Genomic DNA, 57,151 nt, shown 5'->3' with positions numbered 1-57,151 from the left:
GATCTCGCGGGCGGTGATCTCCGCCTGGAGGTCGGCCTGACCGACGAGGTTGGCGCGCAGGACGAGGAGGACGGCCGTGCCGGCGGCCAGCAGCGCCAGGGCGACCACTGCCGTGGCCCCGGCCGCCGCGCGGGCCCGGACCGAGTCGAGGAGCCTACGCACCGCGCACCAGCCGGTAGCCGGCCCCGCGCACGGTCGCGATGACGTCGGCGCCGAGCTTGCGGCGCAGGGCGCTGACGTAGACCTCGACGATGTTGGGGTCGCCCTCGTAGGCGAAGTCCCAGACGTGTTCCAGGATCTCCGCCTTGGACACCACGTCACCGGCCCGCCGCGCGAGCTGTTCCAGGACCGCGAACTCCTTGGCCGTCAGCGCCACCTCGGCCCCGTCCCGGCTCACCCGGCGCGCCCCCTGGTCGATGGTGAGCGGGCCCAGCCGCAGCACCGGCAGGGCGGTGCGCCCGCGGCGCCGCAGCAGGGCCTTGATCCGGGCGACGAGGACGACGTACGAGAAGGGCTTGGTCAGGTAGTCGTCGGCGCCGGTGTCCAGGCCCTCGGCCTCGTCGTACTCGCCGTCCTTGGCGGTGAGCATCAGGATCGGCACGTCGTCGCCGTCGGCGCGCAGGGCGGCGCAGAGGCGGTAGCCGTTCAGGCCGGGCAGCATGATGTCGAGGATCAGCAGGTCGTAGGCGCCCTCACGGGCGAGGTGCAGGCCCTCCCGGCCGTCGTGCGCCACGTCGACCGCGTACCCCTCGGCCGTCAGGCCCTTGGCCAGCGACAGGGCCAGCCGCTTCTCGTCCTCCACGATCAACAGGCGCATGGCTCCAGCCTCCCACCCGGCACCTGAAGGGTTCTTCAGGTGGCTTCAGGTCCGCTTCAGGATCACCGCGCCATGGTGGGGACCGACAGAGCAGGACGGGGGACGACCAGGAATGGGGAGTGGATCTCTATGCGGCGCAACATCGTCATCGCCACCGTGGCCGGGGCCGCGCTGATCGCCGGGGGCACCGCCACCGCCTTCGCGCTGAGCGGCGACGGGGAGGGCCGGTCCGAGGCGGCGGCCGGTACGCGGTTTGCGCAGGAGGACGACGGGGACGGGGACCGGCCTGCGGGCGGGACACCCCGGGTGCTCGCGCCGGAGGCCGCGAGCGCGGCGCTGAAGGCCGCGCCGGGCACCGTCACCGGTATCGACCTGGACGATGACGACCGGTCCGGCCCGGTGTGGGAGGTGGACGTCCTCGGGAAGGACGGGAAGTGGCACGACGTGACGGTGGACGCCGGCAGCGGGAAGGTGCTGGGGCAGCACGTCGATCACGAGGACGACGGCGAGCACGGCCAGGACCGCGTGCGGGCGGAGCTGCGCGGTGCCACGGTGAACGCCGCCGAGGCCGCGCGCAAGGTGGCGGGCTCCTACGGGACGGTCGTTTCGGTGGACCTGGAGGACGAGCACCGTTCGGCGGCCGTGTGGGAGGTCGAGACGGTGTCCTCCAAGGACGCCAAGGAGCACCGGGTGTACGTCGCGCCCAAGGACGGCGCGGTCACCGCGGCCCCGGCCGACGACCACGATGACGACGATCACGGGGACGACGACTGAGCGGGGCGCCCCCAGGCCGTCCCGAGTGCCCCGCGTCCGGTCCCAGGGATGGACGCGGGACCGTGGTGTCAGACCTTGCCGCGCTGGCCGCGCAGGTGCTCGGCGACCGGCGTGAGGAACTGGTGCAACTTCGCCAGGTCCTCGGGCGTGAAGAGGTCGATGAAGTGCTTGCGCACGGACGAGACGTGGTGCGGGGCGACCCGGCGCATGGTCTCCCAGCCCTCGTCCGTGAGCACCGCGAACAGCCCGCGGCGGTCGGACTCGCAGCTCTCGCGGCGTACCAGTCCGGCGTTCTCCATACGGGTGATCTGGTGCGACAGGCGGCTCTTGGACTGGAGGGTGGCGGCGGCCAGATCGCTCATCCGCATCCGCCGTCCCTCGGCTTCGGAGAGGTTGACCAGGATCTCGTAGTCGTTGTTGGTGAGGCCGAACGGCTGCAGGTCGCGCTCCATCTGGTGCTGCAGCAGCCTGATGACGTCCAGATGGGTGCGCCAGGCACGCTGCTCCTGGTCGGTCAGCCAGGGGGTGTCGCTGTCGGTCGTCATGGAAGAAGTCTACCCGTGAAAGTTGAAAGGTGAATTAATCGCCGGTGTGACGTGGCGAATACGGACGCGGGTCGGACGCTGAACGTCAGTGGTCAGGCGTTCGATGTCACCGTCCGCAGGGTACCGCTCACAGTCCGAATCGGCGCTGGAGCCCCCCGAGCTGTCCGGGGAGCTGAGGCAGTTGTGAGCCACTTTGCTGCGGCACCCCACCGCCGGGAACACCCGCTTCGTGCGGTACCTCCCCCGTGGCCCCCACCGGCATGAGCTGCTCCGTCGACTGGAGGAGCACCGTCCCCGCCCCCACGAACTCGAACTGGTGCTCCTCGCCCGAGACCCCGCCGATCCCCGTGTGGGCGCGCACCCCGCCGAGGAATCCGCGCAGGTACTGGTGGTCGTAGTGGTGGCACGGCGAGGGGCAGTCGGCCCAGCCCACCAGCGCCTGCGGGTCCACGCGCAGCGGCGGCTCCATGAAGACCACCGGCCCGTTGGAGGCCGCGACGAACTTGCCCGTCCCGATGAGCGTCAGGAACCCCGGGACGATCGACTGCTTCAGCGAGAGAGTTGGCTGAAAGGCGAGCAAGTTGCCGGCGCGAATGGTGAGATTGCCGTCCTCAAGGTCGTAGGAGTTCACATCGAACGCCCGGTCCGCGAGGATCATCGACCCCTTGCCCTGCGCCACCACCCATTCCCCGGCGTGCAGGGGCGAATGGAAACTGTGGGCGATCAGGCGGTCCAGCGGCCCGTGCCCGATGCCGTGGAAGTCGATCCGCCCGTAGTAGGCGATCATCTTCCCCTTCTGCAGGAACCACTGGCCGTCGAGCCGCACGCTGAACGCGTACGCGTTGACGTTGTCGTCGACCGGCAGCGAGTGCGGGTCGTGGACGACGGGACCGGTCACAGCTTCTCCTCCGACGCCTGGACGTAGACGGTGCCCTGCCCGGACAGCTCCAGCTGGAACGCCTCGCCGGAGCCGCGTCCCACCATGTCGCGCCAGCCGAGCGCGGTGGACAGCTTGTTGCGGACCTCGCCGCGGTGGGCGACGTACGCCTGTGGATCGACGTGGACGGGCCCCTGGGGGGTGATCGGCAGCTCCATGACGCCGCCGTGCGCCATCACGGCCACCGAGCCGTGCCCCTTGAGCGTGGTGGTGAACAGGCCCTGGCCGGTCACCTGGCCGCGCACCATGCCCATCACGCCGCCCTGCGCGCCCATGAACATCGTCCCCTGCTGGAGCGTCCCGTCGAAGGCGAGCAGCCGGTCCGCCTCGACGTAGAGCGTCTCGCCGGTCAGCTCGACGACGTGGACGTGGTGGCCGCCGTGCCCGAAGAAGACCGTGCCGCTGCCCTCGACCGTCATCAGGGGCGTCGCCTCGTTCGCGATCCGCCGGCCGATCATCGAGCCGAGGCCGCCCTGCCCGCCCTGGATGTTGGGCGTGAAGCTGACGTGCCCCTGGTAGGCGAGCATCGCCCCGCGCTGGCTGAACATCCGCTGCCCGGGGACGACCTGCGCCCGCACCATCCGGGAATTCAGCAGTGTGAACGGCATCAGATCTCACCCCCCACGGTGTTGCGCTCGCTGGGCTGGACGTAGACCAGGCCCTCGCCCTCGAAACGGATCTGGAACGCCTCGCCGGAGCCCTCGCCTATGAACGTGCGGAAGTTCACACCGGACTGGAAGTGCTGGTTGAGGTTCCCGGTGTGCGCCAGGTAGGCGCCGGGGTCCACTTGCAGTGGGTAGTCCCGGGTGACGCGCAGGACCACCGCCGTCCCGTGGGAGGTGAGGGCGGCCTGGCCGGTGCCCTCGACGGTCGTGGTGAACAGGCCGTTGCCCTGGGAGGCGCCGCGCAGGCCGGTGAAGGAGGTGCCGGTGCGCAGCGTCGCCTCCGTGCACAGCAGGTTGCTGGCCTCCACGTACAGCTTCTCGCCGTGCAGCCGGACGAGGTTGATCTCGCTGGCGCGATCGGCGAAGTAGCAGGTCCCGTGCCCCTTCACCTCCATGACGGCCATCTGCTCGCCGGTGAGGCGCCGGCTGACCATGCCGCGCAGCCCCTCGCCGCCACCGGTCAGCTTCTTGAATGACATCCGGCCGTCGTAGGCGACCATCGCGCCGTTCTTGGCCTTGACCGCGTCACCGGTCATCTCGACGGCAAGTACCTTGCTCCCCTGGAGCCGAAACTGAGCCACGCCTTGACGGTAACGGCCCGGGCGACCCCTGAACAGTGATCTTTTGGGCGCCTGTAACAATGGGAGACGCCCTTGTGAACGCATGCACAAGCCACCCCCGGCTGCGCGGCTTCCCCGTCCTCCCCTGTTCCCCCCTTTCGCTCCTTCCCTTCCACCCGAACGAGGTTCCCGTGGACATCAAGACCGCCTCTTCCCTGCGCCGCCTGCGCCTGGTCTCCGCCCCGGAGGCCGTCTCCTTCATCCTGCTGCTGATCTGCTCGGTCCTGAAGCGGACCACCGACTTCGACGCGGTGCGGCCGATGGGCTACGTGCACGGCATGCTGTTCGTGCTCTACGTGATCTTCTGGCTGGACGCCTGGAACCGCACGAAGTGGTCCAGGGGCACCGGCATCCTCTACTTCGTCCTCTCGGTGCTGCCCACCGGCGGGTTCTTCGCCGAGCGCAAGCTCAAGCGGGAGGCCGAGGCCGCGGTGATCGCCGCCCGCGCCCGCAAGGAAGGAATCGTGAACGCATGATCGTCGCCTTTTCCGTCAGCCCGCTGGGTGTGGGCGAGGACGTCGGGGAGTACGTCGCCGACGCCGTCCGCGTGGTGCGCGAGTCCGGGCTGCCCAACCGTACGGACGCGATGTTCACCTCCGTCGAAGGCGAGTGGGACGAGGTCATGGACGTCGTCAAGCGCGCGGTGGCGGCGGTGGAGGCGCGGGCCGGCCGGGTCTCGCTCGTCCTGAAGGCCGACATCCGGCCCGGCGTCACGGACGGGCTGACCTCGAAGGTCGAGACGGTGGAGCGCTACCTGGCGCGGTGAGCCGGGAGAAGCGGGGCCGCCGGGTGGGGAGGACCGGCGGGCCCCGGAACGGGCGCCCAGCACGCGAGACGAGGCTGACCACGATATGGCCGCCCGGTAGGGTCGAAGGCGTGCCGAAGTCGCTCAGTCTCCCCTTCGATCCCATCGCGCGCGCCGACGAGCTGTGGCAGCGGCGGTGGGGCGCCGTGCCGTCCATGGCCGCGATCACCTCGATCATGCGGGCCCATCAGATCCTGCTCTCCGAGGTGGACGCGGTCGTCAAGCCGTACGGGCTGACGTTCGCGCGGTACGAGGCACTGGTGCTGCTCACGTTCTCCAAGGCCGGCGAACTGCCGATGTCCAAGATCGGCGAGCGGCTCATGGTGCACCCGACCTCGGTGACCAACACGGTCGACCGCCTGGTGAAGTCCGGCCTGGTCGCCAAGCGGCCCAACCCGAACGACGGCCGCGGCACGCTCGCGACCATCACCGACAAGGGGCGCGAGGTGTGCGAGGCGGCCACCCGCGACCTGATGGCGATGGACTTCGGCCTCGGCGCGTACGACGCCGAGGAGTGCGGGGAGATCTTCGCGATGCTGCGGCCGTTGCGGGTCGCTGCGGGGGATTTCGCCGATTCGTAGGCCGGGGCGGCCGGTGGGGCCGGTCGGTCTGCGGGGCCGGTGGGCGGGTGTCCGTGCGGGCGGCCGGTAGGGCGTGTGGGTGGTCCTGACGGTGGTTGCCCGTGGGGGCTTCCCGCGGGCTTCCGGTGGGCGGGACACGAGGGGTGGGGGCGCCGAAGATCGCCCCGGAACGGGCGTTACGCTCGATGTCATGAAGAAGAGCGTGCTGACCCGATACCGGGTGATGGCTTACGTCACCGCTGTGATGCTGCTGGTGCTGTGCGTCTGCATGGTGTTCAAGTACGCCTTCGATATGGGCAAGGACCTCACCTTCGCGGTCTCCCAGATCCACGGCGTGCTCTTCATCATCTACCTGGTCTTCGCCTTCGACCTCGGCACCAAGGCCAAGTGGAACTTCGGCAAGCTGCTGTGGGTGCTGATCGCCGGAACGATCCCCACGGCGGCGTTCTTCGTCGAGCGCAAGGTCGTGCGGGAGATCGGGCCCCAGGTCACGGACGGGGCGGCGCAGCTCAGCAAGGCGTGAGGCCGCGGGGCCGGCAAGCCGCTGACGCGCGGCGTTCGTCACGCGTTGTGGAGGCGCCTTCGGGGACGGAGGCGCCTCCGTCGCTGTGCGGCCTCGGCGAACCCCGGCGTCGGCGAAGGCCGACCCCGGGGGTCCGTCCGGGGCAACCCGAAGGAATCGTTCCGGGTCGTCCCGGAGCCCGGACCAGGGAAAACCCTAGAAGAACCCTGACGTGACCGGTCTGCCATCGACAATTACTAGGACGCCCTAGTAAATTCGAAGGTATGGACGCTGACGCGATCGAAGAGGGCCGTCTCCGCTGGCAGGCCCGCTACGACTCCGCCCGCAAGCGCGACGCGGACTTCACCACCCTCTCCGGCGATCCCGTGGAGCCGGTGTACGGACCGCGTCCCGGCGACTCGGTCGAGGGATTCGAACGGATCGGGTGGCCGGGGGAGTACCCCTTCACGCGTGGCCTGTACCCCACCGGCTACCGCGGCCGGACGTGGACCATCCGCCAGTTCGCCGGTTTCGGCAACGCGGAGCAGACCAACGAGCGCTACAAGATGATCCTCGCGGCCGGTGGCGGCGGTCTCTCCGTGGCGTTCGACATGCCCACCCTCATGGGCCGGGACTCCGACGACCCGCGCTCGCTCGGTGAGGTCGGCCACTGCGGCGTGGCCATAGACTCCGCCGCCGACATGGAGATCCTGTTCAAGGACATCCCGCTCGGCGACGTCACGACCTCCATGACGATCTCCGGGCCCGCCGTGCCCGCCTTCTGCATGTACCTCGTCGCCGCCGAGCGCCAGGGCGTCGACCCGTCCGTCCTCAACGGCACCCTCCAGACGGACATCTTCAAGGAGTACATCGCGCAGAAGGAGTGGCTCTTCCCGCCCGAGCCGCACCTGCGCCTGATCGGCGACCTGATGGAGTACTGCGCGAACGGCATCCCCGCCTACAAGCCGCTGTCGGTCTCCGGCTACCACATCCGCGAGGCGGGCGCGACGGCCGCGCAGGAGCTGGCCTACACGCTGGCCGACGGGTTCGGCTACGTCGAACTCGGCCTCTCCCGCGGCCTGGACGTGAACACCTTCGCCCCCGGCCTGTCGTTCTTCTTCGACGCGCACGTGGACTTCTTCGAGGAGATCGCCAAGTTCCGGGCCGCGCGCCGCATCTGGGCCCGCTGGATGCGGGACGTCTACGGCGCCACGTCCGAGAAGGCCCAGTGGCTGCGGTTCCACACCCAGACGGCGGGCGTCTCGCTGACCGCCCAGCAGCCGTACAACAACGTCGTCCGGACGGCCGTCGAGGCGCTGGCCGCCGTCCTCGGTGGCACCAACTCCCTGCACACCAATGCCCTGGACGAGACGCTGGCGCTGCCCAGCGAGCAGGCCGCCGAGATCGCGCTGCGCACGCAACAGGTGCTGATGGAGGAGACCGGCGTCGCCAACGTGGCCGACCCGCTGGGCGGCTCCTGGTTCGTGGAGGCGCTCACCGACCGGATAGAGGCCGACGCCGAGAAGATCTTCGAGCAGATAAAGGAGCGCGGCACGCGGGCGGTGCCCGACGGTCAGCACCCGATCGGCCCGATCACCTCCGGCATCCTGCGCGGCATCGAGGACGGCTGGTTCACGGGCGAGATCGCCGAGTCCGCCTTCCGCTACCAGCAGGCGCTGGAGAAGAACGAGAAGAAGGTCGTCGGCGTCAACGTCCACCACGGCTCGGTCACCGGTGACCTGGAGATACTCCGCGTCAGCCACGAGGTCGAGCGCGAGCAGGTCCGCACGCTGGCCGCTCGCAAGGCGGCACGCGACGACGCCAAGGTCCGCACCTCGCTGGAGGCGATGCTGGCCGCCGCCCGGGACGGCCGGAACATGATCGAACCTATGCTCGACGCCGTACGGGCCGAGGCCACCCTCGGCGAGATCTGCAACGCCCTGCGGGACGAGTGGGGCATCTACACCGAACCGGCCGGGTTCTGAGGACGGCCGCGGCGGCCATGCCCGCGCGGCCGGGGCCCGGCCGCGCGGGGGAGGAACACCCGGCATGAACAGACGGCGACGCAAGAAGCTGGCCCGGCGGCTCGTCGCGGCGGGGTTCCACGGCGAGGCCGAGGTCCGCGCGCTGCTGCGGGCCGGGGCCGACCCGAACGCGGCCGACACGGACGGCACCACGCCGCTGTACGCGGCGGCGGTCCACGGCGCCGCCGGCAGCGTGCGCCTGCTGCTGGAGGCGGGCGCCGCGCCGAACGTCGAGAGCGGCCACGGCAGCGAGGGCACGCCCCTGTGCGGCGCGGCCTGCTGGGGCCACACCGAGACCGTCCGCGCCCTCCTCGCCCATGGCGCCGACCCGCGTATCCGTGAGGACCACGGCACGGGTCGCACTCCCCTGGAGTGGGCGCGTGACGGTCGCCATCCGGAGACGGTGGCGGTGCTGGAGGCGGCGTTGGCCGGGGACGCGGGGGAGCGCGGGTAGGGGGAGTTCCGGGCGTCCGCTACGGGGAGTGCCGGGCGTCCGCGACCGGCGCGTCGACCGGAGAGCGGGGCCGGGGCGCGGCCCCGCGCGCCGCGATCCGCGCGCTGCGATCCGCGCGGCGCGACCCGTCGTCCGCCGGGCGGGCCGGTGTCGTCCGTCCGGCCCGTCACCGGCTCCGTCATCCGGCTTCGTGGGCTGCTTCTGCCGGCCGCCCGTCATCCGGTCCCGTCGTCCGGCTCCAGCAGTCCCCGGACGGGGACGCCCGTGCCTCACTTGCGGCGCAGGCCCTCCTTGACCACGGAAGCCGCCTTGGCGATCAGGGCGTCGTCGCGTTCGGCGTCCTTCATATCGCGGCTGGACATGACCGCGATGAGGAGGGGGTTGCCGCCGTCCTCGGGCCACACCACGGCGAGGTCGTTGCGGCCCCCGTACCCGGCGCTGCCGCTCTTGTCGGCGACGGTCCAGTCTTTCGGGAGACCGGCGCTGACGAGCGTCTCGCCGGTGGTGTTCGTCGACATCCACTGGCGCAGCAATTCGCGTTCGCGCCGCTTCAAGGCGTCGCCGAGCAGGAACGCCCGCAGGCTCCCGGCCATCGCGCGGGGCGTGCTGGTGTCGCGGAGGTCGCCTGGTATGGCCTCGTTCAGCTCTGGCTCGTACCGGTCCATCTCGGTCACGTCGTCGCCGAACTCCTCCAGTACGGCTTCCAGCGCGTTCGGCCCGCCGAGTTCTTTCAGCAGCAGGTTGGCCGCGGTGTTGTCGCTGTACCAGAGGGCGGCGGCGCACAGTTCGCGCAGGCTCATCCCGGAGTCGGTGAAGTTCTCGGTGATCGGGGAGTTGGGCACCAAATCGTCGCGTGAGTAGCTGACGACCTTGGCGATCCCGTCCAGGCCGTTCTTCCGCAACACGGCGCCCGCCAGCAGCGACTTGAACGTCGAGGCGTACGCGAACCGCTGGTCGGCCTGGTAGCCGATCTGCCGGCCCGTGCCGGTGTCGAGGGCGTAGACCCCCAGCCGTGCGTCGAACTCGCGCTCCAGCGCGCGGAACGCGTGGTCGGTGGACGGCGCGGACGACGCGGCGGGCGCGGACTTCCTGGCGGCCACGGCGGGTTCGGCGGCGGCGCTCTGGCTGGCGGCCGGGAGTGCGACGAGGGCGAGCACACCGGCCATCCAGCCGGCGCCGCGGCGCATACGGAGCAGGTACGTCATGGTGAACCTCCAGGTCTCGGAAGAACGTCGCGGTTCGGTGGCCTTGAAGAGAGCCCAGGTCGGGCGCCCCATCCGGCCCACTGGTATCTACCGCCCCAGGCGTGGACGTACGCTCCTTTGTTGATTCGGCACGGCGGGCGTCGTGGATCTTGTTGCCGCCTGCCGCCTGCCGCCTGCCGCCGGTTCACGCGGTCCGCTGCCGGGCTAAGGCGCGTGCTCGGCTTCGGCCCGGCGCCGCTGGTCCTGGTCGCACGGGCGCGGGCGGCCCGGCTCGGAGGCCCCGCCATTCGCTTTCGCACCCGCTCCCGCCGCGCGCTCGTCCAGCGCGTTCAGGCCCCCCAGCAGCAGGGACGTCAGCTGCTCGGCCCAGCGCGCGTCCACCGGTTCCGCGCTGACCAGGGACCGGTGCACCACCGCGCCCGCGATGACGTCGAAGATCAGGCCCACCGCGCGGGCCGCCGCCGCGGCGCCCTCCTCGCCGTCGGCGTCCGGAGGCAGCTCGCCGCGGCGCTGGGCGCGGCGGCGGCCCAGAATGACCAGGCGCTTCTGCCGGTCCACGATCGCCTCGCGGATGCGGGCCCGCAGCGCCGGGTCCGTGGTGGACTCGGCGACCACCGCCATCAGCGCCGTCTTCGTCTCCGGCCGGGCCAGCAGCGCCGCGAACTGGAGCACCACGTCCTCGATGTCGGCCTGGAGGCAGCCGTGGTCGGGGAGTGCGAGTTCGTCGAAGAGGACCGCCACCGCGTCCACGACCAGCTCGTTCTTGCCCGTCCAGCGGCGGTAGAGGGTGGTCTTGGCGACTCCGGCGCGCGCGGCCACGTCGCTCATCGTCAGCTTCCCCCACCCCAGTTCGACCAGCGCGGCCCGGGTGGCGTCGAGGATCGCCCGGTCGGCGGCGGCGCTGCGCGGCCGACCCCGGCGCGCGGCGGGGGCCGGGGACGGAGTCAGGGATGGGGACGGGGATGGGGACGGGGCCGTCGATGGTGGGGGCGCCGATTGCCCGCCGTCCGGCGATACCGACTTCGATACCGACTCCGACTCCGACTCCGATTCCGATGCGGGCGGCGGCTGGGGCGGCGACGGCACCTCAACGGGCGGTGAGGGTTGTGGCGCGTGGGCGGCCTGTGAAGCACGCGAGGGGTCCGGCGCCTGTGGGGGCTGTGGCGGCTGGGACGGACTCGTGCGGCACCTCCGGCACACGGTGTCGGTGGGAGAGCAGCGGCACATGCGGGCGACCATACCGGCGGGTACGCCGCCGCGAGGAGAGTCGTGCGCGCCGTGAGTGGCGCGGGCGCGGCGGCCGAGGAGTGAGGGAGATCACGGAAGGAGCGTTCCGGGGACGCTTGCCGGGACGGGGAGCGGGAGAGTTACGCTACGAGCCGTAGCGTAAGACCGTGTACGCGCAGCACCGTGCACGAGCGACAACCACTGGCCGCGGGTGGGGACCCGGGGCTGCTACGCGACAGGCCCTTCACGGGTCACCGGCCCTGTTGGGGCCGAGCGGGTTCCGTACCCGGACGCCCGTCGGCAAGCCGGCGGACGGACGACCGGGCGCGGACTCGGGAGTGATGCCGGTACCGTCCGGGCCATCGGGCCCGGCTGCCCTCGGCGGGTGATCATGCCCCGCCGACGAACCAAGGCAATCCAGGACGAACCGGGGCCGGACCAGAACGAACCAGGGCCGGACGGACGCTCGCAGCCACCGGAATCCGATGAACCGCTGGAACACGAGCAACCACCGAAGCACGAGCAACACCAAAGCACGAGGAAATCGCCGTCAGGCCGCAGCAACGGCCCTGGCCAAGGCGGGGAACACGGCCAACGCGAGGGGGACGGCCAAGGTGACCCCGTCTCCCGCCGCACGGTTCCGGACGGACCTTGAACGGTCTCGCGGCCCTCGTCGGCACGATCGTCACAGCAACCACACCCGTAACGACCAACGCGGCAGTATGACCCCCGCCGGTCAGCGGCCCGCCCGGTCCGGAACCGTCCGCACCACCCGGCCGTCGCCCCCCGCGACCGGCCCACGGCGATTTTCGGCACCGCTTTTCTGAACGGGCCGCCGAAGGGGGAGGATGGACCCATGCAGCCACGCAACATGTCCATGAGTGGAGTCGTCGACCTCGCCGCGGTGAAGGCGGCCGGGGAAGCCAAGCAGAAGGCGGAGCAGGCCCGCGCCGAGGCGGCCCGCACGGGCGCGCGTCCCGGCGGCCGACTGGACTTCGATGTCGACGAGGCAGGGTTCCAGCAGGACGTACTCCAGCGTTCCACCGAGGTCCCGGTGGTCATCCAGTTCTGGGCCGAGTGGTGCCAGCCGTGCAAGCAGCTGCGCCCGCGGCTGGAGAAGCTGGCGGCCGAGTACGCCGGCAAGTTCGTTCTGGCCAAGATCGACGTTGATGCCAACCAGATGCTGGCCCAGCAGTTCGGGGTGCAGGGCGTGCCCGCGGTGTTCGCGGTCGTCGCCGGGCAGCCGATCCCGCTGTTCCAGGGCGCGGTGCCGGACGCCCAGATCCGTCAGGTGCTGGACCAGCTCATCCAGGCCGCCGAGCAGCAGTTCGGCATCGTCGGCGCGCCGGTCGACCCGGACGCGGCCGACCAGGAGGAGGCCCCGATGGCGCCGGTGGGCCCGTACGACGGGCTGCTGGAGGCCGCCAGCCAGGCGCTGGACGCCGGTGACCTGGGCGGCGCCATCCAGGCGTACAAGAACGTCCTCGCCGACGACCCCGCCCACCCGGAGGCCAAGCTCGGCCTGGCGCAGGCCGAACTCCTCCAGCGGGTGCAGGGCATGGACCCTCAGCAGGTGCGCAAGGCCGCGGCGGACGACCCGTCCGACGTGGCGGCGCAGATCCGCGCGGCGGACCTGGACCTGGTCGGCGGGCACGTCGAGGACGCGTTCGGCCGCCTGGTGGACACGGTGAAGCGGACCGCCGGCGAGCAGCGCGAGCAGGCACGGCTCCGGCTGCTGGAGCTGTTCGAGGTCATCGGCCAGGACGACCCGCGGGTCACGGCGGCGCGGACGGCCCTGGCGCGCGTTCTGTTCTGAGCCGTTCGGCGTTCGGCTCCGCGCCGACGCGGTTCGCGGCCGGTCCCGCCCGGCCCGTTCCTCGTTCGGCGCCGACGACTCCCCTGGGGAGCGCTCCCGGCTCGTCCGGCGGGAGCGCTCCCCGGTTCCGTTCCGCCGAGGAGATTTCCCGGCGCCCGTCCGCGCGGCCTGACGCTCCGGCCGCCGCCGGACCCCTACAGGCTTCCCGGGCATCTGCGACGCCTGCGGACAGGACACTGGCGGGTTCCCTCGGACCCCTACGGGCTTCCCCGGACATCTGCGACGCCTGCGGACAGGACACCGGCGGGCTCCCGCGAACCCCGCGGACCCGCCCCCTGCCCTCCGCCCCCGAGCCTGTCTCGAAACGGATCACCACCCGGTTCGAGACAGGCTCGTCCCATTACGCGATCGCTTCAAGCGTCCCTCTCCGCCCCATTTCTCCCACGCCTTCGCGTCCACAGGGTCCCCTGTGACGCACGGGAAACGACGGCGACGCTTTACCAAAACGTGATGGGACCCCGCCGCTGTTACTCGGAGTAAGAGGTCCACGAGTCCTTGTGGCACTTCCTCCCCGTATTTCCCCTCCGGCCCCATTGGACGCGGCGACCCAGGGTGCGCGTGGGATATCAGCCGGTCGTTGATCGGTCACCCGTCCATTACCCGCAAGTAATGACCCCTTGTGCGTTGGCCGTCGATGGACCACGATCGGCCAAGCTCGGTCCATTCCCGCAGCCCGGCAGCCGGCCGGTGCCGCGGGACACATGGGTCCCCACCGAGTGGCCGGCGCGCCTTGGCCGGTCCGGACAGGGGGGTCTCCGTCCACCGGCGGAGCCTGTCCGCAGAGGTTGCGCGAGAAGCGTGGCCAGTGGTTGTCGCTCGGGGGTGATCGCCGATGGTCCGGATGGTTCGGAACGCCGCGGGCAGTCCGCGGCGCGCCTCCGGATCGGGCGCTCTCCTTCCCGAGGACGTGGCACTTCTCCCATCCCGTACGACCGTGCTCGTACGTGAGCGGGTCGTACCGGAGATGTACGTCCGAGAAGGAGGAAAGTCATGGAGTCCCATGCTCGTGGCGGGACGAGATGGAAGCGGTTCGCCGTCGTCATGGTGCCGAGCATCGCGGCCACGGCGGCCATCGGGGTGGCCCTCGCGCAGGGGGCGCTGGCGGCCTCGTTCAGCGTGTCCGGGCAGCAGTTCAAGGTCACCGCGGACGAACTGAGCGGCAGCGGCTTCGTCCAGTACGGGGCCATCGACACCGGCGCGTCGGGTGCGGACCACCCGGTCGCCGTCGTCGGCCTGAACACCGCGGAGATCACCAACCTGTGCCAGTCCGTCGTCGTCCCCGTCCCGATCGTCGGCGACGTGACGATGCGGCTGCACGCGGGCGGCCCCGGCAGCGAGAAGGTCAAGGCGAAGACGCTCTACATCGACGCCGACGACCTCCAGACCGACGCGACGTTCAACAACATCGACATCGGCGTCGCGCTCGGCAAGAACACGCAGGGACCCGGCCCGGCCAAGCCCGGTGCCGCGGGGCAGGGCCGGTACCTGCCCGGCTCGTTCAGCCAGCAGGCGGAGTCCGTGCTGTTCAAGAACGTCAAGCAGCGCGCGTGGGCCACCACGGCCGGCACGTTCACGCTCAGCGGCCTCAACATGAAGGTCAGCAAGGGCAAGAACGAGTGCTACTGACGCACCGAAGAGGTGCCGATGACGCACGCCGCGTGTGCCGCCGACCCGCGACGCACGCGCTGCCGGTGTACGCGCCGCCGATGCGCGGAGAACGACGCACGACGACGTACCGATGCACGACGACGCACCGTTGCACGACATATGTGCTGACGAGGCGCGATACGCCGGGGTGCGTGCCGATCACGGCATGACGCACCGGCGCGCGGGCCGATGACGCACTGATCGGGCGGGCGCGGGGCGCGGTCGTACGTCCCTCGGGCGGGGCTTTCCGCCGTACGCCCCTTGAGGACGCTCGGCCGTACGTCCCCGGAAGCCGGGACGCCACCCCGTGCCCGTACGCGTCGGTGCGGCGCGCGGCACCGGCGGGGTGCCCGGTCGCCGCGCACTCCGCTCCCGCACCACCCGATTCGCCAGTCCCGAGGAGCCGTACGACATGAGCGCCGACACGCGACCAAGGCTGACCGGAGGATTCAGCCGGACGCGCAGTTCGTTCCGGGGGTGGCGCGGCCGACGCCCGTTCTGGGCCGGGCTGTGGACGCTGCTGGCCGGTCTTCCGATCATGTATTTCCCCTACGCCAACCTCCAGATCGGGTCGCTGTCGCTGCGCCTGGCGACGACGGCGGGCGCCGGCTCGCTGATCATCGGGGTGCTGCTGATCGTCCTCGGTCTGACGATGTGGTTCCAGCCCGTGTCCCGGGTGTTCGCCGGGGTCGCGGCCATCCTGCTCGCGCTGGTCTCCCTGGTCGTCTCGAACTTCGGCGGCTTCGTCATGGGCTTCCTGCTGGGGCTGATCGGCGGCGCGCTCGCGGTGGCCTGGGCCCCCGGGAAGCCCGTACCGGCCGGGGGCGACGAGTCCGGCGATCCGGCGGAGCCCGGGGACGGGCCGTCGCCCGGGCCTCCGTCCGAAGCCTCCGCGCCCGCGGGCGGCGCGGTGGTGGACCTGACCAAGAAGAGCCCCATCCACGGGACGAACGGGAGGCACAGTGCCGGGTGACGAGCTGCGTGACGGGAGCGCCGACACCGGCGCGAGAACCGGGCCGAGACACGCGGCTCCCAAGAAGCCGCTGCTGACTCGGCTGCACTTCCCCGCCGGCAAGGCGATCGCTCTCGCCGCCATGCCGACCGCCGTGCTGATGGGCATCGGCTTCACGCCCCAACTGGCGATGGCCAGACCCCAGCCACCGGCCAGCCCGTTCAAGGACGGCCCGTGCGTCACGCTCCCGGAGACGCCGGAGAAGCCGGCCGGGACGGACGGCCAGGACGCGGACGGGAAGCCGGGGAACAGCCCGTCTCCCTCGCCGGACCCCACCACCCCCGACGACGCGACGAGCCCCGACCCGGCACCGGGCGCGACCCGTGCCCCGACACCCGAGGCTGACCGGGACACCGAGACGGCCCCCGGGGCCGGCGACCGGAGCCGGGACACGCCGCCCGCACGCCCCTCGGCCCCACCGGCCAACGAACAACCGGCCCCCACCCCCTCGAAAACCCCGAACGCCACCCCCTCGCTCTCCTCTCCACCGGCGAACCCCTGGTACGACCCCCTGGGCCTCGGCAAGAAGCTCGACGACATCCTCCGCCCGGGCGGCAACCAGAACGCCGACGGTGACGCCCCCGAAGGCGACCCCAGCCCAGCCCCACCCCGGCCGACCACCTCCCCGACGCCCTCCGCCACCCCGAACCCGGCCCCCTCCGCGTCCACCACCCGCCCGGAGAACCCCGGCACCCCGACCGCCGACCCCACCCCGAAGGATGCCCCGGAGCCCCCAACCCCGCCGCCTGCGGACCCCTCGGCTCCACCGTCCCCGTCCGCCTCGCCGTCCCCGTCCACCTCGCCCTCGTCATCCGAGAGCCCCAAGGACGAGGACGGCAAACAGCCCTTCCCCTGCCCCGTCGAAAAGGATGTCGCGGGAACGGCCGAACAGCCCCCGGCCGCCATCGCCAACCAGCCCTGGCGCCTGGAAGCCAGCGACCTGACCCTGCGCAACCTCGTCTACCACGGCGTCGTCAATCTCACGACGCCCGACGGCCGCACGAAGCAGGCCCTGAAATACACCGCCAGCAGCATCGACATCGGCGACATGCACCAGATCGTGGACGGCGAGGACGGGAAGAAGTACCACGTCCAGGCCGCGCCGGACTCCACCTCCACCATTCGCGGCGGCAAGGTGACGCTCTACACCGAACGCCTGGAGGGCAACCTCTTCGGCCTCATCCCCGTCGTCTTCACCCCCCGCCTCCAGCCCCCGCCCATCCCCCTCCCGCTCGCCTACTTCACGAAGGTGAAGATCGTCCAAGCGGCCCAGTTCGGGGGGAACTTGACGGTGCCGGGGTTGCGGTTGTTTTTGACGGGGTGACCTTCTCCCGGCCCGCGCGGGTCAGCGAAACGGCCGAGTGCCGACCCTTTTCACGGGGTCGGCACTCGGCCGTTGCTGTTGAGATCAGGGCTGGGTGGTCACAATGTGACGGGTGAATTCCGCCCAGGCGATGTGGGACAGGGTGAGCTGGTCGATCTGTTCGTCCTTCGAGTCGCGGACGCGGACGTAGGCCCGAGTGACGGCGACCTCGACGCAGTTGTCACCGCCTCCGCCGCTGTAACTGCTCTTGCGCCAGGCGCCTGTTGCGTGCTCGATGAAGTTCGTCCACGCAGCGTTGGGAAAGGTGAGTTGGTTCATGTCTGCGTTCTTCGAGTCGCGGATATGGACCGCGTTTGCATGAATTGCCACCTCGACGCAGTTGTCCCCTTCACTGCCGCTGTAGCTGCTTTTGCGCCATGGCGGTTTTGTGGTGCTCATAGTGCTCCTCGCATATGTGTCAGCAGGTCCACTGTGGCCCCGCAATCCAAGGCTTGTGAACGCAGGCTGCTGTAGCGCTGGAGGAGTACGCTCACGTCCTTCGGCCTCGTGATCAGATTGCTGGATCGCTGTCCCTCTGTGTAGCCGACCCACTGGTTGTCCGGAGTCTCGGCCAGGTACATCAGACCGTCAACCCCAACGTGATCTTCTTGGCGAAGAGGCATGAGCTGGATTGCCACGTTGCGTAGACGTCCCCTCTCCAGCAACTGGTCAATAACAGCCCTCGTCGTCTCCGTCCCACCTAGACGCCGTTCCAGTAGCGCCTGCTCGATGACGAAGCTGAAGGCCGTGTTTGGTTTCTGTGTGAGTAGTTGTTGACGGCCGAGTCGTGCGGTCACCTCGCGTTCCAGCTGACCTTCTGTCACGGGGGGAAGCCTTCGCTCGAAGATCGCCCGGATATACGCTTCTGGTTGGAGTAGCCCGGGAATGGCTCGGCACTCATACGCGTACAGCGTGACGGCCTCTTCCTCGATCCCCGCCCATTGGCGAAACCATGAAGCCAATCCGACCTTCCGAGTCAGACTCCGGGCCGCTGCTTCCAGCACGCGGATTGAGCCGGGGTCCAGGACGTCCCTCGCCCGTTTGATCAGCTCCGTCGAAGGAAACCGCTGGCCCTGCTCGATCTTGGAGAGGTAGTTCGTCGAGAAACGGACCTGTGAGGCGAACTGGTTTTGCGTCAAACCGGCCTCCTCTCTGAGCGCCTTCAGCACGACCCCGAAGGTCCGTAGGCCGTCCGTCACTTCGGGCTCGTCGCCCATGGTGCTGTTGCCATCGGCCATGCCCGACCACCTCCGTCCGTCGCTGTGGAAACTTCCAGCCATCGACATGGTTACGGACGGTTACTAACCCAGTCCATACCGCGAACTAGGACAGAGAGGATTGGGTGAGTCCTGTCCCTGGCGTCAGCGGGTTTGTCTCGAAACGCTGCACTCATGACACCCCCACGGGCCCAAGCGGCCGTCACCGTACGTACGTTCTCCCAACTCTTCTCGGCCACCCGGCGCGGGGCCCGGCTCGCCCGGCGGCTCGCCGCCTGCCAGCTCGACGAATGGGGGCTTCCGTACGGGGAGGAGGCCACCGAAGCCGTGGTGCTGGTCGTCGCCGAGCTGAGCGCGAACGCCGTGCTGCACGGGCGCGTACCCGGCCGCAGCTTCTCGTTGCGGCTGGCGTACGACGCCGCCGAGGGCTTCGTGCGCGTCGAGGTCGCCGACGCCCACCACGCGCCGCCCGTCAAGAAGGCTCCGGCCGACGACGCTGACGGGGGCCGGGGACTCGTCCTCGTCCAGGCCGTCGCGGCGTGCTGGGGCGTGAAGGAGCGCTCGGGGCCGGGGAAGGTCGTCTGGGCCGAGGTGCCGGTTCCGTCCGGACCGGCCACTTACGAAACAGGAGGTCTGCGAAATGAGTGACAGCCGACAGGAACGAGACGGTGCGCGGCCGGACGCGGCTTCGCCGGGCCGCGCCGGGATCGGCCCGGAACACCTCGTGCGCGTGCTGCCGTACGCCTTCCCCTGGAGCCGTTCGCTCCCCGAGGGGGACCGGCACGAGTTCGCCGTCGAACTGGGCGACGCATTGGGCGCTCCGGAGCCGTGTGCCGCAGAGTCGGCCCTGACGCAGACGATCGTCGCCTGGCAGCACACCGCCGAGGCCCACGCGGACCCGGAGCTGCTGGCCGCGCTGACGAGGGACCACGGGGAGGATCACGGGCCGGTGTTCCCGCCGGACATCGGCGTGTGACACCCGAGCCGGCTCCGTGCGGGGAGCCGGCCGCGTCGCCCACCACAGCCCGCCCGCCCAGTAGGCCCCGGCCGCCGATACCGACCGGGGCCGGGGTGCGTTTCGTCGGCGAGGTGATGCGTCACAAAGACCACGAGCGCGAAGGCTCGTCCACCCACACCCGCTCGCCCTCCCCCGTCACCGTCAACCCGAACCGGCCATGCCCCGGCCGCCCATGGCCGACCCACCAGCCGTAAGCCTCCTCGGCCTCCTCCCACAGGCGACGGGCCCCGGACTGCCACACCCGCGTCGGCGCGCCGTCCCGGAACCAGGCACACGCCCACGAACGGTCCGTCAGCCCGTAGAGCCACACCGGGCGCCCGCCGTCCCGCTTGTCGGCCAGGACTTGGGCGCAGTCCCGTATCCGGAGCCCCAGGACGAACTGAAGCGGGCTGAAGCGTGTGCCGACGAACTGGTCCTCGGTGAGGGCGGTGGAGGATTCGTCGCCCTCGGAGACGCTGCCCGGTACGTAGTCCTTGTGCGGCACGGGTGGGCGGCGCTGGGCGCGGAGTTTCATGAATTCGACCGGGCCGGTGAACCCGCCGGAGGCGGTCTTTCCGTCCTCGGACACGATCAGGCGGGCCACCGCGTCCCCGGCTCCGTAGTGCGTGCCCCACGGGGCCAGGATGATTCCGCCGGGCCGGCACTGGGTCACCCAGGCGTAGGGGACGGATCGCAGGCCGCAGGTGGCGATGATCCGGTCGTACGGGGCTCCTGCCGGGTGGCCCAAGGCGCCGTCGCCGTGAATGACGTGGACGGGCGCGCCGAACCGGTCGAGCGCGGTCCGCGCGGTGAACGCGACGGTTTCGTCGATCTCGATCGAGGTGACGTTCCCTTTTCCCGCGCGGTGGGCGAGGAGGGCGGCGTTCCAGCCGGTTCCGGTGCCGATTTCCAGGACTCGGTGGGTGGGCCGCACGTCCAGATCCCGGAGCATCCGGAAGACCACGCTGGGCATGGAGAGGGAACTCGTCGCTTCGCGGCCGGGTTCGGGGCCGGGGTGCTGTCCGTCGTCCCACTGGGTCACGATCGGCGCGTCCTCCGCGTCCGCGTACCGGTGCCAGGCGGTCGGCGCGGTGGCTTTGGAGACGGCGGTGCTGCGTCCGGTCCGCATGTCGAAGGGCCAGATCAGGTCGGGGAGGAATGCCGACCGGGGGACGGCGGCGAAGGCGGGGGCCCAGTCCGGGGTCAGGGCGCCGCCGGCCGTGAGGGCGCGCCCCAGCGCTTCGCGGCCGGGGCGGTCCTCGCTCGGTTCCGGGCTCACGGGGTGCTGGCCCCGAGCGCCTTGGGCGGGTTGGGGACGCCGGGGCCTCCGTCCGGTGTCGGTGGCTGGTGCGGGCCGGGGTAGGGCTCGCCGGGGAGTTTGTTCCCGCCGGAAGCGCTCGGCCGACTGTGGTTCATGGTCCTCCTCGTGCTGTGCCGGGTGCCGGTGGCACCGCGTCCTTCCCAGCGTGGCGGAAGACGCCCATCGGGCGCCTCCCACTCGTCACCGGCGCCATGGAGCGGATGACGAGCCCCAACGCGCCGGAGCACCCCCGCGCTTCAGGGGGCGCGAGGTGTGGAAGGGGGCGCGCTTCCCCGGCACCTTTGTGTGTGGTTTGGCACTGTCTTCGGCTTTCGTTCCTGTGTTCGCCGGGCAGGGCGTTCGGGAAGGCGGTGCGGACGGGCCGTGCCGGTGCGGACGAGAGGGGTCTCTCATGGAACTGGGGTCGATCGAGGTGTACGTACCGCCGATGTTGGTGGAGGCGGGCGCGTTCGCGGAGGTCACTTGGGGGATCCGGACCATCGGGAAGTTCCGCGTCGGCCGGTACTACTGGCACTGAGCGGAATAGAGGGCAGCGGTGTTCAGCGGAGAGTGGTTCGTGGTCCTCGCGGACGGTGAGGCGTCCTTCGCCGCGGCCCGCGCCCTGCGCCCGTTCGCCTCGCGGGTGATCCGGCACGCCTCCGGACGGCCGTGGCTGATGGGCCGCTGGCCGGACCGCGCGATGACGTTCGCAAGGGCGGGCGACGCCCGGGTGGTGGTCGCGGGGGACTGCCCGGCCAATCCGCTCTACCTGCGGGAACGGCTCACGCAGGTGCGGACGGTGGCCGAGGCCGAGAAGGTGGTCGAGGGGATGCCGGGGAGTTACCACCTGGTGGCGTCGGCGGGCGGACGGGTACGGGTCCAGGGCACGCTGGCCGCCGTCCGCCGGGTCTTCCGCGCCCGGGCCGGGGGCGCCGTGGTGGCGTCCGACCGGGCCGAGATCCTGGCCCGGCTCACCGAGGCCGACTGGGACCCGCAGTGGCTGGCGCTGCGGCTGACCGGGGTGGCCATGCCCTTCCCGCTGCACGAGACGGTGCCCTGGCGCGGCGTGCGCGCGGTGCCCGCCGACCACTGGCTGGAGCTGGGGGCGGACGGCCAGGCGACGGAGCGGCTGCGCTGGCGGGCCCCCGAGGCCGAACTGTCGCTTCCCCGGGGCGCCTTGGTGGTGCGTCAGGCGCTGGCGGCGGCGGTGTCGGCCCGTACGGCGGGCGTGGACACGGTGAGCGCGGACCTGTCCGGCGGGATGGACTCCAGCAGCCTGGCGTTCCTGGCCGCGCGCGGACCGGCGCGGGTGGTCACCTATCGCTGGGCCGAGCGGGACCCGGCCGACGCCGACGCGCGGTACGCGAAACTGGCCGCGGGCCGGCTGCCGCGCGCCCGGCACGTCGTGGACCCGGCGGACGGCCCGGCCCTGTGCGCCGGGCTGGGCCCGAAGGCCGCCGGGGACGGCGAGGCCGGGGAACCGTTCGGATGGGTGTGCAGCCAGGGCCGCATCGAGCACACCGCCCGCACGATGGCCGGCGCCGGATCGCGGCTGCACCTGACGGGGCACGGCGGGGACGAACTCTTCCGGCCCGGCGGCCACACCCACCTCCACGACCTGCTGCGCCGCCGCCCGCTGACCGCCCTGCGGCAGGCGTGGGACTACCGGATCGCGGCCCGCTGCTCCTGGATGGCCGCGCTGCGCGCGCTGGCCGACAGACGGACCCCCGCCGACGAACTCGCCGAGCGGGTCAGACACCTGACCGACCCGCTGTCGGGTCTGCTCACGGGCATGGCGGTGGGCTGGACCGCGCCGCTGCGGATGCCGCTGTGGGCGACCGGCGAGGCGGTGTCTGCGGCGCGCGCCCTGCTCACGCGGGCGGCGGCGCAGGCGGTGCCGCCGCTGGCCGACTGGCGCGAGCAGCACGAGATCCTGCTCCTCGCCCGCTCCACCGGCGTCGTCATCGGCCAGGCCGACCGCGTCAGCCAGGCGGCCGGGACCCGGCTGGCGGCCCCCTTCCTGGACGACCAGGTGCTCGAAGCGGCGCTGTCGGTACGGCCCGACGAACGCAACCGGCCCAGCCGGTACAAACCGCTGCTGGCCGAGGCCATGCGCGGCGTGGTCCCCCGGCCTCTGCTGGACCGCGGCACGAAGGGCGAGTTCGGCGCGGACTTCTACCAGGGCCTGCAACGGCACCGCCGCGAGCTGCTGGACCTGATGGAGGACTCGCGGCTGGCCCACCACGGGTTGATCGACGAGGGCCTGTTGCGGCGGATGCTGGTACGCCCGGACCCGACCGGCGCCGTCTCGGCCTCGCTGGACGCGACGGTGGCGTGCGAGGTGTGGCTGCGGGCGGCGGAGGCGTCGGCGGGAGGGGGGAGCGGTGCTGGGAGCGGCGGTTGGGGGGTGACGGACCGGAAGAACGGTCAGGATCGGGCTGCCGCCTCTTGGGGGAGACCGATGGGGCCGTCGTCCTCGTGAGGCGTGTTCTCGTCTCCCGCTTACGGGACCGGGTTCGCGGCCCTGGACCGCGAGGGTGAGCAGCCCGGTATGCGAGCGGGCCCCCGATCGTGATCGAGGGCCCGCGTGACCGTTACCTCTGCCCGCTGCTCACGCGCGGCGGGGTGCGGCGCGGCCGGCCGCTCACGCCCCACGCAGCGCGGAGCAAGCGACTGCTCACGCCCGACGAAGCGCCGCGCGCCCCGCGAAGCGTGCCGCCTCGCCCAGCTCCTCCTCGATGCGGATCAGCTGGTTGTACTTCGCCGTGCGGTCGGAGCGGGAGAGCGAGCCGGTCTTGATCTGACCGCAGCCGGTCGCCACCGCCAGGTCCGCGATGGTGGTGTCCTCCGTCTCGCCCGAGCGGTGCGACATGACGGCCGTCCAGCCCGCCTGGTGGGCCGTGGTCACAGCGGCCAGCGCCTCGGTCAGGGTCCCGATCTGGTTGACCTTGACCAGGACCGAGTTGCCCACGCCGGTGCGGATGCCCTCGCACAGCAGCGTCTCGTTGGTGCAGAACACGTCGTCGCCGGTGAGCTGGCAGCGGTCGCCGACGCGGGCGGTCAGCTCGCGCCAGCCGTCCAGGTCGTTCTCGGCCATCGGGTCCTCGATGGAGACGATCGGGTAGGCGTCGATGAGCTTGGTCAGGTAGTCGGCGTTCTCGGAGGGGGTGCGGCGCACCCCCTCGCCCGCGTAGTCGTACACCCCGTCGCGGAAGAACTCCGACGACGCCGGGTCCATGACCAGGCCGATGTCCGCGCCGGGGCGGTAGCCGGTGCGCTCGATGGCGCTCATGACGAAGTCGAGCGCCTCCTCGGCGGTGCGCAGCGCGGGCGCGAAGCCGCCCTCGTCGCCGACGCCCGTGGAGTGTCCGGCGGCCAGCAGATCGCGGCGCAGGGTGTGGAAGACCTCGCTGCCCATGCGGACGGCTTCGGCGAAGGTGTCCGCGCCCACGGGCGCGATCATGAACTCCTGGAAGTCCAGCGGATTGTCGGCATGGGCGCCGCCGTTGACGATGTTCATCATCGGCAGCGGCAGGAGGCGGGCGTCGGCGCCGCCGAGGTAGCGGTAGAGGGGTTGGCGGTGGGCCGCCGCGGCGGCCTTGGCGGCGGCGAGGGAGACGCCGAGGACCGCGTTCACGCCGAGCCGGGACTTCGTGGCGGTGCCGTCGAGGGCGACCAGCGCCGCGTCGAGCCCCGCCTGATCCGCCGCGTCCCGGCCGCGCACGGACGCCGCGATCTCCCCGTTGACGTGCGCCACCGCGCGGTCGACGCCCTTGCCGTGCCAGCGCGCGGAGTCTCCGTCGCGCAGTTCGACGGCCTCCCGGGCACCGGTGGAGGCGCCGGAGGGAACGGCCGCGCGCCCCAGGGCCCCGTCCGTCAGGATGACGTCGACCTCGACCGTGGGGTTGCCCCGGCTGTCGATGATCCGGCGGGCGGTGACGGTCTCGATGGTGGCGTCGACGGTTCCGGCTGCCGTTGCGGACATGGGAGGTCCTTCCCGTTGTCGTGTGCCGTGGCCCCGGCTGCGACAACGCTGACGCTGAGCCCGGCACCGCCAAACCCTACAGCAATGCTGAACACCTTTGCTGATCAGTTTCACTGTTCAGTTGTGCTGTTCAGTGTTGCTGTTCAGTAAGGCTGTGCAGATCCGCTGCACAGCCTTACTGACGAGGTAAAGTGCCCTATGCCCACCTCGGAAGCCGCCGCCATCGCCGCCGAACTGCGCACGGCGATGAGCAAGCTCACCCGACGCGTCAAGCACGAGGACCGCATCCCGCTGGGCCAGGTCGCCGTACTCGGCGCACTCGACCGCGACGGCGCCATGACCACCAGCGACCTCGCCGCCGACCAGCGCGTACGCCCCCAGTCGATGGCCCGGGCGGTGGGGCTGCTCATGGAACAGAACCTGATCACGCGCCGGGCGCACCCCACGGACGGCCGCAAGTCGCTGGTCGAGCTGACGGACGCGGGCCGGGCCGCGCTCGAAGCGGAACGCGGTCGCCGGGTCGGCTGGCTCGCGCAGGCCATCGAGGCCGAACTCACGGAGGAGGAGCGGGCGCTGCTGGCGCGGAGCGCCGGGCTGCTGGAGCGGCTGGCCACGCGCTGACCATTCGGGGGAGCTGCCTTTTCAGTCCCAGATGTTGCTGAGCGTCTTCCCGAAGAACTGCCGCGTCGCCTTGCCCGCCTGCTCCAGGACGCCGAAGGCGTGCCGCACGATCGCGGTTCCGTCGATCTTCGTGAAGATGGCGAGCACCGCGCTGACGGGGAGGCCGACGACGACCTCGACCAGCGCGCAGGCCAGGGCGACGCCCATGATGACGGCGGCCACGAAGCCGAGCACCGGTAACACGATCACGGTCATGAGCAGCTTTACGGCGTCGTCCATTGCGTCCCCCGAGCCGGCGTCGGTGTCGCGTACCGCGGTGTCCCGTGCCGCCTTCACGCCGCCAGGCTAGTGGCGCACCCCGCGGACGACGCCTGTCGTATGCGGCAACTGCGTCTGCGGGGTGCGCGGGGCGGGGCGGGATGCGTAGCCGCCGTACGGAGGCGGGAACCCCGGCTCGCGTCCGTGCAGACCCGCGAAGTCACCGGGGACAAGATGCGCCGAGAAGCGAATTCCTGGTTCACGTCACTCAGCGTGTTCGGGTGTGCGTACGCTGAAGAGTGACGGGCCTTGTACGCATGGTGATGGTCCCGAGGTGGTCCACGTCTGTCCGCTCCGGTCAGGGTGACCTCCGTGCGTGGGCGTCGTCAGACAGACGGACACGCCCGGAGGTGGCCACGATGAACGGAAACGGCGGAGGCGCGGACTACACGACGGACGGCGCGGATGAACCGGACTGGCCGCTGAGCTTGGCGGACGACTCCAAAGCGGTGGTCGTGGCGGTCGGTCGTCAGCTCAAGCTGTGGCGGGAGGCGGCCGGTCTGCGCATGGCCGAGTTCGCCGAACGGATGGGGTACGGCGAGAACCTGATCTACAAGGTCGAGTGCGCACGGCGCATCCCACGGCCGGAGTACCTGGACAAGGCGGACGAGGTGCTGGGTGCGGGCGGAAAGATCGCCGCGATGAAGAAGGACATCGAGACGGCGCGGTACCCGAAGAAGGTCCGGGATTTGGCGAAGTTGGAGGGGGAGGCCGTTGAGCTGGGGGCTTATGGCAACACCGTCATTCATGGGCTCCTTCAGACCGAGGAATACGCGCGGGCGCTGTTCCGCCTGCGGCAGCCCGCTTATGCGGAGGACGAAGTCGACCGATTGGTGGCGGCCCGTATGGAACGGCAGCGCGTCTTCGAGGCGGAACCCGCTCCCCTGCTGACCTTCGTCCAAGAAGAGGCGATGCTCCGCCGTCCCATCGGGGGCAGAATGACACTGCGACGGCAACTCGAACATCTGCTGGACCTTGGCCGGTTGCAGCACGTCGAAATCCAAGTGATGCCTATTGAGGCGGAAGAACACGCGGGGCTCGGTGGATCGCTTCAGGTACTGAAGCTCAAGGACGGGTCGACGGTGGGACACAACGAAGTGCAGCTCACCAGCCGCCTGATCAGTAATCCGAAGGAAGTCCAGGTCATCGAAATGCGCTACGGAATGATCCGGTCGCAGGCTCTGAGGTCCAGGGAGTCGTCGGCCCTCATCGAGAAAGTGCTGGGAGAGACATGACCCTCGTGCCCTCTGGCGGAGATGCTTCCGCGCTGGAGTGGATCAAGAGCAGCTACAGCACCAATGACGGTCCCGAATGCGTTGAGGTCGCAACCGGCCTCGGCATCGTCCGCGTCCGTGACTCGAAAAGCCCTCAAGGCCCCCAACTCGCCTTTCCCGTAATCGCCTGGGACGACTTCCTGGCCTACGCCTCCGGAAGCTGACCCGACAGACGAAACGCCGGTGATCGCCGCTCTCAGGAGGGGACAGCGGCCACCGGGGTCACCCAGCCGAGCAGGAGGACGGCTCCGTCCCAGTCCCCGCCCGGTTGACGGCCTTCATCGAGAAAGTGCGGGCAGAGACATGACACTCAAGGTTTCCGCCGGGACCGGCCGAGAGTCGGCATGGGCCAAGAGCAGCTACAGCACGGATGACGGGCCGGCCTGTGTCGAGGTGGCGGCTTTCCGCGACGCGGTCCGTGTCCGTGACTCCAAGAACGAGCAAGGGCCGGTCCTGGGCTTTTCGCGGGCCGCCTGGTCCGACTTCCTGGCGCACACCACCGAAAGCTGACCGCCCACACAAAAACGCCGGTGGCCGCCACCCCGCGAGGGGACGGCGGCCACCGGCATCACTCAGTCGAGTGCGAGCACAAGAATCGGATCAGTCCCGGTCCCCGCCCAGGTGGTGGACGCGCACCATGTTGGTGGTGCCGGGGACGCCGGGGGGCGAGCCGGCGGTGATGATCATGGTGTCGCCCTTGTTGTAGCGGTGGAGCTTGAGGAGCTCGGCGTCGACCAGGTCGACCATCTCGTCGGTGTTGTCCACGTGCGGGACGACGAAGGTCTCGACGCCCCAGCTCAGGGCGAGCTGGTTGCGGGTGGCCGCGTCCGTGGTGAAGGCCAGGATGGGCTGGCAGGCGCGGTAGCGGGAGAGGCGGCGGGCGGTGTCGCCGGACTTGGTGAAGGCGACCAGGGCCTTGCCGTCCAGGAAGTCGGCCATCTCGGCGGCGGCGCGGGCCACGGCGCCGCCCTGGGTGCGCGGCTTCTTGCCGGGGACCAGGGGCTGGAGGCCCTTGGACAGCAGCTCCTGCTCGGCCGCCTGGACGATCTTGGACATCGTCTTGACGGTCTCGATCGGGTACGCGCCCACCGAGGACTCGGCGGAGAGCATGACCGCGTCGGCGCCGTCCAGGATGGCGTTGGCGACGTCGGAGGCCTCGGCGCGGGTCGGCCGGGAGTTGGTGATCATCGACTCCATCATCTGGGTCGCGACGATCACCGGCTTGGCGTTCCGGCGGCACATCTCCACCAGGCGCTTCTGCACCATGGGGACCTTCTCCAGCGGGTACTCCACGGCCAGGTCGCCACGGGCCACCATGACGCCGTCGAAGGCCGCGACGACCTCCTCCATGTTGGCGACCGCCTGCGGCTTCTCGACCTTGGCGATCACCGGGACGCGGCGGCCGACCTCGTCCATGACGCGGTGCACGTCCTGGACGTCCTTGGCGTCGCGGACGAAGGACAGCGCGACCAGGTCGCAGCCCATGTTCAGGGCGAACTTCAGGTCGTTGATGTCCTTCTCGGACAGGGCCGGGACGTTCACCGCCGCGCCGGGCAGGTTGATGCCCTTGTGGTCGGAGATGACGCCGCCCTCGATGACGATGGTGCGGACGTTCGCGCCGTCGACCTCGACGACCTGGAGCGCCACGTTGCCGTCGTTGATGAGGATCGGGTCGCCCTTGGAGACGTCGCCGGGCAGGCCCTTGTAGGTCGTGCCGCAGATCGTCTTGTCGCCGGGGACGTCGTTGGTGGTGATGGTGAACTCGTCACCGCGCACCAGCTCGACCGGGCCCTCGGCGAAGGTCTCCAGGCGGATCTTGGGGCCCTGGAGGTCGGCGAGCACGCCGATGGCGCGGCCGGTCTCCTCGGCGGCCTTGCGGACGCGGTGGTACCGCTCCTCGTGCTCCGCGTGGCTGCCGTGGCTCATGTTGAAGCGGGCCACGTTCATGCCTGCCTCGATCAGCGACTTCAGCTGGTCGTAGGAGTCGACGGCGGGGCCCAGGGTGCAGACGATTTTGGAACGGCGCATGGCTGAATCCTATCGTTTTGTTTCGGAGCGGAATATTCCGGCTGGCGAAAACGCCAAAGTCAGCGGTTGACCAGCGCGTATGTCTGGTTGGCGATCTCCAGCTCCTCATCGGTCGGGACCACGGCGACCGCGACCCGCGCGTACTCGGGGGAGATCAGCCGGGGCTCGTCGCTCCGCACGCCGTTCAGGTCGGCGTCCACCGCCAGGCCCAGTTCCTCCAGGCCCTTGATGGCGGCCTCCCGCACCGCGACGGCGTTCTCGCCGACGCCCGCGGTGAAGGCCACCGCGTCCACCCGGCCGAGCACCGCGCTGTAGGCGCCGATGTACTTCTTCAGCCGGTGGATGTAGATGTCGAAGGCGAGCGCGGCCCGCGCGTCGCCCTCGTCCACCCGGCGGCGGATCTCCCGCATGTCGTTGTCGCCGCACAGTCCGAGCAGGCCGCTCTTCTTGTTCAGCAGGACGTCGACCTCGTCGGCGGACATGCCGGCCACCCGCAGGAGGTGGAAGACCACCGCGGGGTCCACATCACCGGACCGGGTACCCATCACGAGCCCCTCCAAAGGCGTCAGCCCCATGGAGGTGTCCACGCACCGGCCGCCGGCCACCGCGGAGGCCGAGGCGCCGTTGCCCAGGTGCAGCACGATCACGTTGACCTCGGAGGGGTCCTTGCCCAGCAGCTCGGCGGTCTTGCGCGAGACGTAGGCGTGCGAGGTGCCGTGGAAGCCGTAGCGGCGGATCTGGTGCGCGTCGGCGGTCTCCACGTCGATCGCGTAGCGGGCCGCGGACTCCGGCATCGTGGTGTGGAAGGCGGTGTCGAAGACGGCGACCTGCGGCAGGTCCGGGCGCAGCGCCTGGGCCGTCTTGATGCCGGTGATGTTGGCCGGGTTGTGCAGCGGCGCCACCGGCACCAGGCGCTCGATCTCCGCCAGCACCGCGTCGTCGATCAGCGTCGGCTCGGTGAACCGCGACCCGCCGTGCACCACGCGGTGCCCGATGGCGGCCAGCTCGGGGGAGTCCAGGCCCAGCCCGTCCTTGGCCAGCTCGTCGCTGACCGCCCGCAGCGCGGCGGTGTGGTCGGCGATCGGGCCCTCGTGCTCACGCTTGGCGCCGCCGGTGGCCAGCGGGGTGTGCGCCAGGCGCGAGGTCTGCTCGCCGATCCGCTCCACCAGGCCCACCGCCAGGCGGGAGCCGTCGGTCATGTCGAGGAGCTGGTACTTCAGCGACGAGGAGCCGGAGTTGAGGACGAGGACGCGGGTGGCGTTGGCAGTCATGGATGACGGGGCTTTCCGGTCGGGTGTGGGGGTCGGCGGCGCCGGGGCGCCGCGTCCGGGGCCCGGCCCCTGGGTGGGGCCGGGCGTCCGGGGCGTACGGAAGTCGGGGCGCGCACGGAGGGTCCGCACGCGCCGGGACGGCGGCGGGGCGCGGAACCCCGCCCGGGTTCAGCTCGCGGCGGGCGCGGCCGGGTCGGCGGAGGGGGCACCCTGCGCCTGGATGGCGGTGATCGCCACCGTGTTGACGATGTCCTGCACCAGCGCGCCGCGCGAGAGGTCGTTGACGGGCTTGCGCAGGCCCTGCAGGACCGGGCCGACGGCGACCGCGCCGGCGGAGCGCTGGACGGCCTTGTAGGTGTTGTTCCCGGTGTTCAGGTCGGGGAAGACCAGGACGGTGGCGCGGCCCGCGACCTCGGAGTCCGGGAGCTTGGTGGCCGCCACTGCGGCGTCCACCGCCGCGTCGTACTGGATCGGGCCCTCGACCAGCAGGTCCGGGCGCAGGGAGCGGACGATCTCGGTGGCCTTGCGGACCTTGTCCACGTCCGCGCCGGAGCCGGAGGTGCCGGTGGAGTACGAGAGCATCGCGATCCGCGGCTCGACGCCGAACTGGGCGGCGGTGGTCGCGGACTGGATGGCGATGTCGGCGAGCTGCTCGGCGTTCGGGTCCGGGTTGACCGCGCAGTCGCCGTAGACGAGCACCCGGTCGGCCAGGCACATGAAGAAGACGGACGAGACGATCTGGGCGCCCGGCTTGGTCTTGATGATCTCGAAGGACGGGCGGATGGTGGCGGCGGTGGAGTGCACCGCGCCGGAGACCATGCCGTCGGCCAGGCCCTCCTGCACCATCAGGGTGCCGAAGTAGGAGACGTCGGCGACCACGTCGTAGGCCAGCTCGTAGGTGACGCCCTTGTGGGCGCGCAGCTTGGCGTACAGGGCGGCGAAACGTTCCCGCAGCTCGGAGGTCTGCGGGTCGATGATCTGCGCGTCCGCCAGGTCGATGGCCAGGTCGGCGGCGCGCTTGCGGATCGCGTCCTCCTCGCCCAGCAGCGTCAGGTCGCACACGTCGCGGCGCAGCAGCACGTCCGCGGCGCGCAGCACGCGCTCCTCGCTGCCCTCGGGCAGCACCACGCGGCGGCGGGCGGAGCGGGAGCGCTCGATCAGCTCGTGCTCGAACATCATCGGCGTGACGCGGCTGGAGCGGGCCACGGAGATGAGGTTCGTCAGCTCGGCGGTGTCGATGTGCCGCTCGAACAGGCCGAGGGCCGTCTCCGCCTTGCGCGGCGAGGAGGCGGTCAGCTTGCCCTCGATGGCGAAGAGCTGCTCGGCGGTCGGGAAGGAGCCGCCGGGCACCGAGATCACCGGCGTGCCGGGGGCGAGGCGGGTGGCCAGCGCCAGGATGTCCGGGCCGGGCCGCTCGTCCAGGGTCAGCAGCACGCCCGCGATCGGCGGGGCGCCGGCGCTGTGCGCGGCCAGCGCGCCGATGACCAGGTCGGCGCGGTCGCCGGGGGTCACGACCAGGCAGCCGGGGGTCAGCGCCTGGAGGAAGGTCGGCAGCATGGCGCCGCCGAAGACGAAGTCGCGCACGTCGCGGGCGAGCCCGGAGTCGTCGCCGAGCAGGATCTCGGCGTCCAGGGTCTGCACGATCTGGCCGACGGTCGGGGCCGAGAGCGAGCCGTCCTCGGGGAGGGCGTAGCAGGGGACGGGGAGCTGGGCGCCGAGCTGCTCGGCGAGGGCGGCGCGGTCCTCGGAGGCCACCCGGTTCAGCACCATGGCCACCACGTCGCAGCCCAGCGCGTGGTAGGCGCGGTAGGCGTTGCGCGCCTCGGCCCGCACCGACTCGGCGGTCTGGCCCAGGCCGCCGACGACCGGCAGCAGCGCGGCGCCGAACTCGTTGGCCAGCCGGGCGTTGAGGTTCAGCTCGGCCGGGAGGTTGGTGGCGTTGAAGTCGGTGCCGAGCACGAGGACGTACTCGTGGTCCCGGGCCACCCGGTGGAAGCGCTCCACGAGCCGGGACACCAGCTCGTCCGTGCCGCGTTCGGCCTGGAGGGCGCTGGCCTCCTGGTACGACATGCCGTATACGGTGTCCGCGGGCTGGCTGAGCCGGTAACGGGCCCGCAGGACCTCGAACAGGCGGTCGGGACCGTCATGGACCAGTGGGCGGAAGACCCCGACCCGGTCCACATGGCGGGTCAGGAGCTCCATGACTCCCAGCTCGATGACCTGGCGGCCGTCGCCGCGTTCGATCCCGGTCACGTACACGCTGCGCGTCACGCGTGCTCTCCGATCCATTCCGTTGCTCGCAAGGTCAAAATACCCGTTATGGTGGGCTTGCCCCCCTTGACAATACCCGTGCGGGTGGCTAGGTCGCTCCTCCAGTCTGACGTAAGAAATCGCACGGGACGGACGGGAGGCATCCGACATCTGGGGCACCCGGGGTCCACGGGGCTGTGGGGACATGCCCACACGGCCCGTGAAACAATCGGACAAGCTCACAAGAACCAACAGCGAGCACAGGAGACACAGCACGATGCGTATCGGAGTCCTCACCGCGGGCGGCGACTGCCCCGGCCTCAATGCTGTGATCCGGTCGGTGGTGCACCGTGCCCTCACCGAGCACGGCGACGAGGTCATCGGTTTCGAGGACGGCTTCAAGGGCCTGCTCGACGGCCGCCACCGCAAGCTCGACCTGGACGCCGTCAGCGGCATCCTCGCCCGCGGCGGCACCATCCTGGGCTCCGCCCGCCTGGAGCGCGCCCGGCTGCGCGAGGCCTGCGAGAACGCCAAGGACCTGTCCAAGGACTACGGCATCGACGTGCTCATCCCCATCGGCGGCGAGGGCACCCTCACCGCCGCCCGGATGCTCTCCGACGCCGGGATGCCGGTCGTGGGCGTGCCCAAGACCATCGACAACGACATCTCCTCCACCGACCGCACCTTCGGCTTCGACACCGCCGTCGGCGTGGCCACCGAGGCCATCGACCGCCTGAAGACCACCGCCGAGTCGCACCAGCGCGTCATGGTCGTCGAGGTCATGGGCCGCCACGCGGGCTGGATCGCGCTGGAGTCCGGCATGGCCGGCGGCGCCCACGGCATCTGCCTGCCCGAGCGCCCCTTCGACGTCAACGACCTGGTCGCGATGGTCCAGGAGCGCTTCTCGCGCGGCAAGAAGTTCGCGGTCATCTGCGTCGCCGAGGGCGCGCACCCGGCCGACGGCACCATGGACTACGCCAAGGGCGAGATCGACCAGTACGGCCACGAGCGCTTCCAGGGCATCGGCAACACCCTCGCCGTCGAACTGGAGCGCCGCCTCGGCAAGGAGGCCCGCCCCGTCATCCTCGGCCACGTCCAGCGCGGCGGCACCCCCACCGCCTACGACCGGGTGCTCGCCACCCGCTTCGGCTGGCACGCCGTGGAGGCCGCGCACCGCGGCGAGTTCGGCATGATGACCGCGCTGCGCGGCACCGACATCACGATGGTGCCGCTGGCCGAGGCGGTCACCGAGCTGAAGACCGTGCCGGAGTCGCGGATGGACGAGGCCGAGTCGGTCTTCTGATCCTTCTGTACGTGGGACGGCGCCCCTCCTTGGGTGAGGAGGGGCGCCGTCTCGTATGCCGTACCGGCCCGGCCCTTGCGGAGCTTCGTACGCATCCGTACGAGCCCCCGCCCCCACGACCGGGGACGGGGACTCGTACGCAGCGGCCCGAACGCGGGCCTCAGGGCCTCAGTGCGCCCCGATCGCCTCCAGCATGTTCAGCCGGGCCGCGCGGCGGGCCGGCCAGACGGCGGCCAGGACGCCGACCACCAGGGCGATCAGCAGGAACAGCCCGATCCGGCCCCAGGGCAGGACCATCTCGTACGTGGGCATCGAGCCGCCGGCCATGCTGCCGCCGGCCCAGGCCAGGAAGACGCCCACGGCCACGCCCAGCACCGCGCCGAACAGCGAGATCACCACCGACTCCAGGCGGACCATCCGCTTGACGCCGTCCCGGCCCAGGCCGATCGCGCGCAGCATCCCGATCTCGCGGGTGCGCTCGAAGACCGACATCGCCAGGGTGTTGACGACGCCCACGACCGCGATCAGGACGGCCATGGCGAGCAGGCCGTAGACCATGTTCAGCATCGTGTTGATGTTGCCGGCGTTCTCGCGGCGCAGGTCCGCGCGGTCCTGCACCTTCAGCAGCGGGCTGTCGCCCAGCGCGGCGCGGATCTTCTTCGCCGCCTCGGCGGACGGGCCGCCGTCGACCTTGACGAGCAGTTCGTCGTTCTTGACGGGCTTGAGGAACGGGTCCACCAGGGCGGTGGGGCCGACGACGTTGCCCAGGACCTCGTTGTCCTCGTAGACGGCGGCGACGCGCGCTGTGGCCTTCTTCTCGTTGAAGAAGGACATCCGGATGCGGTCGCCGGGCTTCCAGCCCATCTCCTTGGCCTTGGACGCGGACACCGCGACCGCGTCACCGCGCACCGCGTCCAGCGAACCGCTGGTCACCCGCACATCGGTGACCTTGCCGATCTGGGAGAGGTCCGTGCCCATGAGGTTGGTGTACGCGTCGCCCTTCCCGCCCTCGACTTCGAAGCCCATCGAGCGCAGGGGGGCCACCGCCGCCACGCCCGGGACGTCGCGCACCGCCTCGGAGCGCTTGGCGTCCAGGCCGGAGAAGTTGGTCGTGGTGACCTTGTAGTCGGCCTGGAAGTCCTTGGCGGCCATCTTGTCCATCGCGGTCTGGCCGGAGATCCCGACGACCGTGATGCCGGTGATCAGGGTCAGGCCGACCATCAGGGCCGAGGCGGTGGCGGCGGTGCGGCGCGGGTTGCGCAGCGCGTTCTGCCGGGCCAGCTTGCCGCTGACGCCGAACAGGCGGGTGGTGACGACGCCGGCCAGCGCGACCAGCGGCCGGGACAGCAGCGGCGCAAGGATGATCATGCCGATGACCGTCAGGGCCGCTCCGGCCATGCCGATCATCATGTCGTCGCTCGTGCCGTTGGCCGCCAGGTAGAGCATCAGCGTGACGCCGAGACCGGTGATCACCGCGCCCAGGACGTTGCGGATCACCAGGCTCCGGGTGGCCGGGGTGGCGTCCACCGAGTTGAGCGCCTCCACCGGCGCGATCTTGGCGGCCTTGCGGGAGGGCAGCCAGGCGGCCAGCACGGTGACCACGACGCCGGTGGCCAGCGCCCACAGGACGGTGGCGGGCGCGATGACCAGCGGGCCGTCCGGGAACCCGGCCCCGTTGGCGTTGAGGATCGCCCGCAGCCCGACCGCGATCCCCGTCCCCAGCGCGAACCCGATCACCGACGAGACCAGGCCCAGCAGCCCCGCCTCGACCAGCACCGAGCGCACCACCTGGCGCCGCGAGGCGCCGACCGCGCGCAGCAGCGCGATCTCGCGGGAGCGCTGCGAGATGAGCATGGTGAAGGTGTTGGCGATGATGAAGACGCCGACGAACAGTGCGATGCCCGCGAAGGTCAGCAGCGTCTTGCTCAGCGACTCGTTGGACTGCTCGATCCAGCGGGACTGCTCGGCGGCCATGTCGGCGCCGCTGGTGGCCTGCGCCTTGTCCTTCGGGAGCAGGGCGCGGACGTCGGCGGTCAGCTTGTGCTGGTCGGTGCCGGGCGTGGCCGCCACCACGAACTCGTCGTACTTGCCCGGGCTCAGGAACAGCCGCTGCGCGGTCGCGGTGTCGAACAGCGCCAGGCTGCCGCCGGCCGTGACCTGCGGGTCGTCGGTGTTGACCAGGCCGACGAGCTTCTTGTGCAGGGCCGGGCCGTCGGTGGCGAAGCGCACGGAGTCGCCGAGCTTGAGGCCGCCCGTCTCGGCGGTGCCGGTGTCCAGCACGATCTCGCCGGGACCGGCCGGGCCGCGGCCCGACGCGAGCGGGTAGCGGGGGTCCTTGCCGTCCGGGCCGGGCTGGTAGTTGGCGGCGAGGTTGCGCCAGCTGTCGCCGATGGGCTGGTTGTCCTTGCCCGCGACGGTGGCGTGGCCGTTGACGGAGGCGCGCAGCGAGGCGACGCCGGGCAGCGCGCGGATCTTCGCGGCCAGCGCGTTGTCCAGGGCGGTGGTGGGCCGCTCGTCCTCGGCGCCGTCCCTCGGGCCGGTGTCCGTCGCCTGGACGGAGACGGCGACGTCCTTGAGGTTCTTCATGGCGGCGTTCTTGACGGCCTCGCCCACGGTGTCGCTGAAGACGAGGGTGCCGGAGACGAACGCGACGCCGAGCAGGACCGCGAGCGCGGTCATCATCAAGCGTGCCTTGTGCGCGAGGAGGTTGCGCAGAGCGGTACGGAACATGGTGGTGGTGTCAGTCCTGGTGGGGGAGGGGAGGGGCGGTCGGTGCGCCGGTGGGACGGCCCGGGCGGCTTGTCCGGCCGTCCGGCCGTCGGGGTGCCGGAGTGTCGGCTTGGCGTCGGGCTCGTTCGGCCGTCGGTACGTCGGTACGTCGGTACGTCGGGGCGTCGGTACGTCGGGGCGTTGGTACGTCGGTACGTCGGCCCGGCGTCAGCTCGTCCGGCCCTTGGCGTCGAACAGGCGCATCCGGTCCAGGACGGCGTCCGCGGTCGGCTCATGCAGCTCGTCCACGATCCGGCCGTCGGCGAGGAAGACCACCCGGTCCGCGTACGAGGCGGCGACCGGGTCGTGCGTGACCATCACGATCGTCTGGCCCATGGCCTGCACCGACTCGCGCAGGAAGCCCAGCACCTCGGCGCCGGAGCGGGAGTCGAGGTTGCCGGTCGGCTCGTCCGCGAAGATGATCTCCGGCTGGGAGACCAGCGCGCGGGCCACCGCCACCCGCTGCTGCTGGCCGCCGGAGAGCTGCGCCGGACGGTGCCCCAGCCGGCCGCCCAGCCCCACCGTCTGGATGACCGACTCCAGCCACTGCCGGTCGGGCTTGCGGCCCGCGATGTCCAGGGGCAGCGTGATGTTCTCGGCGGCGGTCAGCGTCGGCAGCAGGTTGAACGCCTGGAAAACGAAGCCGATCCGGTCCCGGCGGAGCTGGGTGAGCCGCTTGTCGTTCAGCCCGGCGAGCTCCACGTCGCCGATGCGGGCCGAGCCGGACGATATGGAGTCCAGCCCGGCCATGCAGTGCATCAGCGTCGACTTGCCGGACCCGGACGGCCCCATGATCGCGGTGAACCGCGCCCGCCCGAACTCGACGGACACGTTGTCCAGCGCCACGACACGGGTGTCACCCTGCCCGTAGACCTTGCTCAGGCCCGTGGCGCGGGCGGCGACGGCCGCGGTGGCTCGGGCGGGGGCGGGGAAGGCTGCCGCGTGCGACACGGGGGACTCCTGGATACGGAAGTGGGGGACGGAAAACGTGCTCTCCCATGGTGAAGGTGCAGGTCAGTTGCCGCCTCGGCCCCGGGTGCCGAAAATTGGGTGGTCTGTAGTCCCATGTCCCGGGGCCCGCGTCATCCTCTGGATGGACGGGGGTCCGACTGGGGGGCTACGGGGGGCGGGGCCCGCGGGCCCGCGTCGGTCCGGCGTTTCGAGGTCTTGCGCCCCGATGTCCCTTCCGTGCTTGGCGCAGCGCGTGGAACGACGGCGTCCCTGCCGTTGTTTCGCCTTCGGCGGGAGGGGGTGTGTGGGGCGGACGCCCGGTGTGTTTTGGGGTCGGGGCCGCCCCGGGGTACCTCCTCGCGGCAGTTGCGCTTACCCGACGCTATGTAGGTCACCGGCCGCCGCGCCCCAGTCCGCTGCGGGGGCACCCCGGGACGTCCCCTTCCGTCGGTTGCGCGTCCGCCCCTTGTGGGGGGTGGAAAAGATTCGGGTCGGCCCGTTTTTGGTCGGTGCCGTTTGTGGGGGCAACCGTCATGTCGGGCCGTGGAGGCCGGGAGCCCCGTCTCACAGTCGCCCCGCTGCCTCACCGCGCGGGGGAGGCGAGACCACCGGCCACCGGAAGCCCTTTGGTTCCTCGGCACCGGCCCGGCACGCCGGATGGCCTCACAAGCGGTCGACGCGCTCCCAGAATGAGCCCAGGATGCCGTCCAGGAACGCCTGTCCGGTCTCCCGGGACGTGGTGGCGCTCGTGCCGTCGCCCCAGACCAGTGTCCCGGTCATGTGCGACTGGTAGGTGTCGTAGAGGTCGCGCAGCACGTTTTGGAGACGGGGCTTCGGCAGGGGGACCAGCTTGCCGACCGGGCGGACGTACGCCTGCCAGCGGGTGGTGACGGCGTCCCGCAGCAGCGCGGCGAGCCGGGTGTCGCGGCCGGTGAGGTGGAGGAGGGCGCGCAGTGGCAGGTCGAGGGCGGCGGCCAGCCGCTCGGCCTGGCGGTCGGTGCCGGTCCACTCGCCGGTGGTCTCGATGCGTTCGTAGACGGCCGCGTCCATGGCGATCCGCTGGGCCAGTTCCTCGGGGCCCAGGCCGCGGGCGAGGCGGTGCTCGCGCAGGGTGCCGGGCGCGCCCATCAGGTCGGCGGGCGCGCACCACAGCGCTCCGGCCAGCGCGGTCAGCTCCCGCTCGGTGGGGGACTCCTCGCCCAGCTCCCACGCGGCCACGGTCGCGGGCGAGACCTGGATGCCGTACGCGGACCAGATGCCGTACGCGACGTGCGTCGGCGTCATGCCGAGCGCCTCGCGCAGCCGACGGGCGGCCCCGGCGTCGAAGGGGGGCCGGTTTCCGGGCGCGGCGTGCGTGGTCACCGGCACACGGTACGAGGGAGGGGCCCCGGGGACCTATGGTGCGGAGGCCCAAGGCAAGAAGTCGTAGGAAGGTACGGGCGGCCCGGCGGCGGGGAGTGGTGCCCTCCTACCTATGGATGCCGCGCCTCACCCCTTCACCGCCCCACCCAGTGCGAACCCGCCCCCCAGGCGCCGGGAGATCAGCACGTACAGCAGAATCACCGGCGTCGAATACAGGATCGAGAACGCGGCGAGCTGGCCGAAGGCGATGGCCCCGTAGTTGCCGAAGAAAGTGAAGATGCTGACGGAGGCGGGGAGCTGGTCCGGGGTGAGCAGCAGCATGAACGGGACGAAGAAATTGCCCCACATCATGATGAAGGTGTAGATCGTCACGACGGTCAGGCCGGGGCCCATCAGGGGCAGGATGACCCGCAGCAGCGTCTGCGACCAGGAGGCGCCGTCCGTCCAGGCGGCCTCCTCCAGGACGTGCGGTACGCCGTCCATGAAGTTCTTCATCAGCCAGATCGCGAACGGGAGTTGCGCGGTGGCCAGGAACAGCGCGGTGCCGTGGAAGGTGTCGACGAGGTTGACCCGGACGAACAGGCCGTAGACCGGCACCATGATCGCGGTGATCGGCAGGCAGGTGGAGAACAGGATGGTCAGCAGGTAGGGGCGGGCGAACCGGGAGCGGTAACGGGAGAGCGGATAGGCCGCCAGCGCCGCGCACACCACCGTCACCAGCGTCGCGCCGCCGCACAGCAGCAGGCTGTTGAGCATCGGCGTGAAGGTGATCTCGTCGGTGAGGACGGACGAGAAGTTGTCCAGGGTGGGCGCCTGGGGCACTTGGACCCGCAGCGTCGCCTCGGCGTCCAGGGACGAGAACACCAGCCAGGCCAGCGGAACGGCGAACGCCACCGCCACGACCAGCAGCCCCAGATCCGCGGCGAGCCGACGGCGGGTGCGGCGCCGCAGCCGGAACGCCCGGCTCACGTCTCCTCCCGCATCAGCCGCAGGTAGACCACCGAGAACAGCGCCCCCACCACCAGCAGGAGCAGCGCCACCGCCGTGCCGTAGCCGATCAGGGACTTCAAGAACGCCTGGTCGTACATGAACACCGGCAATGTCTGGCTGCGGTTGCCGGGTCCGCCGCGCGTCATGGCCCAGATCAGCCCGAAGACGGAGAGCGTCTGGAGGGTGTTGAGCATGAGGTTCGTCCCGATGGAGCGCCGGATCATCGGGAGGGTGATGTGCCACAGGCGCCGGATCCCGCCGGCGCCGTCCACCTCGGCGGACTCGGTGACCTCCTGGGGGATCTCGGAGAGGGCGGCGGAGTAGATGAGCATGGAGAACGCCGTGCCGCGCCAGACGTTGGCGAAGGAGACGGCGAGGATGGGCAGGGTGAACAGCCAGTTCTGCTCGGGCAGGCCCAGCCAGTCCAGTACGGCGTTCAGCGTGCCGCGCCGGGCGAAGAAGGTGTAGAGCAGGAACCCGGCGACGATCTCCGGCAGCACCCATGCCGTGATCACCATCGCCCCCGTCAGCGTCCGCACCGGCCGGGACGCGCGCCGCATCAGCCCCGCTAGCGCCAGCCCCAGCGTGTTCTGCCCCAGCACGGCGGAGACGAGGGTGAACACGAGCGTGAGCACCACGGCGTTGCGGAAGGCCGGGTCGCCGAAGGCGCGGGTGAAGTTGTCGAACCCGACGAAGGACGCCGACTCCTGGCCGGTGAGCTGGGTGTCGGTGAACGCGATGACGACGCAGTAGGCGATGGGCCCGGCGAGGAAGAGCAGCAGCAGGATCGTGGCCGGGGCCAGCGGCGACCAGCGCAGCAGCCCCCGGCGGAGCGCCGCGCCGCCCGCGCGGGGTATCGCGCCCGGCCGGGCGGCCCGCCCCCCGTCCGGGCTCACGGCCGGGCCACGACCTGGTCGCCCACCAGGGACGGCAACTGCCGGTCGTAGTCCCCGGCGGCCTCCGCGGGCGAGGAGTCACCGGCCGTCACCGCCTCCATCGCCTCCCCGATGGACGCCGAGACCTTCGGGTACTCGGGCAGCGCCGGCCGGTACCGGCTGATCGACACCAGGTCCGTGAAGAACTTGATGCCGGGGATGGACTTCAGGTACTTCGGATCGGCGGCCACGTCCCGGCGCACCGCGATCTGCGCGCCCCGGACGCACCACTCCACGGCGTTCGTCTTGCTCTGCAGGGTCTTGATGAGCTCCCAGGCGAGGTCGGGCTGCTGGGCCTTGGCGGGCACCGACCACGTCCAGCCGCCCGAGAGGCTGACCCGACCGGGCGCCGTGCCGCGCTGCGTCGGGAAGGGCGCCTGGCCCAGCGTCGTGGACCACTCCGGCCAGGGCTTCCCGCCGGTCGGCTGCCACTGCTGGCCCAGCCAGGAACCGTCCAGATCGATCGCGAGCTTGCCGCTGGGAAGGAGTTCGGTCACGACGTTCGTCTGGATGTTGGGGCTCAGCGCGTCGGAGAGCTCCGGGCCCAGCTTCTCCGAGTAGACGGTGTCGATGAACGTCAGGCTGTCCTTGAACCCCTTGCTGCCGGTGACCCACTTCTTCGTCGCCGGGTCGTAGAGCGGATCCCGTCCCGTCCCGTACAGCAGCATCTCGAAGCCCTGCATGACGGCGGCCTCGCCCGCGCCCTTGCCGGTGAAGACGTTCAGCGGGATGACGCCGGGGACCTTCTCCTTGATCGTGCGGGCCGCGTCCAGCACCTCGTCCCAGGTGCGGGGGCGCCACTGGGCGGGCAGCCCGGCCTTCGCGAAGATCTTCTTGTTGAACCACAGGCCACGGGTGTCCGTCCCGTCCGGAACGCCGTACGTACGGCCGTCCTGCCCCTTGGCCGCGTCCTTCGCATTCTGCTGGAACTGCTCCCAGTCCGCCCACCCGCGCAGATACGAGTCCAGTGGCCGCAGCAGCCCGGCCTTGATGTCCGAATTGATCAAAAACGTGTCCTCATAGACCACGTCCGGGGCGGTCTTCGGGGAGCGCATCATCTGCTGGATCTTGGCGTAGTAGTCGTTCTCCGACGCCTGGATCGGGATGATCTTGACCTTCTTCCCGGAGTGCGCCTTCTCGAACTGCCGGGCCACCAGCTCGACGTAGTCGTCCCGGACCGTGACCTTGTTGTTGGTGTCCTTGGGGAAGGCGACCTTGACGGTGTTCTTGTCGCCCTCGGACCCGCTGCCGCAGGCCGTGAGCGTGCCCGCGGCCACGATGGCGGCGGCGAGGAGAACCAGCGGGGTGGTGGGGCGCACGACACGACCTCCAACTGACGCCGAGGGTATGCCCGGTGACCGTAAGTCACGGCCGGTTCGGGGTCAATGGGGCGGTGAGCGGCGGCGAAACGTGACGGAGGGTGGCGGGCGGCCCGCGTGACGTGCATAGTCGCCGGGACTCCTGGCACGCCCGCACCCGCGGACGACCACGAGCCGCACGTCAGCGTCATCGGCGCGGCCCCCGTCCTCGGACGGGAGCCGCGCCGCACCGAACACTTGAGGAGACAGTCGTGGCCGCACAGACCCCACCGTCCGGGGCGACCGCCGAAACGGCCCCACCGAAGCGGCGGGACCGGACCCATTACCTGTACATCGCCGTCATCGTCGCGGTGCTCGTCGGTGTCGTCGTCGGGCTCGCCGCCCCCGGCTTCGCCGTCGAGCTCAAACCGCTGGGCACCGGCTTCGTCAACCTCATCAAGATGATGATCTCGCCGGTGATCTTCTGCACGATCGTGCTGGGCGTCGGCTCGGTCCGCAAGGCCGCCAAGGTCGGCGCGGTCGGCGGCCTCGCGCTCGGCTACTTCCTGGTGATGTCCACCGTCGCCCTTGCGATAGGCCTGCTGGTCGGCAACGTCCTGGAGCCCGGCTCCGGCCTCCACCTGACGGACGCGCTGCGGCACGCGGGCCAGGCGCAGACGGAAGGCGAGGCGGAGTCCACCTCCGAGTTCCTGCTCGGCATCATCCCGACCACGCTGGTCTCCGCCTTCACCCAGGGCGAGGTGCTCCAGACGCTGCTGGTGGCGCTGCTGGTCGGCTTCGGACTCCAGGCGATGGGAGCGGCGGGCGAACCGGTGCTGCGCGGCATCGGGCACGTGCAGCGGCTGGTCTTCCGCGTGCTGTCGATGATCATGTGGGCGGCGCCGGTGGGCGCCTTCGGCGCGATCGCCGCCGTGGTCGGCGCGACCGGCGTGGACGCGCTGAAGTCCCTGGCCGTCATCATGATCGGTTTCTACGTGACCTGCCTGCTGTTCGTGGTGGTCGTCCTGGGAACGCTGCTCCGCCTGGTCGCCGGCGTGAACATCTTCAAGCTGCTGAAGTACCTGGCCCGTGAGTTCCTGCTCATCCTCTCCACCTCCTCGTCCGAATCCGCGCTGCCCCGGCTCATCGCCAAGATGGAGCACCTGGGCGTGAGCAAACCGGTCGTCGGCGTCACCGTCCCGACCGGCTACAGCTTCAACCTCGACGGCACCGCGATCTACCTGACGATGGCCTCCCTGTTCATCGCCGAGGCCATGGGCAAGCCGCTGGCCCTCGGCGAGCAGATCTCGCTCCTCGCCTTCATGATCATCGCCTCGAAGGGCGCGGCGGGCGTCACGGGCGCGGGACTCGCCACGCTGGCCGGTGGCCTCCAGTCCCACCGGCCGGAACTGGTCGACGGCGTCGGCCTCATCGTCGGCATCGACCGCTTCATGAGCGAAGCGCGCGCGCTGACGAATTACGCGGGCAATGCGGTGGCGACGGTGCTGGTCGGCACGTGGACCAAGGAGATCGACAAGGCGCGGGTGACGGAGGTCTTGGCAGGCCGCCTGCCGTTCGACGAGACGACGCTCGCGGCGGACGGGCACGGGGCGTCCCCCGAACCCACCGGCCCCGACCGGCACCCGGGCGGCCCGGAAGCCAAGGAGCCGGCGGGGGTGTAGCCCGGCCGCCTCGGCGCACGCTTCCGCCTGCGGGCCCGGTGAACGCCGGGGGCGTTGTCCTCAAGCGCCGGACGGGCTGGGACTTGCCGACCTCCGTTCGTCGATTGGTGAAGCGCTTTCGTGGGGTGTCCTCAAGCGCCGGACGGGCTGGGTTTTGGCGACTTCCGTTCGTCGGTTGGTGATGCGCCTTGGTGGGGTGTCCTCAATCGCCGGACGGGCTGGATTTTGGTGGGGCGGCGTTCGTTGGTTGGGGGCGGTACGCGGGCCCGGTGAACGCCGGGGGCGTTGTCCTCAAGCGCCGGACGGGCTGGGTTTTGGCGACTTCCGTTCGTCGGTTGGTGATGCGCCTTGGTGGGGTGTCCTCAAGCGCCGGACGGGCTGGGTTTTGGTGGGGTGTCGTTCGTTGGGTGGGGGCGGTACGCGGGCCCGGTGAACGCCGGGGGCGTTGTCCTCAAGCGCCGGACGGGCTGGATTTTGGCGACCTCCGTTCGTCGATTGGTGAAGGGCCTTGGTGGGGTGTCCTCAAGCGCCGGACGGGCTTGGTGTTGCGCCGGACGGGCTTGATATTGCGCCGGGCGGGCTTGGTATTGCGCCGGATGGGCTTGATGGTGAAGGCGGGCCGACCCGTTGGGCTTTTCACCTCCCACAAGGGGTGGGCGCGCAACCGACGGAAGGGGACGTCCCGGGGTGCCCCCGCAGCGGACTGGGGCGCGGCGGCCCCGACTCAAGATCTCGTCGGGTAAGCGCAACTGCCGCGAGGAGGTACCCCGGGGCGGCCCCGACCCCGAACACACGAAGCGTCCACCCCGCACCCCCATCCCGCCGAAGGCGAACCGACCCCCGGCCGAAGACCGGGCAAGCCAGGCAAGCCGGAGAAGCCGAGCAAACCGGAGAATCGGCACCCCACCACAAACCGCCACAAACGCCACGCGTATCGGAAAAAGGAACGACCCCACCCCGCGCCCACCACGCGAGGCGGGGCCGCCCGCCTAAGCCCCCTGAGCTCCCTCAGGCCGGCCGCAACCAGATCGTCGCCAGCGGCGGCAACACCGGGGCAAGGGAGACGGGGAACCCGTGGGCCGGTTTCCCCGTAGGCAGCAGCGACCCCGGGTTGATCACCCCGGACCCGCCGTACCGCGACTCGTCCGTGTTCAGCACCTCACGCCACCCCGTGACATGCTCCGGCACCCCCAGCCGATACCCCTCCCGCACCACCGGCGAGAAGTTGGACACCGAGATCAGCGGAGCGCCTTCGGCGTCATAGCGGATGAACGGAAACACGTTGTCGTCACTCAGCGAGCCATCGATCCACCGGAACCCACCCGGATCGGTATCCCGCTCCCACAGAGCGGGCGTCTCCCGGTAACGCGCGTTCAGGTCGCGCACAAGGTCCCGGACGCCCCGATGATCCGGCTCCGCCGGGTACGCCGGATCCAGCAACCACCAGTCCGGCCCGCCGCTCTCCGACCACTCCGCCCCCTGCGCGAACTCCTGCCCCATGAACAGCAGCTGCTTGCCCGGATGCGCCCACATGTAGCCGAGGTACGCGCGGTGGTTGGCACGCTGCTGCCACCAGTCGCCCGGCATCTTGGAGACCAGCGACCGCTTGCCGTGCACCACCTCGTCGTGCGAGATCGGCAGCACGTAGTTCTCGGAGTACGCGTAGACCATGGCGAAGGTCATCTCGCCGTGGTGGTACTTGCGGTGCACCGGCTCCTTGGACATGTATACGAGCGAGTCGTGCATCCAGCCCATGTTCCACTTCAGCCCGAAGCCCAGCCCGCCGAAGCCGCCCGGCCCGGTGTGGTGGGTGGCACGGGTGACCCCGTCCCATGCGGTGGACTCCTCCGCGATGGTGACGACGCCGGGGCACCGCCGGTACACGGTGGCGTTCATCTCCTGGAGGAAGGCGACGGCGTCCAGGTTCTCCCGGCCGCCGTGGACGTTGGGCGTCCACTCGCCGCTCTCCCGGGAGTAGTCGAGGTAGAGCATCGAGGCGACGGCGTCCACCCGCAGCCCGTCGATGTGGAACTCCTCGCACCAGTAGACGGCGTTGGCCACCAGGAAGTTGCGGACCTCCGTCCGCCCGTAGTCGAACTCCAGCGTCCCCCAGTCGGGGTGTGCCGCCCGCGCCGGGTCCTCGTGCTCGTACAGCGTCCGCCCGTCGAACTCGGCGAGCGCCCAGTCGTCGCGCGGGAAGTGCGCGGGCACCCAGTCCATGAGGACGCCGATGCCGGCCTGGTGCAGCGTGTCGACCAGGTACCGGAAGTCGTCCGGCGTGCCCAGCCGGGCCGTGGGCGCGTAGAAGCCGGTGACCTGGTAGCCCCACGAGCCGCCGAAGGGGTGCTCGGCGACCGGCAGCAGCTCGACGTGCGTGAAGCCCAGCTCGGCGACGTACGCGGGAAGCTGCTCGGCGATCTCCCGGTAGGACAGCCCGGGCCGCCAGGACGCCAGGTGCACCTCGTACACGGAGAACGGCGCCTGGTGGACGGGGCGCTCGGCGCGCCGGGACATCCACTCCTGGTCGTGCCACTCGTGGCGGCTCACGTCCACGACCGAGGCGTTGGCGGGCGGCGCCTCCGTACGCCGGGCCATCGGGTCGGCCCGCAGCGTGTGCGAGCCGTCCGGCCGCGCGATGTCGAACTTGTACAGCTCGCCCTCGCCCAGCCCCGGCACGAACAGCTCCCAGACGCCGGACGAGCCCAGCGAGCGCATGGGGAAGCCGGTGCCGTCCCAGTAATTGAAGTTGCCGGTCACGCGGACGCCCTGCGCGTTGGGCGCCCAGACGGTGAAGCGGGTGCCGGTCACGCCCTGGTGGGTCATCGGCCGGGCGCCGAGCGCGTGCCAGAGCTGCTCGTGCCAGCCCTCGGCGATCAGGTGCAGGTCGAGTTCGCCGAGCGCGGGCAGGAAGCGGTACGGGTCGTGGGTGCGCACCTCGGCACCGTCGTACGCGATCAGCAGCTCGTACTCCGGGATCTCCGGCAGCGGCAGCACCCCGGCGAACAGCCCGTCGCCCTCGTGCGGCAGCTCGGCCCGGATCCCCGGCGCGAGGACGGTGACGGAGGTGGCGTACGGACGCAGCGCCCGGAACAGCACGCCCCCGGGCACGGCGTGCGCGCCGAGCGGACCGTGCGGGTCGTGGTGGGTCCCGGCCAGCAGCCGGTCCCGCTCCCACCCCTCCATCGGGGGAGCGGGCCGGACGCCGGGGGAGCCGGAGGGCTTGGGGGCACCGGCGGCCTGGGGGGAGGGGCCGGCGGCCCGCACGTCCGCGGGCTTCGGGCCCCCGGCCTTCCGACCGGAGACGGACGGCCCGGCGGACGACGTATCCGCGGGCTTCGTATCCGCGGGCTTCGTGTCTGCGGACGACGTATCCGCGGGCTTCGCGTCCACAGGCTTCGCGCTTCCGGGCTTCGCGTCATCCGCGGGCTTCACATCGGCGGCCTTCGACCGGGCGCCGCCGGAGGCGCGAGAGGCCGGAGCCCGGCGCCCACGGGCCGTCTTGGCCGACGCGGTCTCCACATCGGCGGTCGGCGGAGCCGGACGCGCGGTTCCACCGGACGTGCGCGGCGGCGCGGACTCCGCGTCACCGCGGGCCGCGGTGAGTGTGGCCTCGGCACCCGGTCCTTCACTGGTGCGGGGCGGGCCCCCGGCATCGGCCCCGGCGCGCGACACGGCCTCGGCACCGGCCTCGTGCCGGTCGGCCGGAGAGCCGTCGGCCCGAGAGCCGTCGGCCGGAGAACCGTCGGCCGGGGAGCCGCCGACCGGAGAGCCGTCGGCCCCGGCGCCGTCGGGCGCGGGCTCGACCTGGCCCGGCAGGAACGTGGCCGGCACGCCGGGCCCCTGCGCCGCGGGCCGCTGCGGGGTGTCCCGGGCGGGCGCGGCGTCGGGCGAGGTACGGCGGGACGGCGAACGGGCGGTCACGGGAGGAGCCTCCTCGACGGGATCGGTGGCATCGGGGCACCGGCGGAACCGGTGCCGTGGTCGGCGGCGACGTCAGCGGTGGCGCGGGTCGCCGCCGAAGGCGGGGCATATGCGGATGTGTGTCCGTCGGGCCGTGGGGCCCTCCGGGCGAGGTGCGGGCGTGCGCGGTGGCGCGGGTACGGTCCGGGGTCCGCGGGCGGCGGCCCGGTCCGTGCGATGCGGGTAGCCGGGTACGGGCGGCTCATGCACGGCCATCGGAGGCATCGCGCCCCCCGGCCGCCCCCGAGCCGCCGTCACCGCTTCCCCCTCGCCCGGCACCGCCCCCGCCGGACCCGGCATCCTCCGGCCCGACGACGGCATCCCCCGGCCCGGAGGAGACGGCATCCGCCGCCCCGGAGACGGCATCCGCCACCCCGAAGGAGACGGCACCCGCCGCCCCCGTACCGTCCGCACCCTGCCCGCCCGAGCCGCCCCCCGCCACACCAATACCGGCCACACCGGGAGCCGTCTCCCCGCCCGCCAGCCGCGCGATGGCGGCCATCGGGACGGGCAGCCAGTCGGGCCGGTGCCGGGCCTCGTACAGGACCTCGTAGACGGCTTTGTCCGTCTCGTAGGCGCGCAGCAGCTCGGGGACGGCGCGTGGGTCGGGCCCGCCGGCCTCCGCGTACCCGGTGCAGTACGCCTCCCGGGCGCGCCGGGCCCACTCCAGTGACCAGGCGTCGCCGCTGGTGGGCGCGCTGTGCGCGGCGTAGTCGAAGGAGCGCAGCATCCCGGCGAGGTCCCGTACGACGGGCTGCGGGCGCCGCCGCTCGGCGAGCGACCGGGTCGGCTCGCCCTCGAAGTCGATCAGCGACCAGCGGCCCTCGTCGACGGAGCGCAGCGCCTGGCCGAGGTGGAGGTCGCCGTGGATGCGCTGGGCGGGCAGGGAGCGGCCGGCGTGCCCGAGGGCGGTCAGGGCGTCGTAGGCGGCGGCCAGCCCGGCCTGGTACGGGCGCAGCGCGGGCACCGCCTGCGCGGTGGCCTCCAGCCGCTCGTGCATGACGGCGGCGATGGCCTCCAGTTGCGGGCGGCGCAGTTCCACGGTGGGCAGCGCTTCGGCGAGCGCGGTGTGCACCTCGGCGGTGGCGTGGCCGAGCGCCCGCGCGGGGCTGGTGAAGTCGGCGCGCAGCGCCAGCGCGTTCAGGGCGAGCTGCCAGCCGTCGGCGGAGCCGGGCAGGAAGGGCTGGAGCACGCCGAGGGTGACCGGTTCGCCGTCCGCGTCGTCGAGCTCGGCCTCGAACCACGCGGCCGGGGCGGGCACCCGCGAGCACTTGGCGCGGGCGAGGGCGAGGGGCAGTTCCAGGTCGGGGTTGACGCCGGGGCTGGTGCGGCGGAAGACCTTGAGGATGTACGCGTCGCCGTAGATCACGGAGGAGTTGGACTGTTCGGCGGTGAGCGGGCGGGCCGGCATGCCGGACGAGATGACGGCCTCCTCCTCCCGGCAGAACCGCAGGACGCCCAGCTTGCCGGGCATCCGCAGCCGTTCCAGCAGCAGGGCGCACAGGCGGCTGTCGGCCAGCGCGTCGTAGACGGTCCGGCCGCCGAGCGGGCCGCCGGTGGGGCGGCCGATGACGGCGGGCGCGAGCTGCGGTGGCAGCGCGCTGTGGACGCCCAGCAGGAGCTGGTAGCAGTCGGCGGTGGCGGGCTGCCGGGGGGAGGGGCTCGCCTGGTGGGCCCGCACCAGCAGGTGCAGCAGCCCGGGGGTGGCGCCGCCCGCTCCGACGGGGAGCAGTTCGGTGGCGGAGGCCAGCTCGAAGCCGGTGACGGGGCGCCCCTTGCCCGCGAACCAGCGCTGCCGCGGCAGCCATTCGGTCAGCAGGGGGACGAGCGAGGACAGCAGGGCCGGTGCGCTGGTGGAGAGGCGATCCGGCGTGGTGCGGGTGGCACGGGTCGAGGCGGTATCCGACATGGCGTCGCGTCCTTTCCCCGGGCACACGACAAGGTAGGGCAGAGTGTCCCGGAATGCGGCCTGGTCTGTGCGGCGGTGCGGGACGTGTCGGGCGAGGATCGTCCGTACGGCAGCGTGTCGCGCAGGTGCTGCCCGGACGCGTGGAGTGTGGCGATGGCTCACCCGGCCCGTGCGTAGTAGGGAGACTGCCCCTGAAGGGGATCGGAAAACGCCCGCACGCGCCGGGCGGGGCGCGTACGGGCGGATATCTTTCGGTCCTGCGGCGGGCCGTGGACGGGGCCGGGCGCGGCCGGGGGCGGCGGGGGGACGCCGAGCGGGGGGCGGCCCTCCGGGGGCGGCCGGGTGATCCGGCCGGTGACCTCGGGGGACCGCTTCCGGGGAGCACGGGGGACGCTCCCGGCCCGGCCGCCGCGGGATCCCGCGCGCCGGGGGCCCGCCGGGCCGGCCCTTGTCCTAAAGCACCCCCCGCCGCAGCCGGAACCAGTAGAACCCGTGCCCCGCCAGCGTCAGCAGGTAGGGCCACTCCCCGATGGCCGGGAACCGCACGCCGCCGATCAGCTCGACCGGGTGGCGGCCGTTGAAGGCCCGCAGGTCCAGCTCGGTGGGCTGGGCGAAGCGCGAGAAGTTGTGCACGCACAGCACCAGGTCGTCCTGGTACTCCCGCAGGAAGGCGAGGACGGCCGGGTTGGAGGACGGCAGTTCGGTGTACGTGCCCAGGCCGAAGGCCGGATTCTGCTTGCGGATCTCGATCATCCGGCGGGTCCAGTGGAGCAGCGAGGCGGGGCTGCTCATCTGGGCCTCGACGTTGGTCACCTGATAGCCGTAGACCGGGTCCATGATGGTCGGCAGGTACAGCCGCCCCGGGTCGCAGGAGGAGAACCCGGCGTTGCGGTCCGGGGTCCACTGCATCGGCGTGCGTACGGCGTCCCGGTCGCCGAGCCAGATGTTGTCGCCCATGCCGATCTCGTCGCCGTAGTAGAGGATCGGCGAGCCGGGCAGCGACAGCAGGAGCGCGGTGAACAGTTCGATCTGGTTGCGGTCGTTGTCCAGCAGGGAGGCCAGCCGCCGCCGGATGCCGATGTTGGCGCGCATCCTCGGGTCCTTGGCGTATTCCGCGTACATGTAGTCGCGTTCTTCGTCCGTGACCATTTCGAGGGTGAGCTCGTCGTGGTTGCGCAGGAAGATGCCCCACTGGCAGCCGGAGGGGATGGCCGGCGTCTTGGCGAGGATTTCCGAGACGGGGTAGCGGGATTCTCTGCGGACCGCCATGAAGATGCGCGGCATGACCGGGAAGTGGAAGGCCATGTGGCATTCGTCGCCGCCCACCGAGAAGTCGCCGAAGTAGTCGACGACGTCCTCCGGCCACTGATTGGCCTCGGCGAGCAGGACGGTGTCCGGGTAATGGGCGTCGATCTCGGCCCGGACGTGCTTGAGGAAGGCGTGCGAGGCGGGCAGGTTCTCGCAGTTGGTCCCCTCTTCGGCGTAGAGGTAGGGGACCGCGTCCAGCCGGAAACCGTCGATGCCCAGATCGAGCCAGAACCGCAGGGCCGAGAGCATTTCCTCGCGCACCGCCGGGTTCTCGTAGTTCAGGTCCGGCTGGTGCGAGAAGAAGCGGTGCCAGAAATACTGTTTCCGTACCGGGTCGAACGTCCAGTTGGACGCCTCGGTGTCCACGAAGATGATGCGGGCGTCCTGGTACTGCTTGTCGTCGTCGGCCCACACGTAGTAGTCGCCGTACGGTCCCTCCGGATCGGAACGCGACTCCTGGAACCAGGGGTGCTGGTCGCTGGTGTGGTTCATGACGAAGTCGATGATGACCCGCATTCCGCGCTGGTGCGCGGCGTCCACGAATTCCACGAAATCGGCCAGGTCGCCGAATTCCGGGAGTACCGCGGTGTAGTCCGAGACGTCGTAACCACCGTCCCGCAGCGGTGATTTGAAGAACGGCGGCAACCAGAGGCAGTCCACGCCCAGCCATTGCAGGTAGTCCAGTTTGGCGGTGATGCCCTTGAGGTCGCCGACGCCGTCTCCGTTGCTGTCCTGGAAGGACCGCACCAGGACTTCGTAGAAGACGGCCCGCTTGAACCAGTCCGGATCCCGGTCCTTGGCCGGGGTGTCTTCGAACTTGTCGGGAACGGGCTCATTGACGATCAATTGGGTGACCCTCCGATCGGTGAGGACGGTCGCAGCGACAGCACGTGCGCGGGCGCGAGGGAACGGCCCGGCTCAAGGCGCACATAGTTGTCTCTGCCCCAGTGGTAGGTCTCACCGGTGAGCTCGTCGCGCACCGGGAAGGACTCGTGCCACTCCAGGCCGAGTACCGGCATGTCCAACGACACCGTCGCCTCGTGGGTGTGGTGCGGGTCCAGGTTGACGATCGTCAATACCGTGTCGGCTCCCGCGCCGGCTCCTTCCCGCTTGGAGTAGGCGATGAGCGCGTCGTTGTCCACGGAATGGAAATGGAGATTGCGGAGCTGCTGAAGAGCCGGATGCCGACGGCGCAACCGGTTCAGTGTGGTGAGGAGCGGTGCGATGGTACGTCCCTCGCGGGCCGCTGTCTCCCAGTCCCGGGGCCGCAGTTGGTATTTCTCGGAGTCGAGGTACTCCTCGCTGCCGGGCCGCACCGGAGTGCCCTCGCACAGTTCGTATCCCGCGTAGACGCCCCAGGACGGGGAAAGCGTGGCGGCCAGTACCGCCCGTACCTCGAACGCGGCCCGGCCGCCGTGCTGGAGATAGGCGTGCAGGATGTCGGGCGTGTTCACGAAGAAATTCGGCCGCATGTACGAGGCGGTCTCGCGGGACAGCTCGGTGAGGTATTCCGTGAGCTCGTGCTTGCTGTTGCGCCAGGTGAAATACGTATAGGACTGCTGGAAACCGATCTGCGCCAGCGTCCGCATCATCGCCGGCCGGGTGAACGCCTCGGCCAGGAAGATGACGTCCGGGTCGGTGCGGTTGATCTCGCTGATGACCTTTTCCCAGAAGACCACCGGCTTGGTGTGCGGATTGTCCACCCGGAAGATGCGGACGCCGTGCTCCATCCACAGGCGCAGCACCCGCTCCGTTTCCTGGACGAGCCCGGGGAAGTCGGCGTCGAAGGCGAGGGGGTAGATGTCCTGGTACTTCTTCGGCGGGTTCTCGGCGTAGGCGATGGTGCCGTCCGCGCGGTGGTGGAACCACTGCGGGTGCTTTTCCACCCACGGGTGGTCGGGCGAGCACTGGAGCGCGAAGTCCAGCGCGACCTCCATCCGCAGCTCCCGCGCCGTCCGCACGAAGTGGTCGAAGTCGGCGAAGGTCCCCAGGTCCGGGTGGATCGCGTCGTGCCCGCCCTCGGACGAGCCGATGGCCCAGGGGGAGCCCACGTCGTACGGTCCGGCCGACAGCGCGTTGTTGGGGCCCTTGCGGTACGAGGTGCCGATGGGGTGGATGGGCGGCAGGTACACCACGTCGAACCCCATCGCGGCGACCGCGGGCAGCCGCTCGGCCGCCGTCCGGAGCGTGCCGCTCACCGGCGGTGCGTCCGGCTTGACCACGGCGCCCTCCGAGCGCGGGAAGAACTCGTACCACGAGCCGTACAGCGCGCGGCGCCGCTCCACCTGGAGCGGCGCCGGACGGGTCGCCGAGACCAGTTCGCGCAGCGGGTGGCGGGCGAGCGCGGCGGTGGCGTCCGGGGCCAGCGCCGCGGCCAGCCGGGTGGCGGCGGGCAGCCGCTCGTCCCGCAGCGCGTCCAGGGCCCGCAGGACGGCCTCCCGGCCGTCGCGCTTGGGCACACCGGCCGCGGCGCGCTCGTACAGGGCGGCGCCCTCGGTGAGCACCAGCTCCGTGTCCACCCCGGCCGGGATCTTGATGGCCGCGTGGTGCCGCCAGGTGCCGATCGGGTCCGACCACGCCTCGACCGCGTAGGTCCAGCGCCCCTCCACGTCGGGGGTGACGTCGGCGCTCCAGCGGTCGGTGCCGGGCGCCAGCTCGCGCATCGGCGTCCAGGGGCCTCGGCGGCCGGAGGGCGCCCGCAGGACCACGTTCGCGCCGACCGCGTCGTGCCCCTCCCGGAAGACGGTGGCCGAGACCTGGAACGTCTCGCCGATCACCGCCTTCACCGGGCGGCGCCCGCAGTCGATCAGCGGATGGAGGTCCAGGACAGGGATGCGACCGATCATGGATTCACCTGAAGTCGGAGGTACGCTGCTGCATTTCGTCCTTCTTTGTATCCGCTCGGCGCCAGGCGTGCGGGGTGCGGGCATGGGCGCTCCTGTCCGCTTTCACTCGGTTGGAGGGGTGGACGGTGGTGTGGTGGAACGGGCGTGCCAGGGGGCCGGCCGGCGGTACGCGTCCGGACCGCCCGGTCCGGTGACGCGCGAGCCGAACGGACGTACTCCCCAAGCCTTCCCGGGACATGTCCCGAAATGACCCGGCCGCCGGTACGGGAGCCGAACGGGCGTGCCACGGAACGCCTCCCGCGGTCCGGCCGGTCCGGTACGGCCCCGGTCCGGCGACGGGCGTGCGGGCGCCGCGTCCGTTCGTCCCCCGCGGGGCCCGACCGGCCCGGTACGGCCCCGGCCCGTCGACGGGCGCGCGGGCGTTGCGTCCGTTCGTCCCCCGCGGAACACCGGTAGTACGTACGCGGACGGGCCCCCGGCCGCTCACCGGCGGACACCCCGGCGGCCCCGCCCGGCCGCCCGGCAGGCGGCGGGTGAACCCCCGGTGTGCCGACGGTGAACCACCGGCAACCGGCCGGCCGCACGAGAACCGGCCCCGCCAGGGGACGGGGCCGGCCCGGTGCTGACCTGTCACCACCACTACGGGCGGGGAATGTGCAAGAGCTTGTTCGGCGAGCGGAAACCCGGGTCCTGGACCCGGTTCGGGACCGCGTTGGCCACCAGAGCGTCGGCCACCTCCTTCGGTTCGGCCCACCGGTGGTCGGCCAGGTACAGCGCCGCCGCCCCGGCGGCGTGCGGCGCGGCCATCGACGTGCCGGAGAGGGTCCGCCGCGCCGTGTCACTCGTGTTCCACGCGGACGTGATGTCCACACCCGGCGCGAAAAGGTCCAGTTTCGGGCCCCAGTTGGAGAACTCCGCCCGGCGGTCCAGGCGGTCGGTGGCGCCGACGGTGATCGCCTCCCGCACACGGCCGGGGGAGTTGATGTCGGCGGGCAGGCCGTCGTTGCCGGCCGCGGCGGTGAACGTCACCCCGGCCTTGACGGCGTTGCGCACCGCGCGCTCCAGCCCCGCGTCCGGGAAGGCGCCCAGGCTCATGTTGGCCACCGCGGGCCGCCGGGCGTTGCGGGTCACCCAGTCGACGCCCGCGATGAGCTGGCCGATGGTCCCCAGGCCCGCGTCGTCCAGGACCCGTACCGCGACGACCTTCGCCCGCTTGGCGACGCCGTACCGGGTGCCGACGGCGGTGGCGGCCACGTGCGTGCCGTGCCCGTTGCCGTCCGAGGCGTCCGTGTCGCCCTCCACGAAGTCATGGCCGCTGACCGCCCGGCCACCGAAGTCCTTGTGCGTGGTGCGGACCCCGGTGTCGATCACGTACACCGTGACGCCCTCACCCGCGGAACGCGGCCAGGTGTAGGAGTGGTCCAGCGGCAGCCGCGCCTGATCGATCCGGTCCAGGCCCCAGCTCGGGGGGTTGCGCTGGGTGTGGGCCAGGGAGACCGTGCGGTCCTGGGCGACGGAGACCACGGCCGGGTCGGCGGCCAGCCGCCGGGCCTGCGTCTCGCCGGCCCGGACCGCGTAGCCGTTCATGGCCCGCGAGTAGACGTGGCTGACGGTCACGCCGTACCTGGCGGCCAGCGCCCGGCCCGCCGCCGAGGCGGCCGGCGTCCCCCCGACGCCGCTCCTGAGCGTGACGATGTAGCTGCTGCGTACCGCGTCGGTCGCGTTCGCGCCCACGATCCGCCCCTCGGGCGGGGCGGCGTGCGCCGGCGGCACGGCGGCCGACAGCAGCGCCGCCGCCGCGACGGCGGCGAGCGCGCCGGCCGGCCGGCGCCGGCGTATGCGTATGTGTGGCATGTAGAGAGTCCCCTCCTCAACGCGAAGCGGGCGCGACGGAGTTGCGACGCGGAGGTGGTGATGAGGGCCGCGCCGTACCCGGTCGGCGCCCCTCCGCAGCCTTCCGCCTGACGCGAGTGCGTACAAGAGCGCACGAGGGGGCGGAATCGGCCATATCGCCCGGGGGTGCGGACGGGGAGCGCGCGGTGGACGGGGCGGCGCGGCGCGGGGTACCGGCCGTTGCGGACCGGAACGGGGGCCGGGCGGGGCGGCCGGGGCAGCGGCCCAGGTGATCGCGGGGCCGGGCGGACCGCGCGGGGAGCACCTGGCGGCGAGGCGGCCCGGGCCCGGTGTCCTCCGAGTGGCCGCACCCGGCCGCTCCCGGGTGACGCCGGTCGGGGTGGTTGTGGACCGGATTCCGTGGCAACGGGCGAATCGGGCGCACGCTCGCCGCTACCGTCGAAGCCGTGAAGGCCATTCGTCGGTTCACCGTACGCCCTGTCCTCCCGGAACCCCTACGACCGCTCAGCGACCTCGCGCGCAATCTCCGCTGGTCCTGGCACCCCGAAACCCGCGAGCTGTTCCAGGCCGTCGCCCCCGAAGGCTGGTGGCGGGCCGGCGCGGACCCGGTACGCCTCCTGGGGACCGTCTCCGCCGAGCGGCTCGCCGAACTGGCCGAGGACCGCAGGTTCCTGCGGCGGCTCACCGCCGCCGCCGACGACCTGCACGACTACCTCGTCGGCCGCCGCTGGTACCAGACCACACCGCGCACCGAACTCCCCGCCGCCATCGCCTACTTCTCGCCCGAGTTCGGCATCACCGCCGCCCTGCCCCAGTACTCCGGCGGCCTCGGCGTGCTGGCCGGGGACCACCTCAAGGCCGCCAGCGATCTCGGCGTCCCGCTCATCGGGGTCGGCCTGCTCTACCGGCACGGCTACTTCCGCCAGTCCCTCTCCCGCGAGGGCTGGCAGCAGGAGAAGTACCCGGTGCTGGACCCCAACGAGCTGCCCCTGGAACTGCTCCGCGAGCACGACGGCACCCCCACCCAGGTCGCCATCGCCCTCCCGGGCGGCCGGCGGCTGCGCTCGTACGTCTGGCAGGCCCGCGTCGGCCGCGTCCCGCTGCTCCTCCTGGACTCCGACGTGGAGGAGAACGCGCCCGGTGAACGCGACGTGACCGACCGCCTCTACGGCGGCGGCAGCGAGCACCGCCTCCTCCAGGAAATGCTGCTGGGCATCGGCGGCGTCCGGGCCGTGCGCGCCTACTGCCGGCTGTCCGGGCACGCCGCCCCCGAGGTGTTCCACACCAACGAGGGCCACGCCGGGTTCCTCGGCCTGGAGCGCATCCGCGAGCTGACCGAGGACGGCCTCGACTTCGACGCCGCCCTGGAGACCGTCCGCGCCGGAACGGTCTTCACCACCCACACCCCCGTCCCCGCCGGCATCGACCGCTTCGACCGCGAACTGGTCGCCCGCCACTTCGGCCCCGAGGGCGAACTCCCCGGCGTGGACGTGCAGCGCATCCTCACCCTCGGCATGGAGACCTACCCCGGCGGCGAACCCAACCTCTTCAACATGGCCGTCATGGGCCTGCGCCTGGCGCAGCGCGCCAACGGCGTCTCCACCCTGCACGGCAAGGTCAGCCGGGAGATGTTCGCCGGCCTGTGGCCCGGCTTCGACCCGGAGGAGGT

Annotated in this window: 50 protein-coding genes (2 of these 50 only partly in view); 22 read left to right on the top strand and 28 right to left on the bottom strand. The window is 71.4% G+C overall.

All coding sequences use genetic code 11. The features are described 5' to 3' along the window. Nucleotides 1-162, bottom strand: partial view of a HAMP domain-containing sensor histidine kinase gene (locus tag ABZX96_RS10745; protein WP_355541224.1) — the 5' portion only. 1,320 nt of this gene lie to the left of the window's left edge; the window shows 162 of its 1,482 coding nt (coding positions 1-162); it begins with the start codon at nt 160-162; its stop codon lies beyond the left edge, outside the window. Next, on the bottom strand, nt 155-817 hold the full coding sequence (locus ABZX96_RS10740) for a response regulator transcription factor (protein ID WP_355541222.1): 663 nt from the start codon (nt 815-817) through the stop codon (nt 155-157). The genes ABZX96_RS10745 and ABZX96_RS10740 overlap by 8 nt, the downstream gene beginning before the upstream one ends. Before the next feature lie 129 nt (nt 818-946). On the opposite strand from ABZX96_RS10740, the gene ABZX96_RS10735 reads away from it, so the two are divergent. Next, nucleotides 947-1,591 carry a PepSY domain-containing protein gene (locus ABZX96_RS10735; protein ID WP_355541219.1) on the top strand — a complete coding sequence of 215 codons (645 nt, stop codon included), beginning with the start codon at nt 947-949 and terminating at the stop codon, nt 1,589-1,591. 68 nt (nt 1,592-1,659) lie between these two features. Here the strand turns inward: ABZX96_RS10735 and ABZX96_RS10730 are convergent, their stop codons facing one another. The 4 genes from ABZX96_RS10730 to ABZX96_RS10715 all read right to left on the bottom strand — a co-directional run bounded on the left by ABZX96_RS10730 (nt 1,660) and on the right by ABZX96_RS10715 (nt 4,319). Then, nucleotides 1,660-2,136, bottom strand: a complete 477-nt coding sequence (locus ABZX96_RS10730) for a MarR family transcriptional regulator (protein WP_355541216.1) — start codon at nt 2,134-2,136, stop codon at nt 1,660-1,662. A gap of 127 nt (nt 2,137-2,263) precedes the next feature. Further along, nucleotides 2,264-3,034 carry an AIM24 family protein gene (locus tag ABZX96_RS10725; protein WP_355541213.1) on the bottom strand — a complete coding sequence of 257 codons (771 nt, stop codon included), beginning with the start codon at nt 3,032-3,034 and terminating at the stop codon, nt 2,264-2,266. Continuing rightward, on the bottom strand, nt 3,031-3,681 hold the full coding sequence (locus ABZX96_RS10720; RefSeq protein WP_355541210.1) for an AIM24 family protein: 651 nt from the start codon (nt 3,679-3,681) through the stop codon (nt 3,031-3,033). Before ABZX96_RS10720 ends, ABZX96_RS10725 begins: the two co-directional genes overlap by 4 nt. Beyond that, entirely contained in the window at nt 3,681-4,319 is a 639-nt protein-coding gene (locus tag ABZX96_RS10715) for an AIM24 family protein (protein WP_355541207.1), read from the bottom strand. The genes ABZX96_RS10720 and ABZX96_RS10715 overlap by 1 nt, the downstream gene beginning before the upstream one ends. 170 nt (nt 4,320-4,489) lie before the next feature. Here ABZX96_RS10715 and ABZX96_RS10710 point away from each other — a divergent pair, with 170 nt between their 5' ends. The 6 genes from ABZX96_RS10710 to ABZX96_RS10685 all read left to right on the top strand — a co-directional run bounded on the left by ABZX96_RS10710 (nt 4,490) and on the right by ABZX96_RS10685 (nt 8,724). Then, nucleotides 4,490-4,834 (top strand): DUF3817 domain-containing protein, encoded by a 345-nt coding sequence (locus ABZX96_RS10710; protein WP_355541204.1) that lies wholly within the window; start codon nt 4,490-4,492, stop codon nt 4,832-4,834. After that, nucleotides 4,831-5,124 carry an MTH1187 family thiamine-binding protein gene (locus tag ABZX96_RS10705; RefSeq protein ID WP_355541201.1) on the top strand — a complete coding sequence of 98 codons (294 nt, stop codon included), beginning with the start codon at nt 4,831-4,833 and terminating at the stop codon, nt 5,122-5,124. The genes ABZX96_RS10710 and ABZX96_RS10705 overlap by 4 nt, the downstream gene beginning before the upstream one ends. A 110-nt stretch (nt 5,125-5,234) precedes the next feature. After that, entirely contained in the window at nt 5,235-5,744 is a 510-nt protein-coding gene (locus tag ABZX96_RS10700; protein ID WP_355541198.1) for a MarR family transcriptional regulator, read from the top strand. A 190-nt stretch (nt 5,745-5,934) separates the two neighbouring features. Then, entirely contained in the window at nt 5,935-6,267 is a 333-nt protein-coding gene (locus ABZX96_RS10695; protein ID WP_355541195.1) for a DUF3817 domain-containing protein, read from the top strand. A gap of 263 nt (nt 6,268-6,530) precedes the next feature. Next, nucleotides 6,531-8,231 (top strand): methylmalonyl-CoA mutase family protein, encoded by a 1,701-nt coding sequence (locus ABZX96_RS10690; protein ID WP_355541192.1) that lies wholly within the window; start codon nt 6,531-6,533, stop codon nt 8,229-8,231. Nucleotides 8,232-8,295: 64 nt separating this feature from the next. After that, a complete protein-coding gene (locus tag ABZX96_RS10685; protein ID WP_355541190.1) occupies nt 8,296-8,724 on the top strand; it encodes an ankyrin repeat domain-containing protein in 429 nt (142 codons plus the stop codon). Between the two features lie 269 nt (nt 8,725-8,993). Here ABZX96_RS10685 and bla read toward each other — a convergent pair whose 3' ends face one another. Both bla and ABZX96_RS10675 read right to left on the bottom strand, forming a co-directional pair. Next, a complete protein-coding gene (gene bla / locus ABZX96_RS10680) occupies nt 8,994-9,929 on the bottom strand; it encodes a class A beta-lactamase (protein ID WP_355541186.1) in 936 nt (311 codons plus the stop codon). Nucleotides 9,930-10,133: 204 nt separating this feature from the next. Continuing rightward, complete coding sequence (locus ABZX96_RS10675) at nt 10,134-10,877, bottom strand: TetR/AcrR family transcriptional regulator (RefSeq protein ID WP_355541376.1); 744 nt, start codon at nt 10,875-10,877, stop codon at nt 10,134-10,136. A 1,135-nt stretch (nt 10,878-12,012) separates the two neighbouring features. On the opposite strand from ABZX96_RS10675, the gene ABZX96_RS10670 reads away from it, so the two are divergent. The 4 genes from ABZX96_RS10670 to ABZX96_RS10655 all read left to right on the top strand — a co-directional run bounded on the left by ABZX96_RS10670 (nt 12,013) and on the right by ABZX96_RS10655 (nt 17,015). Beyond that, entirely contained in the window at nt 12,013-12,972 is a 960-nt protein-coding gene (locus ABZX96_RS10670) for a tetratricopeptide repeat protein (protein WP_355541183.1), read from the top strand. Between the two features lie 1,050 nt (nt 12,973-14,022). Continuing rightward, on the top strand, nt 14,023-14,658 hold the full coding sequence (locus ABZX96_RS10665; RefSeq protein ID WP_355541180.1) for a DUF6230 family protein: 636 nt from the start codon (nt 14,023-14,025) through the stop codon (nt 14,656-14,658). A 433-nt stretch (nt 14,659-15,091) separates the two neighbouring features. Continuing rightward, the gene (locus ABZX96_RS10660) at nt 15,092-15,652 is read left to right on the top strand and encodes a DUF6114 domain-containing protein (protein WP_355541177.1); all 561 of its coding nucleotides are present in this window, start codon (nt 15,092-15,094) and stop codon (nt 15,650-15,652) included. Next, nucleotides 15,642-17,015: a hypothetical protein gene (locus ABZX96_RS10655; RefSeq protein WP_355541174.1), complete on the top strand. Its 1,374-nt coding sequence runs from the start codon at nt 15,642-15,644 to the stop codon at nt 17,013-17,015. The genes ABZX96_RS10660 and ABZX96_RS10655 overlap by 11 nt, the downstream gene beginning before the upstream one ends. 84 nt (nt 17,016-17,099) lie before the next feature. On the opposite strand, the gene ABZX96_RS10650 is transcribed toward ABZX96_RS10655, so the two are convergent. Both ABZX96_RS10650 and ABZX96_RS10645 read right to left on the bottom strand, forming a co-directional pair. Further along, nucleotides 17,100-17,453 carry a DUF397 domain-containing protein gene (locus ABZX96_RS10650; protein WP_355541171.1) on the bottom strand — a complete coding sequence of 118 codons (354 nt, stop codon included), beginning with the start codon at nt 17,451-17,453 and terminating at the stop codon, nt 17,100-17,102. Beyond that, nucleotides 17,450-18,292 carry a helix-turn-helix transcriptional regulator gene (locus tag ABZX96_RS10645; protein ID WP_355541168.1) on the bottom strand — a complete coding sequence of 281 codons (843 nt, stop codon included), beginning with the start codon at nt 18,290-18,292 and terminating at the stop codon, nt 17,450-17,452. The genes ABZX96_RS10650 and ABZX96_RS10645 overlap by 4 nt, the downstream gene beginning before the upstream one ends. 153 nt (nt 18,293-18,445) lie before the next feature. Here ABZX96_RS10645 and ABZX96_RS10640 point away from each other — a divergent pair, with 153 nt between their 5' ends. Both ABZX96_RS10640 and ABZX96_RS10635 read left to right on the top strand, forming a co-directional pair. After that, nucleotides 18,446-18,919, top strand: coding sequence for an ATP-binding protein (locus ABZX96_RS10640; RefSeq protein ID WP_355541165.1), 474 nt, complete (start codon nt 18,446-18,448; stop codon nt 18,917-18,919). Next, on the top strand, nt 18,912-19,247 hold the full coding sequence (locus tag ABZX96_RS10635; RefSeq protein ID WP_355541162.1) for a hypothetical protein: 336 nt from the start codon (nt 18,912-18,914) through the stop codon (nt 19,245-19,247). Before ABZX96_RS10640 ends, ABZX96_RS10635 begins: the two co-directional genes overlap by 8 nt. Nucleotides 19,248-19,368: 121 nt before the next feature. Here ABZX96_RS10635 and ABZX96_RS10630 read toward each other — a convergent pair whose 3' ends face one another. Beyond that, on the bottom strand, nt 19,369-20,547 hold the full coding sequence (locus ABZX96_RS10630) for a methyltransferase domain-containing protein (protein ID WP_355541159.1): 1,179 nt from the start codon (nt 20,545-20,547) through the stop codon (nt 19,369-19,371). Further along, nucleotides 20,544-20,684, bottom strand: coding sequence for a hypothetical protein (locus ABZX96_RS10625; RefSeq protein WP_355541156.1), 141 nt, complete (start codon nt 20,682-20,684; stop codon nt 20,544-20,546). Before ABZX96_RS10625 ends, ABZX96_RS10630 begins: the two co-directional genes overlap by 4 nt. 296 nt (nt 20,685-20,980) lie before the next feature. Between ABZX96_RS10625 and ABZX96_RS10620 the strand changes: the two genes are divergently transcribed. Both ABZX96_RS10620 and ABZX96_RS10615 read left to right on the top strand, forming a co-directional pair. Beyond that, complete coding sequence (locus ABZX96_RS10620; RefSeq protein ID WP_355541153.1) at nt 20,981-21,106, top strand: lasso RiPP family leader peptide-containing protein; 126 nt, start codon at nt 20,981-20,983, stop codon at nt 21,104-21,106. 18 nt (nt 21,107-21,124) lie between these two features. Beyond that, nucleotides 21,125-23,050, top strand: coding sequence for an asparagine synthase-related protein (locus ABZX96_RS10615; protein ID WP_355541150.1), 1,926 nt, complete (start codon nt 21,125-21,127; stop codon nt 23,048-23,050). A gap of 195 nt (nt 23,051-23,245) precedes the next feature. Here the strand turns inward: ABZX96_RS10615 and eno are convergent, their stop codons facing one another. Further along, complete coding sequence (gene eno, locus ABZX96_RS10610) at nt 23,246-24,553, bottom strand: phosphopyruvate hydratase (RefSeq protein WP_355541147.1); 1,308 nt, start codon at nt 24,551-24,553, stop codon at nt 23,246-23,248. A 198-nt stretch (nt 24,554-24,751) separates the two neighbouring features. Here eno and ABZX96_RS10605 point away from each other — a divergent pair, with 198 nt between their 5' ends. Beyond that, a complete protein-coding gene (locus tag ABZX96_RS10605) occupies nt 24,752-25,174 on the top strand; it encodes a MarR family transcriptional regulator (RefSeq protein ID WP_355541144.1) in 423 nt (140 codons plus the stop codon). Between the two features lie 21 nt (nt 25,175-25,195). On the opposite strand, the gene ABZX96_RS10600 is transcribed toward ABZX96_RS10605, so the two are convergent. Next, nucleotides 25,196-25,510: a hypothetical protein gene (locus ABZX96_RS10600; protein WP_355541141.1), complete on the bottom strand. Its 315-nt coding sequence runs from the start codon at nt 25,508-25,510 to the stop codon at nt 25,196-25,198. Nucleotides 25,511-25,851: 341 nt separating this feature from the next. On the opposite strand from ABZX96_RS10600, the gene ABZX96_RS10595 reads away from it, so the two are divergent. The 3 genes from ABZX96_RS10595 (at nt 25,852) to ABZX96_RS10585 (ending at nt 27,276) form a co-directional block, all read left to right on the top strand. Continuing rightward, nucleotides 25,852-26,727: a helix-turn-helix transcriptional regulator gene (locus ABZX96_RS10595; protein ID WP_355541138.1), complete on the top strand. Its 876-nt coding sequence runs from the start codon at nt 25,852-25,854 to the stop codon at nt 26,725-26,727. After that, complete coding sequence (locus ABZX96_RS10590) at nt 26,724-26,930, top strand: DUF397 domain-containing protein (protein ID WP_355541136.1); 207 nt, start codon at nt 26,724-26,726, stop codon at nt 26,928-26,930. Before ABZX96_RS10595 ends, ABZX96_RS10590 begins: the two co-directional genes overlap by 4 nt. A gap of 139 nt (nt 26,931-27,069) precedes the next feature. After that, entirely contained in the window at nt 27,070-27,276 is a 207-nt protein-coding gene (locus ABZX96_RS10585) for a DUF397 domain-containing protein (RefSeq protein ID WP_355541134.1), read from the top strand. Nucleotides 27,277-27,366: 90 nt separating this feature from the next. Here ABZX96_RS10585 and pyk read toward each other — a convergent pair whose 3' ends face one another. The 3 genes from pyk to pta all read right to left on the bottom strand — a co-directional run bounded on the left by pyk (nt 27,367) and on the right by pta (nt 32,336). Next, nucleotides 27,367-28,794 carry a pyruvate kinase gene (gene pyk / locus ABZX96_RS10580; RefSeq protein WP_355541132.1) on the bottom strand — a complete coding sequence of 476 codons (1,428 nt, stop codon included), beginning with the start codon at nt 28,792-28,794 and terminating at the stop codon, nt 27,367-27,369. A gap of 59 nt (nt 28,795-28,853) precedes the next feature. Beyond that, nucleotides 28,854-30,065: an acetate kinase gene (locus ABZX96_RS10575; RefSeq protein WP_355541129.1), complete on the bottom strand. Its 1,212-nt coding sequence runs from the start codon at nt 30,063-30,065 to the stop codon at nt 28,854-28,856. A gap of 168 nt (nt 30,066-30,233) precedes the next feature. Continuing rightward, a complete protein-coding gene (pta, locus tag ABZX96_RS10570; protein ID WP_355541126.1) occupies nt 30,234-32,336 on the bottom strand; it encodes a phosphate acetyltransferase in 2,103 nt (700 codons plus the stop codon). A gap of 256 nt (nt 32,337-32,592) precedes the next feature. Between pta and ABZX96_RS10565 the strand changes: the two genes are divergently transcribed. Further along, nucleotides 32,593-33,618, top strand: a complete 1,026-nt coding sequence (locus ABZX96_RS10565; protein ID WP_355541123.1) for an ATP-dependent 6-phosphofructokinase — start codon at nt 32,593-32,595, stop codon at nt 33,616-33,618. A 168-nt stretch (nt 33,619-33,786) separates the two neighbouring features. On the opposite strand, the gene ABZX96_RS10560 is transcribed toward ABZX96_RS10565, so the two are convergent. The 6 genes from ABZX96_RS10560 to ABZX96_RS10535 form a co-directional block, all read right to left on the bottom strand. Next, the gene (locus ABZX96_RS10560; protein ID WP_355541120.1) at nt 33,787-36,348 is read right to left on the bottom strand and encodes an FtsX-like permease family protein; all 2,562 of its coding nucleotides are present in this window, start codon (nt 36,346-36,348) and stop codon (nt 33,787-33,789) included. Between the two features lie 207 nt (nt 36,349-36,555). Further along, nucleotides 36,556-37,338, bottom strand: a complete 783-nt coding sequence (locus tag ABZX96_RS10555) for an ABC transporter ATP-binding protein (RefSeq protein WP_355541117.1) — start codon at nt 37,336-37,338, stop codon at nt 36,556-36,558. Nucleotides 37,339-38,001: 663 nt separating this feature from the next. After that, nucleotides 38,002-38,706, bottom strand: a complete 705-nt coding sequence (locus ABZX96_RS10550; protein WP_355541114.1) for a helix-turn-helix transcriptional regulator — start codon at nt 38,704-38,706, stop codon at nt 38,002-38,004. A gap of 120 nt (nt 38,707-38,826) precedes the next feature. After that, nucleotides 38,827-39,669, bottom strand: coding sequence for a carbohydrate ABC transporter permease (locus ABZX96_RS10545; protein ID WP_355541111.1), 843 nt, complete (start codon nt 39,667-39,669; stop codon nt 38,827-38,829). After that, nucleotides 39,666-40,547, bottom strand: a complete 882-nt coding sequence (locus tag ABZX96_RS10540) for a sugar ABC transporter permease (protein WP_355541373.1) — start codon at nt 40,545-40,547, stop codon at nt 39,666-39,668. The genes ABZX96_RS10545 and ABZX96_RS10540 overlap by 4 nt, the downstream gene beginning before the upstream one ends. Nucleotides 40,548-40,582: 35 nt before the next feature. Next, nucleotides 40,583-41,944, bottom strand: coding sequence for an extracellular solute-binding protein (locus ABZX96_RS10535; protein ID WP_355541108.1), 1,362 nt, complete (start codon nt 41,942-41,944; stop codon nt 40,583-40,585). Between the two features lie 251 nt (nt 41,945-42,195). On the opposite strand from ABZX96_RS10535, the gene ABZX96_RS10530 reads away from it, so the two are divergent. Further along, a complete protein-coding gene (locus ABZX96_RS10530) occupies nt 42,196-43,605 on the top strand; it encodes a cation:dicarboxylase symporter family transporter (protein ID WP_355541105.1) in 1,410 nt (469 codons plus the stop codon). 1,008 nt (nt 43,606-44,613) lie between these two features. Here the strand turns inward: ABZX96_RS10530 and glgB are convergent. From glgB to ABZX96_RS10505, 5 genes are all read right to left on the bottom strand, one after another. Continuing rightward, entirely contained in the window at nt 44,614-47,526 is a 2,913-nt protein-coding gene (gene glgB / locus ABZX96_RS10525) for a 1,4-alpha-glucan branching enzyme (protein ID WP_355541102.1), read from the bottom strand. A gap of 241 nt (nt 47,527-47,767) precedes the next feature. After that, entirely contained in the window at nt 47,768-49,474 is a 1,707-nt protein-coding gene (locus ABZX96_RS10520; RefSeq protein WP_355541099.1) for a maltokinase, read from the bottom strand. Between the two features lie 453 nt (nt 49,475-49,927). Further along, nucleotides 49,928-51,628, bottom strand: a complete 1,701-nt coding sequence (gene treS / locus ABZX96_RS10515) for a maltose alpha-D-glucosyltransferase (protein ID WP_355541096.1) — start codon at nt 51,626-51,628, stop codon at nt 49,928-49,930. Continuing rightward, complete coding sequence (locus ABZX96_RS10510) at nt 51,625-53,628, bottom strand: alpha-1,4-glucan--maltose-1-phosphate maltosyltransferase (RefSeq protein ID WP_355541093.1); 2,004 nt, start codon at nt 53,626-53,628, stop codon at nt 51,625-51,627. Before ABZX96_RS10510 ends, treS begins: the two co-directional genes overlap by 4 nt. A 639-nt stretch (nt 53,629-54,267) precedes the next feature. Beyond that, a complete protein-coding gene (locus ABZX96_RS10505) occupies nt 54,268-55,482 on the bottom strand; it encodes a S8 family peptidase (RefSeq protein ID WP_355541090.1) in 1,215 nt (404 codons plus the stop codon). Between the two features lie 446 nt (nt 55,483-55,928). Here ABZX96_RS10505 and glgP point away from each other — a divergent pair, with 446 nt between their 5' ends. Further along, on the top strand, nt 55,929-57,151 hold the 5' portion of the coding sequence (glgP, locus tag ABZX96_RS10500) for an alpha-glucan family phosphorylase (RefSeq protein WP_355541087.1). Its footprint extends 1,411 nt past the window's final position; only the first 1,223 of its 2,634 coding nucleotides appear in the window; the start codon lies at nt 55,929-55,931; the stop codon falls past the right edge of the window.

The sequence above is a fragment of the Streptomyces sp. NPDC003077 genome, assembly GCF_040611095.1.
Lineage (GTDB): Bacteria > Actinomycetota > Actinomycetes > Streptomycetales > Streptomycetaceae > Streptomyces.
This window is presented reverse-complemented; position numbering and strand designations above follow the sequence as displayed.

Bases quoted from the DNA above. Each gene is read 5' to 3' on its own strand.
- ABZX96_RS10635 (WP_355541162.1), top strand. From the start codon at position 18,912: ATGAGTGACAGCCGACAGGAACGAGACGGTGCGCGGCCGGACGCGGCT.
- ABZX96_RS10690 (WP_355541192.1), top strand. From the start codon at position 6,531: ATGGACGCTGACGCGATCGAAGAGGGCCGTCTCCGCTGGCAGGCCCGC.
- ABZX96_RS10585 (WP_355541134.1), top strand. From the start codon at position 27,070: ATGACACTCAAGGTTTCCGCCGGGACCGGCCGAGAGTCGGCATGGGCC.
- pyk (WP_355541132.1), bottom strand. From the start codon at position 28,794: ATGCGCCGTTCCAAAATCGTCTGCACCCTGGGCCCCGCCGTCGACTCC.
- ABZX96_RS10695 (WP_355541195.1), top strand. From the start codon at position 5,935: ATGAAGAAGAGCGTGCTGACCCGATACCGGGTGATGGCTTACGTCACC.
- ABZX96_RS10640 (WP_355541165.1), top strand. From the start codon at position 18,446: ATGACACCCCCACGGGCCCAAGCGGCCGTCACCGTACGTACGTTCTCC.
- ABZX96_RS10590 (WP_355541136.1), top strand. From the start codon at position 26,724: ATGACCCTCGTGCCCTCTGGCGGAGATGCTTCCGCGCTGGAGTGGATC.
- bla (WP_355541186.1), bottom strand. From the start codon at position 9,929: ATGACGTACCTGCTCCGTATGCGCCGCGGCGCCGGCTGGATGGCCGGT.
- ABZX96_RS10560 (WP_355541120.1), bottom strand. From the start codon at position 36,348: ATGTTCCGTACCGCTCTGCGCAACCTCCTCGCGCACAAGGCACGCTTG.
- ABZX96_RS10575 (WP_355541129.1), bottom strand. From the start codon at position 30,065: ATGACTGCCAACGCCACCCGCGTCCTCGTCCTCAACTCCGGCTCCTCG.
- ABZX96_RS10565 (WP_355541123.1), top strand. From the start codon at position 32,593: ATGCGTATCGGAGTCCTCACCGCGGGCGGCGACTGCCCCGGCCTCAAT.
- ABZX96_RS10645 (WP_355541168.1), bottom strand. From the start codon at position 18,292: ATGGCCGATGGCAACAGCACCATGGGCGACGAGCCCGAAGTGACGGAC.
- ABZX96_RS10510 (WP_355541093.1), bottom strand. From the start codon at position 53,628: ATGATCGGTCGCATCCCTGTCCTGGACCTCCATCCGCTGATCGACTGC.
- ABZX96_RS10650 (WP_355541171.1), bottom strand. From the start codon at position 17,453: ATGAGCACCACAAAACCGCCATGGCGCAAAAGCAGCTACAGCGGCAGT.
- ABZX96_RS10670 (WP_355541183.1), top strand. From the start codon at position 12,013: ATGCAGCCACGCAACATGTCCATGAGTGGAGTCGTCGACCTCGCCGCG.
- ABZX96_RS10665 (WP_355541180.1), top strand. From the start codon at position 14,023: ATGGAGTCCCATGCTCGTGGCGGGACGAGATGGAAGCGGTTCGCCGTC.
- ABZX96_RS10605 (WP_355541144.1), top strand. From the start codon at position 24,752: ATGCCCACCTCGGAAGCCGCCGCCATCGCCGCCGAACTGCGCACGGCG.
- ABZX96_RS10660 (WP_355541177.1), top strand. From the start codon at position 15,092: ATGAGCGCCGACACGCGACCAAGGCTGACCGGAGGATTCAGCCGGACG.
- ABZX96_RS10505 (WP_355541090.1), bottom strand. From the start codon at position 55,482: ATGCCACACATACGCATACGCCGGCGCCGGCCGGCCGGCGCGCTCGCC.
- ABZX96_RS10595 (WP_355541138.1), top strand. From the start codon at position 25,852: ATGAACGGAAACGGCGGAGGCGCGGACTACACGACGGACGGCGCGGAT.
- ABZX96_RS10520 (WP_355541099.1), bottom strand. From the start codon at position 49,474: ATGTCGGATACCGCCTCGACCCGTGCCACCCGCACCACGCCGGATCGC.
- ABZX96_RS10740 (WP_355541222.1), bottom strand. From the start codon at position 817: ATGCGCCTGTTGATCGTGGAGGACGAGAAGCGGCTGGCCCTGTCGCTG.
- ABZX96_RS10685 (WP_355541190.1), top strand. From the start codon at position 8,296: ATGAACAGACGGCGACGCAAGAAGCTGGCCCGGCGGCTCGTCGCGGCG.
- ABZX96_RS10735 (WP_355541219.1), top strand. From the start codon at position 947: ATGCGGCGCAACATCGTCATCGCCACCGTGGCCGGGGCCGCGCTGATC.
- ABZX96_RS10730 (WP_355541216.1), bottom strand. From the start codon at position 2,136: ATGACGACCGACAGCGACACCCCCTGGCTGACCGACCAGGAGCAGCGT.
- ABZX96_RS10620 (WP_355541153.1), top strand. From the start codon at position 20,981: ATGGAACTGGGGTCGATCGAGGTGTACGTACCGCCGATGTTGGTGGAG.
- eno (WP_355541147.1), bottom strand. From the start codon at position 24,553: ATGTCCGCAACGGCAGCCGGAACCGTCGACGCCACCATCGAGACCGTC.
- ABZX96_RS10720 (WP_355541210.1), bottom strand. From the start codon at position 3,681: ATGCCGTTCACACTGCTGAATTCCCGGATGGTGCGGGCGCAGGTCGTC.
- ABZX96_RS10705 (WP_355541201.1), top strand. From the start codon at position 4,831: ATGATCGTCGCCTTTTCCGTCAGCCCGCTGGGTGTGGGCGAGGACGTC.
- ABZX96_RS10625 (WP_355541156.1), bottom strand. From the start codon at position 20,684: ATGAACCACAGTCGGCCGAGCGCTTCCGGCGGGAACAAACTCCCCGGC.